The organism is Mycobacterium sp. Dal123C01, assembly GCF_052566995.1.
The window spans coordinates 2,899,057-2,955,556 of sequence record NZ_CP199580.1; the positions used below are offsets into that span (position 1 = coordinate 2,899,057).

Genomic DNA, 56,500 nt, shown 5'->3' on the forward strand with positions numbered 1-56,500 from the left:
ACAACTATCTGTACAACAACGCACAAGAGTTTTTCTTCGGCGACCGAGCCTGAGATACGACAGGAGCACTGACGATGGACCGCTTCGAGCTGCGCAGGCTGGACTACAGCCTGTCCGATCACCATGTGGATCTGCAAAACGCGTACAAGCAATTCTTCAAGACGCACTGCTCCATCGAAACAGTCCGCGCCGCAGAGCCTTCCGGATTCGACAAGAACCTCTGGGAGCGACTGTGCGCGATGGGTGCGACCACCATGGCGCTCCCGGAGTCCTGCGGGGGCGACGGCGCGACTCTGGTCGATCTCACCCTGGTGGCTGAAGAGATCGGTCGGTCGCTCGCGCCGGTTCCGTGGATCGACCATGTGTGCGCGGCGCGGCTGCTGGGCCGCCTGGGGGCGCTCGGCTCCGACACTGCCGGCGTCGCCGACGGTGAACAGCTCGCGGGACTCGATGCGCGAATCGGCGGCGCACCGGGCGTACGGCTGATACCGACGGGATCGATCGCCGACCACATCATCATCCGGGACGGCGACCAGGTGGTGCGCCTGGCGTTCGGGACCCGGCCGGCCAAGGTCGACAACCTCGGCAGGCTGCCGATGGCCTGGGTCGATCCGGCCGCCGCCGACACCCGCACGGTCGTCGCGCAAGGGCCCGAAGCGCTGGCGAACTACGAACGCGCACTGGATGAATGGCGATTGCTGACCGCGGCGGCGCTGGTAGGCCTGGTCGAGGAGACGATGACCATCGCGGCCGAATTCGCCAAGTCCCGTTACACATTGGGTGTCCCCATCTCGACGCTGCAGGCTATTTCGCATCCACTGGCCAACATGGCCATCACGGTTCAGGGTGGACGCAACCTCGCCCGGCGCGCGGCCTGGTTCCTGGACAACGAACCCGACGAACGAGCCGAGTTGGCGCCGTCGGCGTTCGTGTTCATGGCCGAGGAGGCCGCCAAGGCGGCGACGATGGCCGTCCACATCCAGGGCGGACTGGGTGTTTCGGCCGAAGCCGCGGCGACGGCGTACCTCGTGCGTGCCCGGGGATGGCCGCTGGCGGCCGGTGATCCCGGTGCCACCGCCAAGCGGGTCGCCGAGGTCGTGGCCGCCCGGGAGAGCACGGCCGCGGCCGTCTAGGACAGGAGCAAAAATATGGACTTCTCCCGGGTGGAGCTCTCCGATGAAGACAAGGCGTTCCGCGAGGAGGTGCGCGACTTCCTCAAAACCCAAGTGACCGAAGAGGTCCGGCGCCGTGACCGCGAGACCGGTGACAATTTCGACGAAGGCGTACACCTGGCGATCGGCGCCGCGGGTTATTTGGCGCTGGAATGGAAGCCGGAATCCGAGGGCGGATTCACCCGGGTGCGCCGGCGCATCTGGGACCTGGAGAAGCGGCGGGCTCACGTGCCGTGGGTGACGTGGGGGACGACCTCCATGGTGGCGCGGTCGGTCGCGAAGTTCGGTTCGGCCGAGCTGCGGGACGAGGTGATGCCCAGAGTATTTAGCGGCGAGGTCCGGCTCTGCCTCGGTTACACCGAGCCCGAAGGCGGTTCGGACGTCGCCACCTGCAAAACCCGCGCGGTGCGCGACGGCGAAGGCTGGGTGATCAACGGCTCGAAGATGTTCACCACCGGCGCCCACAACTGCCAATACGTTTTCCTGATCACCAACACCGCACCGGAGGAGCCAAAGCACAAGAGCCTGACCATGTTCCTGGTTCCGCTGAACTCGCCGGGCATTGAGATCCAGGGCATCCGCACCGTGGACGGCGACCGGACCAACATCGTCTACTACAGCGATGTCCGCGTCGACGACAAGTACCGGCTGGGCGATGTGCACGCGGGCTGGACGGTGCTGCGCGAGCCGCTCAACACCGAGCACGGCGCGGTCGCGGCCGAACCTGACGGCTTGCAGGACACCTCGATCATGATGCACCAGGCCGGTTCCATGGCGACGGCTGTTGACAACGCGGTGGCGGCCGTGACACGGCCGGATCCTAACGGGCGCAAGCTTGTCGACGATGAGTCGGTCGCGTTTCGACTGGGCCGCAGCGTCTCTCGGTTGGAGGCGGCACTGTCCTCCCCAAACATCTATGGGCGGGTGGCGATCGCCCAAACGATGCGAGACATCTCCCCGGATCTGATGGACTTACACGGAGCGGCCTCGACCCTGCCGCTCGGAACCGACGGGGCCGCCGATGACGGCAGCGCCGAATACGTCTATCGGTTCGCCCCGTTGGTCGGAATTTACGGTGGCACCCTCGAGGTGTTCCGCAACATGATCGGCCAGTACACGCTGGGGCTGGGCAAGCCCAACTACTCACCCCCGGTCAAGAAGGTCTCCTGATCCGTCGTCGCTGCCTTTTCCGTCGCCGACGCCGAGCGTGAACTGACACCGGTCTTCCCCGGCGTGTCGCAGCAGTAGGTTCACGCTCGACGGGGAGCGGCGCCGCGGTCCCGTCAGGTCGTGAGGATTGTGGCCGCGGCGGTGCCCGGTGCGCCGTACAACTGGGTGAACCCCACCTTCGGATTCCCGGGCACCTGGCGATCGCCGGCCTCACCGCGGAGTTGGCGAACGATTTCGTGGATCTGCCGCAGCCCGGAGGCGCCGATGGGCTCGCCGTTGGCGATCAGCCCTCCGTCGGTGTTGACGGGCATCGGGCCGTTGATCTCGGTGGCACCCTCGGCCAGTAGCTTCTCCTGGTCGCCGTGTGCGCAGAACCCGCACTCGGCCATGTGGATGATCTCGGCGCCGGCATCGGTGTCCTGCAACTGGATCACGTCGACGTCGTCGGGAGCGACGCCGGCCTTCTCGAACGCGCTACGGGCGGCGTAAACCGTTGGCGCCAAATCTTCTTCGACCGGCGCGCAGGTGGTGTTGACCTCGTAGGCGCCGTAGCGCCGGGTCCGGACCTCCACCGCCTTCAGGTATACGGGCTTCGAGGTGTAGCGGTGCGCGAGATCTGCCCGGCACATCACCGCCGCCGCGGCGCCCTCGTCGGGTGCGCAGAACATGTACTGAGTCAGCGGATAGTTGAGCATCGCCGAGTTGAGGATATTCTCTTCCGACATCGGCTTGCGACGAAAGGCGTTGGGGTTCAACGCTCCATTGCGGAAATTCTTGGCGGCGACTTTGGCCAGCGTTTCGTGGGAGATGTTGTGGTCGTGCAGGTACCGGTTGGCCTTCATGCCAAAGAACTGCGTGGTCAGGTATTGGCCGTTCTCCGCATACCAGCTCGGCATGCCCACCAGCGCCGGGTCTTCGGTGAACGCTCCGCGCGGGTGCTTGTCCAGGCCGATCGCGATACCGATGTCGTAATCGCCCAACCGGATTCCGTCGGCACAGGTCTTGACAGCACTGGCCGCGGTGGCGCACGCATTGAACACGTTGATGAACGGGATGCCGGTCAGGCCGACCATGCCGACAATCGCGTCCGGGTTGGCCACTGTCCAGCTACCGCCGGTAGCGAACTGGACGTCCTGCCACGCGATACCGGCATCGGCGACCGCGGCGAGGATGGCGTCGACACCCATCTGCATCGCCGACTTGCCCTCGAATCGCCCGAACGGGTGCAAGCCCACCCCGATGATGGCGACGTCATTCATGCGCCCCACTCCTCCTCATCGCTTCGCTCTGCATCGTCGCCGGGGCGATTCATGCGATGGCTCCTGCGTTCTTGAGCTCCTCGATCCGGTCCCAATCCATGCCGATCTCCATCAGCACGATCTCGGTGTGCTCCGACGCCTGCGGGGCGCGGGTGGTCACCAGCGGCTCGTGGTTGAACTGCACCGGTCCGCGCACGACCTTGAACGGCGCTCCGCCGCTGGCGACTTCGACTTCGGCGATCATGTCGTTGGCGATGGCCTGTTCATCGTTGGCCAGGTCGAGCAGGCTCTGGAACGGCGCCCATTGCCCCTTCAGCGTCTTCAGGTGCTGTCGCCAGTAGTCAAAAGGCTTGGCGGCGAACGCCTTCGTGATCAACTCCGCTGCGGCCCCGGCGTTCTGTATCAACGGGAGTACCTCGGAGAAGCGCGGATCGTCGGCAGCCTCGGGGATGCCGAGGTGCTCGAAGGTATCGAGGATCAACCCGGTCGGGCTGATGATGCACAGGTTGATCGTGCCGCCGTCGGACGTCAAGTAGTTGCCCATGAAGGGGTTCACCGACATCGCGGTGGCGGAGCCCGGCATAGGCGAGCGCATGACCTCCCCGGTCTCCATACCCTGCGTCATGCTCGCCCCCGCCGCCCACCAAGCCGTGCTCAGCAGCGATACGTCGAGCTCGACGGCCTCGCCGGTGCGTTCGCGATGCAGCAACGCCGCCGAGATGCCGCCGGCGATGAACATGCCGCCGATCGAATCGCCGAACGCGGGAATGCCTTGTCCCAGTGCGCCGCCCAACTCCTCGGGCGTCAGCGCGTAGCCGACGCCGCTGCGCGTCCAGAACGCCGTCCCATCGTAGCCGCCGGTGTCACGCTCGGCGCCCTTGTCGCCGTAGGCCGAACCGCGGGTGTAGATGATATTTGGATTGACCGCGCGAATGTGCTCCACGTCGAACTTGTGCTTCTGCCGTTGTGCGGGCTTGTAGTTGGTAAGAAATACGTCGGAAGTCTTGGCCAGTTCGTAGATCACTTCCTGACCGCCCGGCGTGGAGACGTCGACGCCGACGCTGCGCTTACCCCGGTTGGGATGCTCCATCAGCGGATGACGGTCCGGATTGACCTGGATGCCACCCATGTTGAGGAAGCCGCGTTGGGTATCACCGCGCAGCGGGTGCTCGATTTTGAGGACGTCCGCGCCCCAGTCGGCGAGGATCGCGCCCGCCGCGGGGACGAACGTGAACTGTGCAAGCTCGAGGACTCGAAAGCCCTGCATTACCTTGACCATTTCTCCCACTAACTCCGTCTTCTTCGGGCCGGACGTTTGACGAACTACCGCGGACGCTACTTGGCGTCGAACGTGACGGGAAGTGCGGTCGGCGAGCGGAACGGCTGACCGAAGATGTGCGGATCGTCATCGGTGAGCAGCGTGATGTTGGTCGACCGGTTCAGCAGGCATTCGATCGCGACGCGCGTTTCCAGCCGCGCCAGGTGCAGCCCCAAACAGGTGTGCTCGCCGGCGGCGAAGGAGATGTGCGGCACGTGCTTGCGGAAGACGTCGAATTCCTCCGATCGCTCCCAGCGGGTTTCGTCGCGATTGGCAGAACCGATGCACACGCCGACCACGGAGCGCTCCGGAATCGTCACCCCTTCCAGCTCGGTGTCTTCGGTGGTGAACCGCTGCACGGTGGTCAGTGGCGTCTCGAAGCGCAGGCCTTCCTCGATTGCGGGGCCGATCAGCTCGTGATCGGCTTGTACCGCGGCGAACTGGTCGGGATGGGCGAGCAGCAGATACAGCAGGTTGCCTGAGGACCGATAGGTGGTTTCCAGCCCGGCGGGCAGCAGCAGCCGCAGGAACGAGTAGATGGCTTCATCGCTGAGCTTTTCGCCGTCGATCTCGGCGGTCACCAGATCGCCGATGATGTCTTCGGTGGGCGTGGATTTGCGCTGCTCGATCTGCTCGACGAAGTAATCCTTCAGCGCCGCCGAGGCCTCGAAGGCCCGTTCGTAGTTGACGTGGTAGCTGATCAGCTCCACCGCGCGCTTGCGGAACATTGGCAGGTCTTCGTCCGGCAGACCCAGCAGCCTGGCGATGACGCGGGTGGGGAATTCGAAGGTGTAGTTCCGAACCAGGTCGGCTGTACCGGTCTCGATGAACTCGTCGATCAAGGCGTCGCAGATCGGGCGCACAATCTCCGGCTCCCAGCGGGCCAGCGCCCTGGACTTGAACGCCGCCGACACCAGGTTGCGGTGCTCGCGATGCTTTGTGCCCGCCATTGCCAAAATGGTGGGACCCATGAACAGACCGATGGTCTTGTCGTACGGCTTGGAGCTGAATACCCGGCCATCGCGGAACACCGTGTTGACCGCGTTGAACGACACCGCGGAGTACTCGTTTTTGGGCTGCAGGGACTCGGGCGTCTTGCTGTAGTCCATGACCGTCCCGCGGAAGACGCCGGATTCGCGGCGCTTGTGCGCGAAGAACGGGTAGGGGTCACGCAGGCTGACGGTTTGGTCGCCGGTGCCGGCGGTGTGAACGTTGGTCGTCACCTAAATCTCCAGCATTTTCACCATCTCAGCGCGAACGGGCGGTCTTTGCGTAAGATCGTACTGTAATTATTACAGTAGACAATATGGGCTTAAGATCAGCACCGTCGTGAGAAGTTGGTGTCCGGCCAGCGCCACTGTCGTTACGAGGTCACAATGAGCACACTCGAGCAACGCGCTGACAGCACAGTCGAACAGCAGCGGGCGGCCTTGGGCGCGATTCTGGCCGGACAGCGCCAAGCCTTCATCGCCGACGGGCCGGCCAGCCTGGCGCTGCGGCGCAACCGCATCGACCGGCTGATGGCGCTCGTTCTCGACAACACTGACGAGTTCGTCGAGGCGATGGCCACCGATTTCGGCACGCGGTCCAAGGCGGCAACGTTGTTCACCGAGGTCATCGGGATGATCTCGGTCATCGAGCACACGAGATCCCATGTCGCTCAATGGATGCGGGCGACCAAGCTGATGCGCGCGGCAGGACTGTTCGGGCTGCGGGCCGAGGTACAGCCATCACCGCTCGGGGTGGTCGGAATCATCGGTCCGTGGAACTTTCCGCTCAATCTCGTGGTCCTGCCCGCCGCGACCGCGTTCGCCGCGGGCAACCGGGTGATGATCAAGATGTCGGAGATCACCTCGCACACCGCCGAGTTGATGAAGGCGACCGTGCCGAACTACTTCGACCGGAACGAACTCGACGTTGTCACCGGCGGCCCCGACGTCGCCGCGGTCTTCGCGACGCTGCCCTTCGACCATCTGTTCTTCACCGGTTCGCCGTCGGTCGGCGCCTTGGTGCAACGGGCCGCCGCACAGAACCTGGTTCCGGTGACGCTGGAGCTCGGCGGCAAGAACCCCGTCGTCATCGCGCCGGGTGCCAACATCCGTCGATCCGCCACCCGGATCGCGCAGGGCCGCATGGTCAACGGCGGACAGGTGTGCGTGTGCCCCGACTACGTTTTCGTCCCCGACGACCAGATCGACACCTTCGTCGGTGTCGCACGGGAGACCCTGCGCGACATGTTTCCCAGCATCGTTGCCAACGACGACTACTGCTCGAGTGTCAATCAGGCCAATTTCGACCGGGTGGTCGGCCTGATCGAGGACGCGCGAGTCAATGGCGCCACCGTGGAATCCGTTGTGCCGGACGGGGAGCTGTTGCCCGACCGCGGCACCCGCAAGATCGCACCCACCATCGTCCGCGACATCGACGACCGGATGAAGATCGCCAGCGAGGAGATTTTCGGCCCGGTCCTGATGGTCAAGGGATATTCGCGGCTGGCCGAGGCCATCGACTACATCAACCAACGGCCGGCGCCGCTGGTTGCCTACTGGTATGGGCCCGATGACGCCGACTTCCGCAACTTTGTCTGCAACACGCGCAGCGGTGGCGTCGCCCGCAACGACTTTGCCGCGCAGATGATTCCGTCAGCCGCGCCATTTGGCGGCGTCGGCCGAAGCGGAATGGGCGCCTACCATGGCAAAGCCGGCTTCGATGCGTTCAGCCATCACCGGTCGGTGGTGGGAAGTGATCTGCCGTTCAGCGTCACCGGAAGCGCTGCGCCGCCGTTCGGCAAGTCGATGCGGATGTATGCCGACGCCATGATGCGCGTGACGCGAGCCCGTACGCGTCGCCGGCTCAAGGGCGATCGCCCACGCGGCTAGCGGGCCGAACCGAAGTTCGCCAACCTCGCGGCGCGGGCCAAAATGCCGACGTATCCCGCACCGAGGACACGAGGCATCGCCGCCATGACGCGCCCGTCGGGCCCAATGAGGATTCTGGCGCGGTTTCTGTCTGCCCCCCGGAGAATGAGCCGGGCCGCCTTCGGAGCAGAGGTGAGTGCTGCACGTTGAAAGTGCTTCGCTGCGAGTTCGGGATCCTCGGTGTCTGCGGTGCGCATGTTCGTCCCGAAGTTGGTGCGCACGACACCGGGGTGTACGCAATGCACGGTCACGGGATGCCGCTCGATGATCATTTCCTGTCGCAGGGCCTCGGTGAATCCGCGCACCGCGAACTTCGAAGTGCTGTAGGCGCTTTGGTAGGGGATCGCAATCAGACCGAAGGCGCTGGACAGGTTGATCAACCGTGCGGGCCGGTCGGCGGCGCCGGATTCGATCAGCTGCGGCAGGAAGGCTTTGGTCCCGTTGACCACGCCGCCGATGTTGATGCCGATGAGCCAGTCGAAGTCTTTCCAGGACATGTCCGCCACGCTGGCGAACAGGTCAACCCCGGCGTTGTTGAACACCATCGAGGCGGGCCCGAGGTCGCGGCGCACGTCTTCGGCGTACCCGCACACCGCGTCGCGGTCGGCGACATCGACCTGATACGTGGTCACCTGGCCGGACCGGCACAATGCCTGGGTTTCAGCAAGATTCGCGTTGTCGATGTCAGATGCCGCGACGTGCGCCCCGTCCTGAGTGAGGGCGTAGGTCAACGCGCGGCCGATTCCGGACCCGGCGCCAGTGACGACGGCGATACGACCCTGGTACTTCACGAAGTCCCTTCCTCTGCCTGCTCGCGCGCCCAGCGGTAGTCGGCTTTGCCCGAGGGACTGCGCTCGATGACGGGACGGAACACGACCGCCTTGGGGAGCTTGTAGCGAGCCAGCGATTGCGCGGCGTGGGCGACCAGATCATCGGCCTCCGCGCGAGCCCCTTCGGACAGCGCGACGACCGCGACGACCTCCTGGCCCCAGCGTTCGCTCGGCCGTCCGGCGACCACCACGTCGGCCACCGCGGGATGCGACGCGATCGCGGTCTCGACCTCCTCGACGAAGATCTTCTCGCCGCCGGAATTGATCGTGACCGAATCGCGGCCGAGCAACTCGATGCTGCCGTCCTCGCGATGGCGCGCTCGATCTCCGGGGACCGCATACCGCACGCCGCCGATGACCGGGAACGTCGCGGCCGTCTTGACCGCGTCTCCCTTGTACCCCAAGGGAACATAACCGCGCTGGGCCAGCCAGCCCATCCCGTCGTGACCCCGCGGCAGGATCGACGCCAGATCCTCGGCCGCCACGAAGGTGTCCGGGCCGGCGTTGAAGGTGCCGGTGGATACCGCCCCGGACGCCGACATGTGATGCATCTGCGCCCCGGTCTCCGAGGATCCGACGCCGTCGACGACGACGGCATTCGGCAGGGCTTCGATCAGGCGCTGCTTGACGTACGGGGTCAGTAGGGCGCCGCCGTTGGCGATCACGCCCAGTGACGACACGTCGGCGATGCCCTTCTCGATGGCGGCGAGCAGCGGCCGTGCCATCGCGTCTCCGACCACTGTCACCACCGATACCCGCTCACGCTCGATGGTCCGGACCACGTCCTCGGCATCCAAGCGGTCGACGACCGACGGGAAGACGACGGATTGCCCGGTGGTCAGTGCGGTCATCACACTCCACTGCGCGGCACCGTGGATCAGCGGCGGCAGGATCATCAACTTGGTCCCGGCGCTGCCGGCCAGTCGGGCCACGATCTCGTCGACCGAGCCGGCAGGTTCACCGGTCATGATATTGCGGCCGCCGAAGGACGTCATGAAGATGTCGTGCTGGCGCCACAGCACACCCTTCGGCATCCCCGTGGTGCCACCGGTGTACAAGACGTACAAGTCGTCGGGCGAGTGCTGCACCGGCGGCGGCTGCGGCGAGCTGGAACGGATGATGCGGTCGTAATCGACTGCGCCGTGGACCAAGTCGTTGCCGGAGTCATCGGCGATCTGAATCAGCACCCGTAGCCGCGGAAGCTCGGGCAGCACTTCGGCCACTCGCTGGGCGAACGCGGCGTGGTAGACCAGGGCGGTCGCGCCCGAATCCGCCAGCAGGTACTGCAGTTCGCTTTTGACGTAGCGGAAGTTGACGTTGAAGGGAGCCACGCGCGCCTGGAAGGCGCCGAGCAACGACTCGACGAATTCGTTTCCGTTGTAGGCGTATATGCCGAGCAGGTCCTGGCCCACCTCATGGCCGGCAAGGCCGGAGCGCTCAGTGTGGCAGCCGAGTCCACGGGTGTGCAGATACGCAGCGAGACGGTTGGATCGCTCGACGATTTGCGCGTAGCTGAATCGCTGATCACCCTGGATCAGCAGCTCCCGGTCACCGATCGCGGCCGCGACGGCCTTGGCGACGGCGGGGACCGTGAATTGTGTTGCGGTATCTGACATTGCGCCTCTCACGGCTGGTGGGGCAGCAGACGGACCATCAGGCCCTTGGCTTCGCTGAGCAGCGAACCATCGGCCGCGGTCATGGTCGAGGAGATGAAGACTTTCCTGCCGTCGGCATCGCTGATGTGGCCCCGGGCGATCAATGGTTCGTCGATCGGGGTGATCTTGCGGTAGTCGACGTGCAGGTACGCAGTGCGGGTCGGGTGAATGCCCGCGGTGGAAACCACCATCCCGAACAGCCAGTCGTAGAACAGCGGGATCATTCCCCCGTGCACGGCGTTGTTGCCGCCCACGTGGGATCGGGTGAAGTGACCTTCCATGGTCACGCCGCCCGGTCCGGATTCCGCAAGGATCCACGGCGGGAGCAGGGGATGGCCCAGCCCGGGCAGACTCAGCACCCGGCCGGCCACAGCCTCGGTTTCGGGGACCTGGTGGCCGTCCAGTAACGCGCAGGCGCTGTCGAGGTGTGCGGTCGCGGCGGCCCACAGTGCGGGGTCCGGGTTGGTGGACATGGTCAGGTCCTGTAGGCGGCGCATCGCCGCAACAAACGGACCCAGCTCCGGGGGAGCATCTCCGACCGGCTTGACATCGGGAAATCCGCCCCGAACTTCTGGCGCTGTTTCGGTCATCGCGTCCCTTCGGCGGGCTGCCATGCCTGCAGCAGATCGTCGGTCGTGGTGATGGTGGCCAGCAGCGACAGCGTGTTGGCGATCATCGCTGCACCATAGTCGGCGGGTATGCCGGCCACTGCATCACGGGGGATGATCACCCGATAGGCGGCGTTGACCGCATCCATCACCAGGTTGGGTATCGCGATGTTCAGCGACACGCCGACTACAACGAGCGTGGACGCCCCGAGGTTACGCAGCACCGCATCGAGGTCGGTACCACCCATCGGTCCGACGCCGTGCCAGCGGCTGAGTACCAAATCCGTTGATTCGGGGCCTAATTCGGGCAGCAGTGCTGCGCCGGGTGTACCGGGGGTGATATCTACTTGGGTAGGTCCGGAGCCGCGGCCCATCGCGAAAATCTTCGCGTTGTGGTTGGAGCCGAGCCCGTCCGGGCGCCGCTGCACCAAGCAGTGCACGACGTGGACTCCGGCGGCTCGGGCCGCCGGCAGCAGCCGCGCGATGTTGGGGAGCGCCTCTCGGCGCGCTTCGTCGGCGAGCATTGCCAGTCCGGCGTCCGGACCCATCACCGCGCCCTGACACTCCTGAGTGATGATCGCGGTGTGCTCGGGGGCGGCGAGACCCGCGAGTCGAGCCGTCATGCGGACGTGCTCACGGCCGGCACATCGTAGAACTGTGTCGCCCATTTCCGCAGTGCCATATAGCCTTTCGCGTCGACCTTGGACAGCGCCGGATTTTCCACGTACTTCTGATAGCGCCAGATCTGCAGATCGTCGAAGACGGTGGACAGGAACTGCTTTTCGATGAGCTCGCGCAGCTTGCCGGCGGGCACGTCGGAGTCATCGCCGGGGATTCGGGGCCACCAGATCGAGTAGAACAGATCCGAGCACTCGTCGTCGACCGGCGTGCACGTGAAGATCAGGCGATGGTTCTGTGCACCCTCGAAGACGCTGATCGCCCCGCCGAGACCGAACAAGTGGCTATGGAACCGTAATGCGAGATCCTCTGGATCGTCGCTGCGCGCATCCGGCCATCCCGCGATGAACTGCCATTCCTGGTCGACGATCTTCCAGTCCAGCACCGTGGGCGTGACCGTGGCGTGGTGGACGTACTCGAAATGGGCGCTGTCGGGGGCGTTCTCCGCCACAATCTGCGGATGCACCGGTTCGCGCTCGGCACGCCGGGAGAACTCTGGGTATGCCCGGTAGTAACCCGCCGGATCGGTTTCGAACTGCGGGAACTTCCCGAAGATGTCCGGCATGTCCCACTGCGGCTCCTTGCCGTCCGGGTGGTGCCAGATGAACACGCAGTCGTACTGCTCGCGGACCGGAAACACCCGCAGCCGCAGCGCGCGGTTGGGGCGGTCCGGTTGATAAGGGATGTGTCGGTTGGTGCCGTCCGGACCCCAGCGCCACCCGTGGAAGGGGCACTCGACGCAGTCGCCGACCACCTTGCCACCGTGGCCGATGTGGGCGCCGAGGTGTTTGCAGTGCGCTTCCAGAACGTGGAGCTCGCCGGACTCGTCGCGATAGGCGACGAGATCCTCGCCGAAGTACTGCAGGGGTCGGACCTCGCCAATGGGAAATTCCGGCGACCACCCGACCATGAACCATCCGGTGACTTTCCAGGTGAACGGGACCCTCACGCCTGCCCTCCTGTAGTAGTTTCGCTCATACTAAGTCCATTACAGTATAGATTTCAGCAGGTCCTCAGGAGTTCGTCCAGGGCGCGGCAAGGAGCGTTATGACTCAAGGGGTTGTCCCGGCGCCCGAAGAGCTCGAAGAGCTTGGGAAGCTGAAGGCGCGTTACAGAAGCGGTAGCGATGCCGATTGACGCTGGCGGTGCCACATATCTCGACGTACTGGTGATCGGTGCCGGGTTCTCCGGCCTGTACATGCTGCATCGGCTGCGACAGCTCGGTATCCACACCAGAGTGCTGGAGATGGCCGAAAACGTCGGCGGCACCTGGCTGTTCAACCGTTACCCCGGCGCGCGATGTGACATCGAAAGTATCGAATACTCCTACAGCTTCTCCGAGGAGATTCAGCAGGAGTGGGTCTGGACGGAGTCGATGCCCGCCCAACCCGAAATCGAGGCGTACCTGAATTTCGTCGCCGACCGGTTGGACCTGCGTCGCGATATTGCGTTCCACACCAAGGTCGTCGCGATGGAGTTCGACGAGGACGCCGCGGTGTGGGTGGTGCGAACCGAATCCGGCGAGGCCTTCGTCACCCCGTTCGTCGTCGCGGCATCCGGCATCCTGTCGGTCCCGCTGGAGCCCGATATCCCGGGAATGGCGACGTTCGCCGGAACGTCACTGTTCAGCAGCCGTTGGCCGAAGGAGGGCTTCGACCTCACCGGAAAGCGCGTCGGCGTCATCGGCACCGGCTCCACCGGCGTTCAGCTCATCCCCGTCGTCGCCCAACAAGCCTTGCAGCTCTGCGTGTTTCAGCGTTCACCGGCATACACGTTGCCGTGGCGCGTGCACCGCTTCGAGCCCGGGGAGCTGGACGAGATGAAAACCCGATACGGCGAGATCCGGAAAGCCCAACGGGCCCACCCGATCGGGGCGGCGCGGCTGAGTGCCTTCTCCGTACTGCTGGAGATGCTGAGCAGCCCGCCGCTGAAGTCGGCGTCGCGCGAAGAGCAGGTGCGCGCTGTCGAGGAAAACGGCGTGATGGGCGCGCTCAACTGGAGCGACATCTTCTTCGACATCGAAGCCAATCAGATGGCCGCCAAGCTGTACGGCGAGGCGGTGGCCCGGATCGTCAAGGACCCGCAGACGGCGGCGTCGTTGGTGCCCGTGCATCCCTTCGCGTGCAAGCGACCGATCATCGACCAGGGCTACTACGAGACGTTCAACCGGGACAACGTCACACTCGTCGACCTGCGCAAGGCGCCGATTCGCGAAGTTACGCCGAACGGCATCCGCACCGAAAGCGACGAGTACGGGCTCGACGTGATCGTCTACGCCACCGGGTTCGACGCGATGACCGGTGCGCTCAGCCGCATCGACATCCGCGGCCGGGACGGCATGTCGCTCGGCGACTTCTGGGCCACCGAGGGGCCGATGTCCTACCTCGGGCTGGCGGTCGCCGGCTTCCCGAACCTGTTCACCATCCAGGGCCCGGGCAGCCCGAGCGCCGCCACGAATTTCGTCGCAGCGCTGGAACAACATGTGGAGTGGATCAGCGATTGCATCGCGTACCTGCGCGCCAATGGAATCCGCGCCATCGAGGCGCTTGGTAGCGCGCAGCAGGAATGGATCGACCACGCCACCGCGCTTGTCGCGTCGACGGTGTTAATGCACCCGTCCTGCAATTCCTGGTACAACGGCGGTAACGTGCCCGGCAAGAAGCGGATGTACATGGGCTATACCGGTGGAATCCCCGAATATCGGCGCCGCTGCGATGAAATCGCCGCCGGCGAATACATCGGTTTCAAGCTGACTCAGGCGGTTTAAGGTGAGCGGGATGTCTGGATTTGCGCTGGCGAAACGGTCCTTGGGCCTCTCCAGGGAGCTAGGCCGCGAATTGGGCATGGTGCTGCCGCGCACGGTGGCCGGCCTCAACGAATCGACGGGCTGGGTCCCGGCGTCGCCGCGGGGCGTGCGCCAGTTCGGCGAGGTCATGTTGGACGAACTTGTCCTCAGTGGTTTTTCGTTGCTGGGCGGAAACCTGACCAAAGATGTGCGACCGCTGAGCGCGTGCGCACCGGCGGCCGAGCAGCTGTCGGCGCTGGGCATCGATGGCGCACATGCTGCGCCAAAACCGTTGCAGGTGACATCGATACGGCGCCGGCGAATCGGCAAGCTGGCATACGAGCGGATGACGTTCGAGCATGACCCGCAGCTGCCGGAGACGCTGGCGGCCGAAGGCCTCAGTGGCCCGGCGAGGGCGGTGGTGCATCTGTGCCGCCACCGCGGCGGCCCGAGACCGTGGCTGGTTTGGGTCCACGGTGCCGGTCAGGGCGGCACCGAAGACTTGTTGCTGTCTCGCATCGGTCGCATCCACCACACGCTGGGGTTCAACGTCGCGATGCCGGTGCAGCCGGGCCACGGGTGCCGGCGCCGCGAATGGCCGGCCTATCCGGACATGGATCCACTCGGCAACGTCGCGGGCATGATGCGCGCGGTGTCGGAGGTGCGTGCCGTGGTGCGCTGGGTGCAACCCCAAGCCAGTGCGGTTGTGGTATCGGGGATTTCGATGGGCACCCCGGTTGCTGCGTTGGTTTCGCACCTGGAGCGGCAAATCGACGGTGTTGCGCTGTACACCCCGATTCTGGGGCTCAACGCGATGATCGCGCGGCACCTGTCGCGCTGGGGGCCCGCTCGTGACGACTTCCGGGATCTGCTGGGATCCCCGGTGGTTGCGCAACTGACGTCGGTAATCGATCCGCTGAGCGTCGACCCGGCACCGCCGCCGCAGCACCGGCTCATCGTCGGAGCATGGCACGATCGAATGGCGATGCGCGAACCCACCGAAGCGTTGCAGGAACGCTGGGGCGGTCAGCTGTATTGGTACGACGGCAGCCACGTGGGCCACATTTTCTCCCGCCGCGTGCAGCGAGTTACCGAGCGATTCTTGCGCGGGGTGCCGGCCCGATGACGTCCACTCGGACGGCGCGCGAGGTCGTCGAGCTCTACAACCTCGTGGTGTGGAACAAGCGCGACTTCGCGCTCGCCGAGGAGTTGATCGGCGACACAGTCACCCGGCATGAGGTGGGTGAGTCGCTACTGCTCACGCACGAGGAGGCGGTCAACCGCATCATCGATCACTGGGCCATGTTCAAAACCATCAGATTCGACCTGAACCTGGTGGTTGCCGGTGACGATGGCGAGCACGTTGCCATCGTCTACCAGTCTCCGATGACGCTCAACGATGGCACCAGTGTTGACGTCGGCAGCATGGAGATCTTCCGCGTCGTGGCCGGGAGGATCACCGAAGTCTGGAATTGTGGCTACAAGCAAGGAGTTTGGAGTTGACCAGGACGCTCGACGAATTGGGCTATTACCTGCTCGCCGGGGCCGGTGGTGAGGGACCAGCGACCTTGATGGACGAAGCTCGCCGCGGCGAGGAGCTGGGCTTCGGCACCGCGTTCATCTCCGAGCGCTGGAACGTCAAAGAAGCGTCGTCGCTAGCCGGCGCGGCGTGCGCGGTCACCAGTCGAATGCAGATCGCCACCGCCGCAACCAATCACAACACCCGGCATCCGCTGATCACCGGGTCGTGGGCAACCACGATGCACCGGCTCTCCCGCGGGCGGTTCACGTTGGGCATCGGGCGTGGCATCGCCGCGATCTACGGGGCGTTCGGCATACCCGCGGTGACGACCGCGCAGATGGAGGACTGGGCGCAGGTCATGCGACGGCTGTTCCACGGCGAGCTGATCTTCAACCACGACGGCCCGATGGGCAAATACCCCATCCTGTTTCTCGACCCGGACTTCAACGAAGACATTCGCCTGGCGCTGGTGGCATTTGGGCCCAACACGCTCGCGCTCGGCGGCCGGGCGTTCGATGACGTCATATTGCACACCTACTTCACGCCGGAGACGTTGCAGCGCTGCGTCAAAGCCGTCAAGTCCGCGGCGGAAAAGGCGGGCCGCGATCCCGACAGCGTGCGGGTGTGGTCGTGCTTCGCCACGGTGGGCGACCATCTGCCCGAAGAGCTGCGCCTGAAGAAGACCGTCGCGCGGCTGGCCACCTATCTGCAGGGGTACGGCGACCTGTTGGTGCAGACGAATAACTGGGATCCCGCTGTGCTGGAACGCTTCCGGGCAGACTCGGTAGTGACCTCGGTCGCCGGCGGCATCGATCACAAGGCCACACCCGAGCAGATCGAGCACATCGCGACGCTGATTCCCGACGAGTGGCTGGCGCCCTCGGCCACCGGGTCGTCTCAGCAGTGTGCGGATCGCATCCGCAAGGAATTCGAGTACGGGGCCGACGCGGTGATCATGCACGGCGCGACGCCTGACGAGCTCGAGCCGGTGGTCGCGGCCTACCGGAGCTAGTAGCGCCTCGCGCACATCGGCCCACGGTCTCGAATGTGCGCTGGCGGTTTCGGGTGTGCGCTGGCGGCGGCGTTTCGGCGTTTTCCCCACCCTGGACGCACACTCAGATGCCTTATCGCACACTCGATGGGGCAAGCGGAGCGACTTACGGCATGATGACGGTCCGGCTCACCGGCTCGGCGACGGCCTGCCGGGCCGACAGACCCCGAAGCAGGGAAGCCAGCAAGGCGTCGCGCGTCTCGCGCGGATCGATGAGCTCGTCGAATCCCATGTGCTCGGCCGATCGATACGACGCTTCCAACTCAGCGTTGCGCAGCTTCTCGGCCAGGTCCTCGCCGGCGTGCGTAGCCCGGCCGAGCGCTGCCGCGCTCATCGCGCCCATCGTCGCGCCCGGGTAGGCGAAGGTCGCGGTCTGGTGGTCGAAACCCAGCAGCGACATGACCATCGAGCCGAACCCGTACGCCTTGCGCAACGTGACGTGCAGCTTCACCGTGGTGGCCGCGGTCTGGGCGGCGAACATTCGCGCGCCGGCGCGCAATACCCCGCTGCGTTCGGAGCGGCTGCCGGGCAGCATGCCGGGATTGTCCGCAAAGAAGATCAGTGGCAGGTGGAATGAGTCGGCGACCATGATGAAGTGCGCCGCCTTGTCCGCGGCGTCGGCGTCAATGGAGCCGGCGATCACGTTGGGCTGATTCGCGACGACCGCGACCGGATGGCCGCCGAGATGGGCCAGCGCGCAGATGATCGCTCTGCCGTACTGCGGCTGGACTTCGAACCAGTCCGGCCGGTCGAAGACCACATCGAGCACGGCACGCATGTCGTAGACGCGGCGGTTATCGCGCGAGACGATGTCGAGCAGTTCGGGTGTCGGCCGTGGCTCGCTGTCTGCCCCCGCTTCAGAGGCGGGCATCGGCGACGGGTACGACCATGCGCTGGGCGGAAAGTAGGACAGGTAGCGGCGAATGTCGGCGATCACGGCTTCGTCGTCCTCGGCGACGTTGTGGATGACTCCGCTGGGCAGCGCGGTGCCGGGTCCGCCGAGGTCCTCTTTCGAAATGTCTTCTCCGGTGGATTCTTTGACGACGGGGGGACCAGCCGTGAAGATCGCTCCTTGGGAGCTCATGATCCGGAAGTCGCATACCGGGGCAACCAGCGCACCGTGTCCGGCCGAAGGGCCGAGCACGGCGGCGACGGTCGGCACGCGGCCCGAGCACTGCGCCTGGGCGAGCAGGTCGGTGGGGGTGCGCCCGTAGTGTCCGCCGGTGGGACGAAAGCCGGCACCTTCGAGCAGCATCACCAGCGGAACTTTGTCGCGCAGCGCCAGCTCGGCGATGCGGTATCGCTTGGAGTTGCCGCCGGGTCCGATGCTGCCGGCCATCGTGGTGAAGTCCTCGGCGCCCAGCATGACCGGCGAGCCGTTGATCGAGCCGGACCCGACGACCAGCGCGTCGGCCGCGATGTCACCGCCGACTAGCGTGCCGATTTCGCGGAAGGTGCCCGGGTCGAGCAGCCGCTCGACGCGCGCGCGGGCATCGAGCTTCCCCTTGCCCCGGTGTTTGTCGAGCCGCTCGGGCCCGCCCATGCCCCACGCGTGCTGACGGCGGCGGTCGAGATCCTCGAGCGTCCCGTCCCAATCCTGGGCTTTCGTCATGCGTCAGTCCTACCTCGTGCGGATGCGATCGCGCGCGCCTAGTCCGATGGTGTCGACCCGCTGCGCCCGGCTACGCCGCGCTTGCGATCGCCACTAGATGAGCAGGGTCACATACTGGATTGCTTACTGTAAAGTCACCCGCATGGGTAACAGGCCCCGCCTGAAGATCGACGGCGGCATCCCCAATCGACTCGAACGAGTGGTTGAAGCGGTCGGCAACCTGGAACAACAGGGGTATGACGGGGGCTGGACGGCCGAAACCAGTCATGACCCGTTTCTGCCGCTGCTGCTGGCCGCCGAGCACACGTCGCGACTTGGGCTGGGCACCAACATCGCGGTGGCGTTCGCGCGCAATCCGATGACCGTCGCCAACGTCGCCTGGGACTTGCAGGCGTACTCGAAGGGCCGCTTCATTCTCGGCCTGGGCACCCAGATCCAGCCCCACATCGAGAAGCGATTCAGCATGCCGTGGAGTCATCCGGCGCGACGGATGCGCGAATTCGTCTCCGCGTTGCACGCCATCTGGTCCACCTGGACCGACGGCACCAGGCTGAGCTTCGAGGGCGATTTCTACACGCACAAGATCATGACGCCGATGTTCACCCCGGAGCCGCACCCCTACTCGGTGCCGAAGGTGTTCGTCGCTGCCGTCGGTGAAGTGATGACCGAGATGTGTGGCGAGGTCGCCGACGGCCACCTCGGCCACCCGATGGTCTCGAAGCGCTACCTCGACGAGGTCACGATGCCCGCGCTGCTGCGCGGTATGGGTACCAGCGGCCGCGACCGCGCCGACTTCGAGGTGTCGTGCGAGGTGATGGTCGCGACCGGCGAGAACGACGACGAGGTGGCGGCGGCAGCGACCGCCACGCGCAAGCAGATCGCCTTCTACGGATCCACGCCTGCTTACCGCAAAGTGCTTGAGCTGCACGGCTGGGGCGACCTGCACACCGAGCTGAACCGGCTGTCCAAGCAGGGTGAATGGGACGCGATGGGATCGCTGATCGACGACGAGATGCTCGCGGCTTTCGCGGTCGTCGGTCCCGTCGACCAAGTCGGTGCCGCCCTGAAGGACCGCTGCGACGGCGTGGTCGACCGCGTGCTGCCGATATTTTTCGATGCTTCCCCTGCCTGTATTGCCGTCGCAATGAAGGAGTTTCGCCAGTGAGCACAACGACGATGGATGACGCCGGAAAGTTGTTGGCAGATCCGTTGGCGTACACCGACGAGAAACGGCTGCATGCGGCGCTGTCTCAGCTGCGCGCCAGCGCACCGGTGTCGTGGGTCGATGTGCCCGACTACCGGCCGTTCTGGGCGATCACCAAACACGCCGACATCATGGACATCGAGCGCGAGAACATGCAGTTCAGCAATTGGCCGCGCCCGGTCCTTACCACCACCGAGGGCGATGAGCTGCAGGCCAACGCGGGCGTTCGCACGTTGATCCACATGGACGACCCGCAACACCGGGTGGTGCGTGCGATCGGCTCGGATTGGTTTCGCCCAAAGGCAATGCGCGCGTTGAAGGTTCGCGTGGACGAACTCGCCAAGATCTACGTCGACAAGATGATGGCCGTCGGGCCCGAATGCGATTTCGTCCAGCAGGTCGCGGTCAACTACCCGCTCTTCGTGATCATGTCCTTGCTGGGCATCCCGGAGGCCGACTTCGCCCGGATGCTCAAGCTCACCCAGGAGTTATTCGGCAGCGAAGACAGCGAGTTCAAGCGTGGCGCCGGCACCGAGGATCAGCTGCCCGCGTTGTTCGACATGTTCCAGTACTTCAACGACGTGACGGCCTCGCGCCGTGAGCATCCGACCGAGGATCTGGCGTCGGCGATCGCCAACGCCCGCGTCGATGGGGAACCGTTGTCGGATATCGACACCGTGTCCTACTACCTCATCGTCGCCACCGCGGGTCACGACACGACGAGCGCGACCATCTCCGGGGGCCTGCAGGCACTGATCGAAAATCCCGACCAGCGTGAGCGGCTGTGTGACAATCTCGACTTGATGCCATTGGCCACCGAAGAGATGATCCGCTGGGTCACCCCGGTCAAAGAGTTCATGCGGACCGCCACCCAGGACACCACTATCCGCGGAATACCCATTGCCGCGGGCGATTCCGTGCTGCTGTCATACGTGTCGGGCAATCGCGACGAGGATGTCTTCGACGACCCGTTCCGCTTTGACGTAGGGCGTGACCCCAACAAACATCTGGCCTTCGGCTATGGCGTGCACTTCTGTATGGGCGCGGCCCTGGCCCGCATGGAGGTCAACAGCTTCTTCTCCGAGCTGCTGCCCAGGCTCAAATCTATTGAGCTGACTGGCGATCCGGAATTGGTTGCTACGACGTTCGTCGGCGGCCTCAAGCACCTGCCGGTCCGGTACTCGCTGGTCTGAGTGGGGCCCGCTAGGGCGTGAGGACCACCGAACCAATGGTCTTGCGCGCTTGAAGATCTCGATGCGCATCGCCCGCTTCCCGCAGTGGATAGTGGGCGCTTACCGTGATTGTGATGCCGCCGGCGGCGATTGCGTCGAACAATTCTCCTGTTCGCCAAGCAAACTCGTCGCGAGTGCGTACGAAGTGGGCCCGCGACGGCCGAGTGAGGTAGACCGAGCCTGCCGCGTTCAGTCGCTGGGGGTCGACCGGAGGAACGGGTCCGCTGGCGGCGCCGAACAGTGCCAGCGTGCCCCGGACGGCCAGGCTGGCCAGACTGGCGTCGAAGGTAGACCTGCCGACGCCGTCGTACACGGCAGCCACTCCACTACCGTCGGTTAGCTCACGGACTTTCGCGCCGAATCGCTGTGCGTCATCGGGATAGTCGAGCACCTCGACCGCGCCGGCCCGCCGCGAGAGCTCGGCTTTGGCCGGGGTGGACGCCGTCGTGATCACGCGGGCACCCAAGCTCGTCGCCCACTGGGTCAGGATCAGGCCGACCCCGCCCGCACCGGCGTGCACCAGCACCGTCTCACCGGCCTGCACGGGGTACACCGACTTGACCAGCAAGTGCGCGGTCATGCCCTTCAGCAATGCCGCGGCGGCGACATCGAAGGCGATATTGTCGGGCAACGATGCGACGAGATCTGCTGGCGCAACGCAGTATTCGGCGTAGGCACCGACAGCGTCGGCGGTCGCAACCCGGTCGCCCACCCGCAATCCGGTTACTCCGGCGCCCGTTGCTGCGACGGTTCCGGCCACTTCCGCGCCGAGCACGAACGGCAGATCGTGCGGATACAGGCCCGACCGGAAGTAGGTGTCGATGAAGTTGACGCCGATCGCCTCGGCTGTGATCAACACCTCACCGGCAGCGGGTGCGGGTTGTGAGATCTCAACGTAGGACAAGACTTCCGGGCCGCCGAGTTCGCTGACTTCGATTCCATGCATGGCCACAGTGTGCGTCACCGGCATGAGCCTATCGACGCCGTTGTGCTTCGGCACACCGGGCCCCGCCCAACGCTGTGCACGATTACATCGACATCGCCGAACCCATGGGTGACACTGAAACGCGGCGCATCGCGGTGACGCCCATCACCGCTTGTGGACAGAAAGTTGGAAAGCTCTCATGGCAAAAGGCAAAACAGTCCACGAAGTTACCTACGACCTGCTTCGTGAGTTGGGTTTGACGACGGTGTTCGGTAACCCTGGTTCCACGGAGCAAACGTTCCTGAAAGATTTTCCCGACGATTTCACCTATGTCCTTGGGCTGCAGGAAGCCTCGGTGCTGGCCATGGCCGACGGATTCGCGCAATCCACCGGCAAACCCGCGTTGGTCAACGTGCACACCAGCGCCGGAACCGGCAACGCGATGGGCAGCCTGATAGCGGCGTATCGGGGCAATACCCCACTCATCGTCACGGCCGGTCAGCAGACCCGGGAGATGGTCTTGTGCGAACCGTATTTGACCAACCCCAATGAAACCCTGCTCCCGCTGCCCTGGGTGAAGTGGGCGTACGAACCCAAGCGCGCCGAGGATGTACCGGCGGCGTTCATGCGCGCCTACACCGTGGCTTTGCAGCCACCGGCGGGTCCGGTGTATCTGTCGATACCGCTTGATGATTGGGAAAAGCCGGCCCTGGGGCCCGCGGTGGTAAGAACCGTCAGCCATCGGGTAGCACCCGACCCCGAGCGGCTGCGCGCCTTCGCCGAACGAATCAACCGCGCGCAGCGGCCCCTGCTGGTCTTCGGTCCCGAGGTCGACCGCAGTGGCGGCTGGGACGCCGGGGTGGCGTTCGCGGAGAAGGTCGGTGCGCCGGTGCGTGGCGGCCCGCTGCCCGACCGTGCCTCGTTTCCGGAGAACCACCCGCTGTATGGGGGCATGCTGCCGTTGACCATCGCGGGTGTGGCCGAGGTGCTGCGCGGTCACGACCTGGTGGTGGTGATCGGAGCGCAGGTCTTCCGGTACTACCCGTATGTGGCCGGTGAGTACCTGCCCGAGGGCAGCGAACTGCTGCAGATCACCGCCGATCCTGCGCTGGCCGGAGCCGCGTCGGTCGGCGACAGCCTGATCAGCGATACCCGGCTGGCCCTCGAGCAGCTGGTGGAGCTGATCAACGACCGCGGTACCGGGAAGGCCCCAGCTGCGCCGGCCGCGAAGATCGAGATAGTCGACGCCTCGTCGTCGCCACTGACCCCGGATGCGGTGTGGTCCACGTTGGCCACCGTCAAGCCCGCCGACTCCCCGGTAGTCACGGAGTCGACGTCGACGATGGCTCAGCAGCTGCGCTGGCTGCCCACCACCCGCCCGGGTTCGTTCTTCGCCACCGCCAGCGGTGGGATCGGCTGGGGTGTGCCGGGGGCGGTGGGCGTGGCACTGGGCGATCGCGCCCGCGGGGTCAAGCGGACCGTGGTCGCCACCATCGGCGACGGGTCGTTCCAATACTCGGTTCAGGCGATATGGACAGCCGCCCAGCACCGGCTGCCCATCGTGTTCGTGGTGATGCGCAACGAGGAGTACTCGATCCTCAAATCGTTCGCCCTGCTGGAGAAAACCCCGAATGTGCCCGGGCTCGATCTTCCGGGGCTTGACATTGCCTCGTTGGCAACGGGTTTCGGCTGTCGAGCGGTCAATGTCGATACCACCGAAAAGCTCGCCGAAGAGTTCACCACGGCGCTGACGGCCGACGGGCCCACGGTCATCGTGGTGCGGACCAAACCGCAGCTGGCCCATCTGGGCTGATCCGGTTCGAACACCCGCGGTGCGCCCCCGCGTGACGGGAAGGCGCCGCGCTTCTACGTTTAGTGGCATGAGCGCGGAACAGACAGCCGAGCAGGTATCGCTAATCGGTGCCGAGTTGATCCGGCGAACGGAACAACTCGGTGCCGCGGTCGCCTCGGCGATCCGCGTCGACATCGACTTCTATCGGGACGCCGAGGTCGTCAGTCAGGATCAACTTGTCGAAAGCTGCACCGACAATGTGCGTTTCATCTTCGGCGGATTGGCCGGGCCCCAGACTTTCGACACCACGCCGGCCGCCCTCACCGGCGAGTCCCGCGCCCAGAGCAGGGTCCCGCTGCACGTGGTGATGTCGGCTTACCGCATCGGCTCGCACCTCATTTGGCAAGCGCTGCTGGACATCGTGGAGGCGCACGGCGATATCGCTCAGCAGGCGTTGCTCACCGTGACCGAGCGGATCTGGGAGGCGCAGGATGTCTACACCGAGGCGATGACGACCGGCTACCGGCGGCGAGCGACGCAGCAGGCGGTCCACGACGAGGCCGAACGGGCGGCACTCACCGAGGCCTTGTTCTCCGGCACCGCATCGACAAGCCACAGCCCGTGGGAGATCGCCGACCTGCTGGGGCTTCCGACTCGGGGTCCCTACGTCGTCGTCGCCGCGCGGACACCCGAGCTGGGCAAGCACGCGCTGCCCGGCATCGTCGACATCCTGCGTAGCACCGACATCTATTCGGCCTGGCGACTGCTGCCCGAGCTGCAAATCGGCATCGTCCACTTGCCCTCGGACGCCGCCCGAGCGAGCCTGATCGCGACCCTGCGACGGATGAGCAGCCACGGCATCGGAGTCAGTCCGCAGTTCGATGCGCTGGTCGAGATCGGGACCGCGCTTCGCTACGCCCGGATCGCGGTCACCGGGTCAAACCAGAGCGAGCCGGTCGTGGAGTTCGAGGACAGCGTCCTGGGCATCGCCGCGGTGACCGCTCCGGACGTCAACCTGCGACTGGCCGACGCGGTGCTGGGCGGGCTGGCCGGCGTCGCCGATAGCGACCTGCTCTACCGGACATTTCGCGTGTGGGTGGCGCATAGCGGCTCGATACCCGAGGCCGCGGCGGAATTGTTCTGTCATCCCAACACCGTTCGCCACCGGCTCCGCCGGATCGAGGAATGCACCGGGCGATCGATCAACGTCCCCCTCGAGCTTGCCGAGTTGTGCTTGGCCTTCGAGATCGATTCCAAGCTGCGCTGAATGCGCGCGCCATCTTGCAGCCGCAGTGGCAGAAGAACCTTTCGATACTCGCTGGTATCTAATCGATACTGGGGAGTATGCTGCTGGGCATGTCACCCGTCAAGCCGGATCGAACCCGCCCTACCCGCGGCGAGGTACGCGACCGGATCTTGGATGCGGCCTCGAAAGTGTTCGCCGCCGAAGGGTTCGCCGGTGCCACCATCGATGCGATCGGCCAGGCCGCTGGCTTCACGAAGGGTGCGGTCTACTCGAACTTCGAGTCCAAGGACGAACTGTTCCTAGCCCTGCTCGACCGCGAGTTCGAGCTGCGCGGCGAGCAGATCGCCACAGTGTTGGACAGCAGCGGCGGTGACACCAGGGTGGCCGCAAACGAGTTGAGCCGTTCGGTGCTCGACTCGGTGCGTGACCATTCCGACTATTACGTCCTGTTGGTTGAGTACTGGCTGCGTGCACAGCGCGATCCGCAGCTTCGCGAGGGATTGATCGAACGCCGTCGCGCCGCCGCCGAGCAAGCACTTCACCTCGTCAAATTGACCGACACCATGCCCTCCGATCGGCGGCTGGCCGACCTCGCCCAGCTCGTCGTCACTCTTAATTTGGGCGTCGCGATGGAAGAAGTCTTGCGCCCCGGAACCATAAACCCTGACCTGCTTACGCAATTGATCACCGCACTGCTGGAATCGGTTCCGGATTCCGGCGATTAGGGAGAGCGCCCACATGGATAGCACAGACGAGTCGGACGCTAGTGCGCCGGTGATCGTCGCCGCCGGATTAGGGGTGAGCGGCGAGCACGGACCATTGTTCTCGGGTGTCGATCTCGAGCTCACGCCGGGTTTTCACGCGATTCAGATGCCCGGCGGACCGGGGCAGACCACGCTGCTGTTGACCCTCGCGGGGCGTTTCAAGGCCACCCACGGCTCGCTGACCGTGCTCGGCGAAACGACGCCGCACGCGATTCGCCGACACTGCTCGATCGCGGCCTTCGACGACATCGATGACCTGGAGGAGTCGGTGACCGTGGAGACCGTGCTCGCTGAGCAACGCCGGTGGTTGGCGCCGTGGTATTCACTGGTGCCGCTGCAAGCCGGTCAGGCCGAGCTGACAGAGGTCTTCGGCGAGACACCGCCGCCGCTCTCCGGTGCCTACATCGTCGAATTGTCGGACCTGGAGCTGTTTTTGCTGCGCATCACGCTGGCCATGCTGTCGAACCGACCGATCCTGGTGGTCGGCGATCTCGAGCAGGTTCGTGACAGTTCCCGGCGAGCGATCGCGGTCGAGCGGCTCGGCGCGATCGCGAAGGAGCGCACTGTCGTCGTCGGTGTCACCAACCCGCTCGGCACGGACGCGCCCGACCACGAACTTCACGATCACCGCATCCTGACCGAAGGGGATTGACGATGCTAGCTGGACTCGCATTCGGCTCGGAGATAAAGCGTTTCGGTCGCAACCGATTGACGCGCGTGGCCATCGTTGTGTTGATGCTGCTCCCGTTGGTGTATGGGGCGCTGTACCTGTGGGCGTTCTGGGATCCCTTCGGCCACACCAACAAAATGCCGGTGGCACTGGTCAACTTGGACCGTGGTGCCATCGTATCCGGGGAGCAGTTCAACGCCGGCGCAGAGATCGCCAAGAGCCTGACCGCGGACGGCGGCTTGGACTGGCACGTCGTGGACTTGTCGGAAGCGCGTCACGGGGTCGACCACGGCAAGTACTACTTCATGGTCGAATTGCCGCCCGACTTCAGCGCGGCGATCGCATCGCCGGTGACCGGGCAACCCAAGAAGGCCAGCCTTATCGCCTTCTACAACGACGCCAACAACTACATCTCGACGAGTATCGGTCGCACCGCCATCAGCCAGGTGCTCAACGCCGTCTCCACCCGGATCTCCGGAGAGGCGGTCAATCACATGCTTTCGGTGGTGGTTTCGTCTGGAGCGGGGATCAAGCAGGCTGCCGACGGGGCGGCTCGGCTCGATGACGGCGCCGGTCAGCTGGTGGCTGGTCTTGACACCGCCCGGTCCGGTTCGGCCAGGCTTGCTGCCGGTGCCCGGCAACTCTCGGACGGGATCAACCAGGCCACCGACCCCCTGATCGCGATAACCAACGCACTGTCGCAGATCAGCGGCAATACGCAGCAACTGCAACAGGGTGCGAGCGCACTACAGCAGGCCAACGATCAGATCGGTACCATCGCCACGGCGCAGGATGCCGCCGCAAACTCGCTCTCATCGGTGATTGATCAGCTCTCCGCGGGCCCGGATCCGGCAGTCGCAAATACCCTGCGCGGCATCCAGGACCAGCTCCGGCAGCACCAGTTCACCCCCCAGATTCGGCAGCGCCTCACTGACGCACAAAACGCCGCGATCGCGATGACCTCCGCCCTGCGCACACCCGGCAGCCCGCTGGGATCGGCCCTGGACCAAGTCGGCAATAGGGGACAGGAGCTGACGAGTAAGCTCACCCAACTCCGCGACGGAGCGCAGCAGCTCGCCTCTGGTAGCGCCGAATTAGCCGGCGGTATAGCGAAACTCGACGACGGAGCGCAGCAACTCAAGGTGGGATCGGCCGAGCTGGCGACCAAACTTGCCGACGGGGCCAAGCAGCTACCCAACTGGACAACCCAGCAAAAGGACGCGGTCGCGGCCACTATCGGTGGCCCGGTGCAACTCGAAGCCTCGCATGAGAACGCCGCGCCTAACTTCGGCACCGGCATGGCTCCGTTCTTCCTGACGCTGGCCTTGTTCTTCGGCGCTTTGGTGCTGTGGATGGTGTTGCGGCCCTTGCAGAGCCGCGCGATCGCCGCGGAGGTGCTCGCGGTCCGCGTGGTGCTCGCCAGCTATCTGCCGGCGGCTGCGATCGCGCTTTTCCAGGCAATCATTCTCTACTGCGTGGTCCGATTCGCCCTCGGTATGCACGCGGTGCACCCGGTGGCAATGCTGGGGTTCATGGTCCTTATTTCCGGTGCATTCGTGGCCGCGACGCAGGCGATCAACGCGGTTGTCGGTCCAGCGGTGGGCCGCGTGTTGATCATGGCCCTGCTTATGCTGCAGCTCGTCAGCGCCGGCGGTATGTACCCCGTGGAGACCACCTCACGGCCCTTCCAGATCTTGCATCGCTTCGACCCGATGACCTACGGCGTCAACGGACTCCGACAGCTCATACTCGGCGGCATTGACGCCCGGCTCTGGCAATCGATTGTCGTGCTGGTTGTGATAACGGCTGTTGCACTGGCGATTTCATCCCTGTCCGCACGACGAGACCGAACTTGGAATGTCAGCAGGCTAATCCCGGCGATCAAGATATAGGCAAAGGTCTGCGCAGAGATTCTGCAATCGAGAGGAAGCCCATGTTAGGTGTCCACCACAGTGCGATCTGCACCTCCGATGTCGAACGCTCGCTTCGATTCTGGTGCGACGGCCTGGGCATGAGCCAGCTGATGGACGATCAGTTCACCGGGGATTGGCCAGAACTGTTTGGGGCCGAGACCGATCGGCTGCGGTCGATCTTTCTTGGCGATCCGCAGACACCGGGGGGCGGATTTGTTGAACTCGTGGAGCTGGCGGGCGCCGACGAGGCACTACCGCCAGACGCGGCGCCACGGCACGGATTCTTCCTGCTCTCGCTGCAGCGTGAAGTCGACGAGACGCTCTCCGCCTTGGCCGCACTGGGATTCACTAAGGGTGTTCGCCGCATCGATGTTGCGGCCCCGGACGGAAAGACCGTCACAATGGCGGTGATCACCGCGCCGGACGGGGTGCTCGTCGAGTTGATCGGGCGGGCGAAATGAGCACCGCACTGGTAACCGGCGGCGCCTCCGGGATCGGGCGCGAAGTCGCGGGCCGGCTGCGCGATGCGGGTCACGACGTCGTGGTGTGGGATCTGTCGGATGCCGAGATCGACTGCGATATCAGCGATCCCGGGGCGGTGTCGGCGGCGATGGAACAAACCGTGCGTGAGCATGGTGTGCCCACCCGGGTGGTGACCTGCGCCGCAGTCGGAGCGGCGGGCGTGCTGCTCAAACAATCGCCCTCGGAGTGGGAGCGGGTGCTGGCGGTGAACCTCACCGGCACCTGGTTGACGATTCGTGCGGCAGCGCAGGCCATGGTCGACGCCGGGGTGGGTGGTTCGATCGTCGCGGTGTCCAGCATCAGCGGCTCGATCGCCGATCGCGACATGGGCGCCTATTGCGTGTCGAAGGCCGGCGTGGACATGTTGGTCAAGGTCGCCGCCGTGGAGTGGGGGACACACGGCATCCGGGTGAACGCCGTCGGGCCCGGTGTTACCCGAACGCCGATGTTGCCCAACCCGGAAGCGCTGCCCGGCTGGGTGGAAGGCCTGTCCGAGCGAACAGCGCTGGGCAGCCTGGGCGAAGCCGCCGATGTGGCCGGAGCAATCATCGGTGTGCTCGAATTACCGTGGGTGACAGGCCAGATCGTGCACGCCGACGGTGGTCTGGCCCTGCACAGTCCGATCGACGCATACGGTCAGCTGCAGCGGCTGATGGCACAGAAGAGGTCAGCGAAGGGCGGACCGGGTGACGACTGACGGCGAGGGTAGCGGGGACTTACTCGATCCCGAAATCGATGATGCCCCGGACGATTTTGCCGTTCCGGAGGTCGTCGTAAGCATCGTTGATGTCGTCGAGACGGTAACGCTTAGTGATCATCTCATCGAGCTGGAGCTGCCCGGTCTGGTAGAGCCTGGCCAGCCGGAAGATGTCGGCTTTCGGGTTGCACGAGCCGAATACGGTGCCAGCGAGCGACTTGTTCGACAGGATGAAGTCCTGGAGATCGATCTTGACTGAGCTGGTCAACTGGGAGGTCATGCCGGTCAGCACACAGGTCCCGCCCTTGCGGGTGAGCCGCACCGCGTCGCGGACGTCCTCGGCGACGATCAGGGACGGCGAGACCACGACGGCGTCCGCCATGACTCCGTAGGTCAGGTCGCGCACCAGATCGAGCGCCTCGACCGCAGTTGCGGCGGTGTGGGTGGCGCCGAACTGCAACGCCGACTTCTGCTTGAATTCCACCGGGTCGACGGCGACGATGTATGCCGCACCGCCGACTCGGGCGCCCTGAATCGCGCCCGTGCCGATTCCACCGACACCGATCACGACGACGGTATCGCCCGGTCGCATATTGGAGCGGTTGGCCACCGAACCGAACCCGGTCGGAATCGCGCAGGACAGCAGCGCGCTGGGCGCCAGCGGTAGATGCGGCTCGATCTTCACCAGCGAATTCGTCGATACCACAGTGTGTTTAGCGAACGCGCCGACCTTGGCCAGATGGCCCAGTGGCTTACCTTCGGCGGTGTGATGGCGGTAGGTGCCGTCGGTCGGCATGCCCGGCGTCAGCACGCTGGCACCCATGTCACAGATGTACTCCATACCGCTCGCACACCAGCGGCACTGCCCGCAGACGGCGACAAACGACATCACGACGTGGTCGCCCGGCACGAATTCGGTTACGCCGTCGCCGACTTCACGCACGACACCCGAACCCTCGTGACCGCCGATCATCGGGAACATGGTGGGCAATCCGAGCGAGCGCAGCATCTCGTTGGGCGCCGACATGTCGCCCTTGAGGATGTGGTCGTCGGAGTGGCACATCCCGGCGGCGGCCATCTCGACCAACACCTCGCCGGCGCGCGGCGCGTCCAGTTCGAAATCCTCGACAGACCAGGGCCCGCCGACATCATGCAGGATCGCCGCCCGGCTTTTCATGCTGTCGGGGTGAACGTGACGGGAAGTTTGTTCGGCGACCGGAAGGTGAGGCCGATGATCCTGGACTCCTCGCCGGTGCCGTCGTCGGGAACAAAGGCCAGGTTCGAGACGCGGTCAAGCAGGCTGTCCAACATGACCCGGGTTTCCAGCCGGGCCAAATGCATTCCGAGGCACATGTGGATGCCGCCGGCGAACGCGATGTGGGCCTGGCGCGGTCGCCGGATATCGAAACGATCCGCGTCGGGCCAACGACTTTCGTCGCGGTTCGCCGAGCCCATACACATATCGATCTGTGCGCCGGCAGGGATCGTCTTGCCGCCGATTTCGACTTCTTCGGTGGTGGTCCGCATGACCATGGTCAGCGGCGTCTCGACCCGGAGGCCCTCTTCGATGGCAGCGGGGATCAGCGACCGGTCCTGCCGTACCATCGCCAGTTGCTCAGGGTGGGTCAGAAGCAGGTACAACAGGTTGCCCGACGACCGGTAGGTCGTCTCCAGTCCGGCGGGCAGCAGCAGGCGCAAGAACGCGATGATGGCGTCGTCGGTGAGTTTCTCGCCGTCGATCTCGGCGGCCACCAGGTCGCCGATGATGTCGTCGGTACGTTTGCGGCGGCGCTGCTCGACCTGCTCCAGGAAGTAACCGTGCAGCTCGCTCGCGGCGTTGAGCCCCGCCATGATGTCGGTCGGAATCGAGATGAGGTCAAGCGATAGCCGCCGGAACATGTCGAGATCTTCAGGGGGAAGTCCGAGCAGCACCGAGATGATCCGGGTCGGGAACTCGAACGTCAGGGCCTTCACCAGGTCGGCGTGACAGTCGTGTTTGATTTCGTCGATCAGTTGATCGCAGACCGGCCCGATGACCGACGGCTCCCAGCGTTCTAGCGCGGTGGCCCGGAAGGCCTTCGCGACCAGGCTGCGGTGGTCGTGGTGTTCCTTGCCGCCCATCGCCAGGATGGTGTGGCCCATGACCAAGCCGATCGTCTTTTCATAGGCGGCCGACGTGAAGATCCGGTCGTCGCGGAACGCTTGAAACACACCGTCATAGGCGAACAACACCCACTCGTCGTCCGGCCGCAGCTCCTCGGGCATCTGGGAGTGGTCCCCCAGGGCGCCATGCCAGACCGGATCGGTGCGCCGCATGTATTCGAAGAACGGGTAGGGGCTGGTTTCACCGGTGAAATCGAGGGTGACGGGCTGGCCGACGGGATCGGTGCTTAACGGCATCAGCGCTCCTCCTGAGCAAGCGGTAAGGCCGTTGACGCGGGTCCCTGAGGCCCCCGGCGGCTTCGGCGGGCGTGTCCGAGCGGAATGTCGCTATCATAGTATAAATAGCAACGAAGCCCAACGGCTTGTGATGGTTACCGTAACGGGCACAGTATTGATTTGGGTAGGTCCAGGAGGCGGTGATTCGCAAGTGCCCCAGCGGCGATTCGTGTGCTCCCTCGATGAGCTGCCGCCCGGCAGGATGAAACTGGTCGACGTCGGCAAGTTCGGCGTGGGTGTGTACAACGTGCACGGTGCGCTGTACGCGATAGTGAATTACTGCTCGCATGAAGGAGCGCCGCTATGCCAGGGCTTGCTTGGGGGCACCACCGAATCCGCCCCCGACGAGCCCGGCAGGATGCGCCGGGTGCGTGACGGACAGATCGTGCGATGCCCTTGGCACAATTGGGAATTCGACATCACCACGGGTCAAAACATCGCTGACCCTAGTCGCCGCGTCCGTACCTACCAGGTCGACGTCACCGACGGGGAGGTGTACCTGACCGCATGAACGGGCCCGTCATAGATGCCAACGTGCAACCGCACTTTCGCAACAACGCCGAAATCCGGCGCTATCTCCCCGAAGTCCACCAACTGCGGGCAATCCCCGACGTGGAGCAGCAGTGGTACCAAGCCCCGGGGGGCGATTACCGCCAAGACCTTTACGGCGAGCAGTACCCGGGCTCTGATCCCGCCACCCTGAGCCGCCACTTGTTCGAAGACGCGGGAGTTGACTACGCAATTCTCAACCCGCTGACCCGCGGCAATATCGCCGACTACCTGCTCAACAGCAGTATCTGCGCGGCAGTCAACGACTGGCTGGTGGATCGGTGGCTGGACCCCGACACCTCCAATCGGTTCCGGGGCACCATCCGCGTGAACCCCGAGGACCCCAGGGGAGCGGTCGCCGAGATCGAGCGGCTCGCGGGTCACCCCAAGCTGGTGCAGGTCGGCATTCCGATGCAGTCACGCGAGCCGTACGGCAAGCCGATGTTCGAACCCATCTGGGAGGCCGCCGCCGCCCACGGGCTGCCGGTCGCAGTGCATATCAACGGGGGCAACGGCGTCGACCATGCACCCACGTTCGCCGGGCACGCGCACACCTACCCCGGGTACGCGGCGTTCATGCCGCTGAACTACTTCGTGCACCTGTCCACGCTGATCATCGAGGGCGTGTTCGGCCGGCTACCCGGCCTGAAATTCGTTTTCGCCGACGGCGGCTACGACATCCTCACGCCGCTGATGTGGCGGCTGGACACCTTCTGGTTGTCCATGCGCGACCAGACACCGTGGGTCGATCGCTACCCCAGCGAATACCTGCCCGGCCATGTGCGGTTCTGCTCGTCGGCATTCGACGGGCCGATCGACGCGGCCAACACGCAGCGCTGGATGGAATTCACCAGCAAGACCAACCTGCTGATGTACGGATCGAGCTACCCGCACTGGTCCGCGTCGTCACCGGACGTGGCGGCGGAGGGCCTCGATGCCGCGCAGCGCGACCAGGTGTTGTGGCAAAACGCCAGTGACCTCTACGGGCTTGAAGCAAAGGAGACTGCGCAATGACGACGATCGAACAGGTCGACTCACTGACCGATCAGGCCGACGAAATCGCTGTCACCATCGTCGACACCGACGTGCACCCACTGCCCGTCTCGGCCGATGTGCTCAAGTCGTACGCGCCGGCCGACTGGGTGGACAAGATCTGGCCGACCGGTAACGAGGTCAGCCCCATGTCGTATTTTTACGACACGCCGGATGCGTTCAAGACGTCGTCGCTGCGCATGGACTCGTGGCCGCCCAACGGCGGGGCGGCCGGCAGCGATCCCGACTACGCCGCCAGACAACTGCTTGTCGATGCCGGCGTCAGCATCGCGTCGCTGGAGCCGATGTGCGACGCACAGCTCCCGCAGGCCGAGCACGTGCTGAAATCGACCTACAACGACTGGCTCGCCGATGTCTGGCTGGACAAGCACAACGGACACGGCCGTTGGCGCGGGTCGATTAGCGTCAGCGCCCAGACCCCGGAGCAGGCGGCGCGCGAAGTCGAGCGCTGGGCAGGCCACCCCTACATGGCCCAGGTGTTGATGACACCGCAAACTCGCGGAATCCCGTTCGGCAACCCACATTTCGACCCCCTGTACGAGGCCGCGTCGCGCAACGGGCTCCCCGTTTCCACGCACCTGATGGGGCAAACCCCCTTCGAATTGATCCCGCTGTATCCGGTCGGCAACCCCGCGCATTGGCACGACTTCTTCGCCTCCTGGCCGCTGCTGTACGTGTCGCACCTGATGAGCCTGGTCTTCGACGGCGCGTTCGATCGGCACCCCGACCTGAGGGTGGTCTTCATCGAAGGCGGCTTCACGTGGGCCATGCCGGTGATGTCGCGGATGGACCGGATCTGGGAAGCCCGCCGCGCCGACTTGCCGCACGTGCGTCGCCGCCCGTCGGACTACGTGCGCGAACACGTTCGCTTCACCACCCAGCCGCTGGAAGACACCGACACGGTGGAGTTCCGCGAGTACCTGGAAATGATGGACCTGGGAGACAATCTCATGTTCTCGACGGACTACCCGCACTGGAGTTATGACTCGCCGACGTACGCGATCAACCGGTTCCCCGCCGACCAGCGAGAGCGGATCATGCGCGGCAACGCGACGGCGCTGTACGGGCTCCCGGCAACCGTCAAGGCATTGCCCGGCGAGCGGGCCGCCGCCGCCACCGGCGACGACTGAGTCACCCAAGCCGGCCTGACCGCCGGGCGCAGGGCCCTGAGCAGCTAATACGGCGAGAAATGGTCGGCGCCGGACCGCGTCTTTCACCACCTGGAATCGCTGGTCTACGTTTGAAGATGGTTTCCGACATGGCAGCCCGCCTGACCCGGACGACGAGCCCGCCCAAGAGCCCGGAAGTTGAGAGGGTATGACGCAAACGGATCTGACCCGCCCGCAAGGTATTAACCGCATCGACCCGGTGCTGCGCGATGCCGCGAGCGAGCTGGGCATCGTCGAATTCCGTGCCGAGACGCTGGGCGCCGAGCGAGAGCACGCCAACCGGCTGGCCGCCGAGCGTGCAGCGGTAGTCGACACCGATGGCGTGACCGTCGAATCGCGCTCCATCTCCGGTCCGGGTGGCCAGCAGCTGAACCTTCGCTGCTACCGGGGCGGTATCAAAGGCGCCGCAGGAGCGCCCTTGCTTTTGTACGCGCACGGCGGCGGCTTCGTGACCGGCAACCTGGACAGCGACCACGCGCAGTGCGTGGAACTGGCGCGCGAGGGCGGCTGCCTGGTGGTCTCGGTCGACTACCGGCTGGCACCGGAAAATCCGTGTCCGGCGGCGCTCGACGATGTCGAGGCGGGCTTCTACTACGCCATTCGGAACTGCGCCGAGCTGGACGCGGATCCGAGCCGCGTCGCGGTGATGGGGCGGGATGCGGGTGCCGCCCTGGTCGCGGCCCTGGCCCAGCGCATGTTCGACAACGAGGGTCCACAGATCCTCATGCAGATCCTGCACCAGCCGATGCTCGACAGCGACGCCACGCCGTCGCGGCGCGAGTTTCAGCGCACGCCCGGACTCAACGGTCCCGCGGTGAGTCGCGCGTGGGGCCACTACCTCGGCTCTGACAGCGCCAGCGGTCAACACGTCCCGGCGCACCGGGCGAACCTGGAGGGGCTGCCGCCCACGTTCATCAGCTGCTCCGAGATCGACCCGTGTCGCGACGAAGCCATCGACTATGCCAATCGGCTCCTGCATGCCTTCGTCCACACCGAATTGCACGTCATCGCAGCGACATTCAATGGCTTCGATTCGATGGTGCCGGATTGGGCTGTCTCACAAGAGAACCGGGCTTTGCATGCGCAGTCGGTGCGCCGTGTGTTCGCCATGTAGCGGCTGGATCGGATTATCGACTGAACTCCGGTATCTCTTACGGTAGTGGCGTTTGCTAATATCGAGAACGTGATTCTTGGCGGCGGCGACCAAATGTTCAGGAAGGGTCTGTCGGCATCATGACCGCCGTCGACTCTCCCGAAAAGACACTTTTCGTCTCGACCACGCAATCCTTTCTGCAGAAGGAAGTGCCGCTAAGTCGTGTCCGGGAGCTGCACGCGGCGGCCCTTTCCTTTGATCCGGCCTGGTGGCGGCGTGCCGCCGAACTCGGGTGGACGGGCTTGCTCCTTCCGGAGGAGTTGGGCGGCGGCAGCGTCTCGGAGAGCGGTCTCGCGGATCTGGCCATGGTCGCCGAACAACTCGGCAAGACAGTGGCACCCGGACCGCTGTATCCGGTCAGTGTCGTGCTCACCGCGCTCGCCGAATGCGCCGACGCGCAAAGCCACGCCGCCGTCATCGAGTCGCTGATCTCCGGCGAAACCGTGGCGTCCTGGGCGGTCTCGGAGCCGGGCCGCGGGTGGGCGCCGTTGGACCCGTCAGCGACCGCCACCCAGACCGGTGCCGGCTACCGCATCGACGGCACCAAGGACCGCGTCGAGGCCGGCGCCCAGAGTGCCCTGCTGCTCGTGGTGGCGCGATGTGGCGATCAGATTCGTCAGTTCCTGGTGCCGACGGACGCGCCGGGCGTCCGGATCGAGGCTCAACAGTCAGTCGACCTGGTCAAGCACTATGCGCGAGTGCACTTCGACGGGGTGGATGTGGACGCGTCCGCGGCCGTCGGCAACGCCGCCGAGACCGCCGCGCTGATTGACCGGCAGAGCCAGATCGCTCAGGTGCTGCAGTGCGCCGAAGTGGTCGGCGTCCTGCAAACGGTGTTCGACTTCACCGTCCAGTGGGCGCTGGACCGGCATACTTTCGGCCGCCCGCTGGCGTCGTACCAAGTGCTCAAACACGGCTTCGCGGACATGAAGCTGTGGCTGGAGGCCTGCCGTGCCACCACGGGCGCCGCGGTCGCCGACGTTGCTGACCGCTCACCGACGGCAGGCTTGTCGGCCAGCATCGCCAAGTCCTACGTCGGAGAGATGGCGGGGCGGATCGTGCAGGGTTGCGTACAGATGCACGGCGGTATCGGCGTCACGTGGGAGCACGACCTGCACCTCTACCTGAGGCGAGTTGCGTTGTACCGCTCGTTATTCGGCACGCCGGAGGAGCACAACCTGCGGGTGTATGAGTCAGAGAAAGCCGGCCGTTCCGCAAAATGACGCAAGACCAGATGACGCCGACGGAATCCGTCGCAGAGTTCGCCGCTCGTGCCAGGGCGTGGTTGGCGGACAATCTGCCGGCGATCGATCCCGAGTCGCCACCGCCCGCACCGCGCGACAACGAGGACGCCTGGAAGAGGGCCCGGGAGCTGCAAAAGCGGCTCTACGAAGGCGGATTCGCTGGCATCTGCTTTCCGCGCGAGTATGGCGGTCTCGGTCTGGACTACGCATACCAGAAGGCGTTCGACGCCGAATCGCTCCGCTACGAAATGCCGTTGATCCTCAATACCCCGACCTTCACCATCTGCTGCGCGACGCTGCTCGATACTGGCACCGAAGACCAGAAGAGACTGCACATCGGCGCGGCGCTGCGTGGCGATGAAGTGTTGGTACAGCTGTTGAGTGAACCCAGCGGCGGCTCGGATCTGGCCGGCGTCATCACCCGCGCCGAACGCCAGGGCGACCGCTGGGTGATCAACGGCGCCAAGACCTGGAGCACGAGTGCGTTCGCCGCGGACTATGGACTATGTCTGGCCCGCACCGACTGGGATGTGCCCAAGCACGAAGGGCTCACCATGTTTCTGGTGCCGATCCATCATCCGGGAATCACGTTGCGCCACATCACCATGCTCAGCGGTTCCACTGAGTTTTGCGAGGAGTTCCTCGACGGGGTGGACGTCGGCGACGACGCCGTTGTGGGCGACGTCAATGGTGGTTGGGCGGTGGCGTCGCGGCAGCTGTATCACGAACGGCGGGCGGTCGGGCAGGGTTCAGAGTTCGCCAGCGGCAGCGGCAGCGAGGGCGGCAATTCGAGTCCCGTTGACTACGTTGGCCTTACCGAAAAGACGGGACAGGCCGACAACGAGCGCGTGCGCGAGATGGCGGGCCGCGTGCTCGTGCACCGGGCGGTGGCCGAGCAGCTGATCGATCACGTGTTCCGCAATGTCAGGGACGGTGTGTTGCCGCCGGCCGCCGGGACGCTCATCAGGCTGTTCCACTCCGAGACCGTGACGCTGGACATGGACACCGCGCTGGCCATTTCGGGAGCCGCGTCAGCGGTAGGGGAGATCGGTGAAGGCCTGGAGACCGGGCTGCGCTACCTGTCTCGGCAGAATGTCGCCATCGGTGGTGGCACAACGGAAATGGCCCGCAACGTGATCGGGGAGCGGGTGCTGGGCTTTCCGCGCGAATACGCTGCCGACCGCGGGGTGGCGTTCAATCAGGTGCGGCACGGCCAGACCCGCTGATCGCGGTCTGGTCCGCGCTAATCTTCGGCGAAGACGTTCTCGCTATCACTGCTGACGACGGGTATCTGAACCATCGACAAGATGTGATGCGCGGGGCTTCCGGGCGGGGCGATCAGCATAAAGTTGCCGCCCTGTCTGCGGGCCCGGTCACGGGCGGCGGCCAGCGCGCTGACACCCGCGGATCCAAGGTGGGTGACCCCGCTGAGGTCGATCGTCAAAGGTGCGATGCCCGAACGGCTTTCGACCGCGATCTGGCGATCCAGCGTGGACGCGGTGGTGGAGTCGACGTCACCGCTCACCACGATGTGGCCGGCATTGCGGACGAGTGAGACGAATTCGTTGTCGATGGCACGCCGGTAGGTCGCCCGGCTGACGATCGTGTCGGTGACGAAGTTGGCCGGCCGTGACAGACGGTGCGTCACGCTGGCAGTCGTTCCCTTGTCGCCACGCGTGATGAGCGCCTCGGAAACCAAAGCTTCGGCCATCGCAAGTCCGCGCCCACGACCCTGTTCGCCTTCACGGTGATCCTTCCACTGTCCACGGTCGGTCACCGCGGCATGCAGGTTGCCATCGCCGGACAGCGATGCCTCGACGACAACACCATCCGGAACTTCGGTGCCGTAACCATGTTCGACCGCGTTCTCGACGAACTCTGAGATTGCGTGCACCACGTCGGAGATGTCGTCGGCTTCGGCGCCGATCTCGGAGAGCCAACCGCGAAGCCTGGAGCGGACGGCACGTGCGGCGTGGATCGTCGCGTCCAGCGTCATGTGCAGCGGCGCCGGGGGAGTGCGGCGTTGTGCCGCAAGCAATGTGACGTCATCGTTGTAACCGGTTGAGCGGAGCAGCAATTCGAGCGTCTCCGAACAGATGCGGTCGATGGTTCGCGCCGGTGCATCGATGACAAACCCGCCGATGCCGCCGGCGATGTTGGCGGCCAGGTCGGCGAATTCTGCGGTGCTGGCGCCCAACGGCCGGCCGGGGCGTTCGATCAGGCCGTCGGAATAGAACAAGATCGAGTCGCCGACGCCGAGAACCTCGGTGCGGAGCGGAAACCCGACGCGGCTGCCGAGCGGACCCGCGCCCGAAGGTTCCACGTAGCGTGCGGTCGCTTCGGCGGTCACCAAGAGCGGCGGCGGATGTCCGGCGGTGCAGTACTGGAATTCGCCGGTCGCGTAATCGAGCGAGCCGACGCACAAAGTCGCCGAGTTCGATCCCGGTACCTGCTCATGGAAGCGGTCGACTGCCTCGAGTGCTTCGGCGATGGTGTGGCCCTGCGAGATCTGCATCCGCAGCGCGGTGCGCAATTGCGACATCACCGCCGCGGCTTCCACGCCGTGGCCGACGACGTCGCCCACGACGAGCACCAACCGATCCCCGAGGGGTATCGCATCAAACCAGTCGCCACCGGCCGCGGTGTCCTCGGTGGCGACGAGGTACTGCGCGGTGATGTCGGCCCCGGGAACGACGGGCACAGATGCGGCCAGCAGCGCCTGCTGCATGACGATGGCCGAATCGCGGACGTTGCGGTAACGCTCCGCCAGCTCCTCGATGCGCGCCTCGGCCTCCAATCGCGCCTGTACGCGGCTTGTGACGTCGTCGAAGATGATTTGCACACCCTCGATCGATCGGTCCGGTCGGCGGCGGGGCGTGACGAGAAAGTCGAAGTACCGTTCCTCGACCACGGACCCGTGGAAGGCGGCCTGCAGGCGCCACTCCGCCCCGGACTGCGGCTCGCCGGTCTGATACACCCGGTCCAGCATCTGGAAGATCTGCTGACTCTCCAGCTCGGGATAGACCTCGCGAACCAGCTTTCCCACCGGGCTGAAGCCTGGATTCAAGGCGCGGTAGGCCGCGTTGGCCGCAATAAAGCGATGCTTGGGCCCTTCCAGGCCAATCAGCATCGCGGGGACTTTCTCGAAGGTGCGGCGCACATCGCTTGCCGTACCGACAGTTTCGTCCCAGTCCATTTCGGCCACCATATGGCCGTCCCTCCTACGGAGCCTCCCGCGGACCTTTCCTCTCGGACCGAGAAATCTGAGGATGCGCGGGTCTATTCGACACACGCAAGTAATTAGATTAGCAATGGCTGGCGAGTGCCCGCTGCATCAGTTTGCTAACGGCTGGTGAGTTTGCCGGCAGGCGAGGGGCCCCTCTCACGCAACTGTCGTGGCCAGCGCGGTATCGATGGTCGGATGCAGCGGTAATACGCCGCCGAGATTGCACGCTTGGATCACCCGGGCAACGCCGGGGTCGCAGCTCACCAGGCGCAGCGCGACGCCGCGACTGCGGCAGCGTTCTGATTCGGCAGCCAGGATGGCAAACGCACAGCAACCGATGAAATCAAGCCCATTGATGTCGACGAGGAAAGGGCCCGGTGGGGTAGCGACCGCGGCCGCCTCTTCGACCAGCTGACGCCAGGTGTGCTCGTTGGCGGCGTCGACCTCACCACCCGCGCGGATGATCACCACGGGGCCGCTGCGCTGGGTCACCGCCCTCAACGTGCTGTGCGGATCGCCGAGTTCGGAAACCAGCCGCGCGCTAAGTGTCACTCTGGTCACTGATGACTCGACCGGAGCCAGGTTCATCGTGCGCTCCTAACCGGTCGCGGCGGCGAGACCGTGCTGGATACCGGTCAACGTCTGACGACATCCTTCTTCGGAGGGAGGCTTCTTTTCTATAGCAAGGCAGAAGGCTGCGTCTATAGCCCTCGTCCTGACCAGGACAGACAGTGCTCGCCTCCGAGCGACAACGGTATGTCGCTCAGAGGCGGGCGATGTTCAGTGCCGGATCAGGCGGAGACCGGCTTCTTGGCCGGCTTGGACACCTTCATCAGCTCCATCAGGTTGCCGCCCATGATCTTGGCCTTGTCCTCGTCGCTGAAGTCGGCCAGCTCGTCGACGAAGGTGATCGGGTCTTTCAGGCCCTCGGGGTGCGGCCAGTCGGATCCGAACATCACCCGGTCGGTGCCGACCATGTTGACGATCTCGGTGAACCGGTCCTCCCAGAACGGCGTGATGTAGACGCAGCGCTTGAAGGCCTCGACCGGGTCCTCGCTGAATGCCTGCGGCATCTTCTTGTAGACGCCCTTGAGGCCTTTGAACAGGTCCGGCACCCAGTCGGCGCCGTTTTCAATGGACAGGATGCGCAGCTCGGGGTTGCGGGACAAGGCGCCATGGCAGACCAGGGCGCCCATCGCGTCCAGGATTGGCCGGTGGCCCATCGCAAAGCTCCGGAAGGCGGTCGGCTTGAACGGCAGGAATTCGTCGCCCGGCTCCCAGACGTTGGCGAATTCGGAGTAACCACTGTCGGAGGCATGCATCGAGACAGGGATGCCGGCCTTGATGCAGGCCTGCCAGAACGGGTCGAATTCCTCGAGGCCGAATGACCGGCTGCCACGGTAGCCGGGCACCGGCGCCGGGCGGACCAGCACGGTGCGGGCGCCGCGCTCCAGGCACCACTCGAGTTCCTCGAGCGCACGCTCGACGATCGGCAGAGTGATCACCGGGGTGGCGAAGATGCGGTCCTGGTAGTTGAACGACCATTGCTCATGCATCCACTCGTTGAGCGCGTGGATGACGTCGTGGGTCATCTCCGGGTCGTCCTTCATGCGCTCTTCGACCAGGCTGGCCAGCGTGGGGAACATCAGGGCGTAGTCGATGCCGAGCTCATCCATGACCTCGAGGCGCGCGCCGGGCTCGCGGAAGGCTGGGATCGACTTCATCGGCTCACCCAGGATTTCGCGGTAGGTCTTGCCTTGCGCGCCGTTGCGGAAGTAATCCTCTTGCGCACCCGGCTTGGCGACGACCGAGAAGGTCGGGTTGGGGATGTATTCGCTGATGTGGCCGCGAACCACGATTTTGGTGCGGCCGCGAACCTCCACGTAGTCGATGACGCGCTTGCGATTGTCCGGGAGGAACTTCGTCAGCGCTTCCTGCGGCTCGTACATGTGGTTGTCGGCGTCGAACACGGGGAACGGAAGCTCGCGAGACGGCATGGCGATCTCCTTGAAGGCTGGATTCTCGGAAGGTGGTAATGACGTTACCACTTGTGCACAACAATATGCACCGGGGCTAGATGTCCGCCCGGAGACCAGTTGGTGTCTCGCCGTTGATGATGGCGAAATTCACCGTCGCCGTCGCGGCGACTTCGTCATCGCCTTCGCCGTAAATGTCGATCTGCATGACCATCGCCCGCCGGCCGGCCCGCAGCATCCTGGGCACCGCCAGTGCGGCGCCCTGCCGGATCGGCCGCAGGTAGCGGACGAACAGATCGGCAGTCGTCATGGTGGTGCCCGGCTGCAGATAATCGAGCCCGAACTGCCCGCCCGCGACATCGACGAGGGTGGCGATCAAGCCGCCCTGCAGCGCCCCGGAAGTGTTGACCACATGCGGACTTACCGGCATCGTCATCGCGAATTCGCCATTGCGCGAGCCCGCGCGCATGCCTATCTGCGCGAACAACTCGGCCAGCGAAGGCGTGCTCGTTTCGTCGTCGGTGTCTCCAATGCCCAGCGCGCGGCTGAGGAAGTCGTACAGCTGTCCGGCGTCGACCGGTTTTCCGTTCAATTCGGTGCCCAGCCAATGCAACCGTTGCGCTCCCACCATCGTCTGCATGGCGATCGCGGCCGCGGCCGCGACGTCGAGTCCCGGGTTGAAGACTCCCTCGGTGATGCCTTGGCCCACGACGTCGCGAATCAGCTGATGCAACGGCGACAGCACGCGGGCGTATTCGCGGGGACGCGTCTCGGCCAGATGCTGGTTGTAAAGCCCCAATGCCCGATTGAGGCTGTCCTGGGTGCTTGATTCCGGTTGCTGGCTGATGCGGTCGATCAACAGCTTCAGTGCGGACGTGCTGTCCAGACCGGCGGTCTCGGCGCGCCAGATCACCACCGATTGCGCAATGGTTCGGTCGAACAGCGCGAGCAGCAGCTCGTCCTTGCTGCTGAAATGCTGGTAGAAGGCCCGCAGCGAGGTCTTGGAGCGGGCGACAACCTCTTGCACCGTGAAGTCGGTGCGTCCGGTCTCGCCCAGGATCTCCACGGCTGTCTTGATGAAGCGGTCTCCGCGGGTAACTTCGGCTTCCTCATTGGGGGCGGTCATGAGCGCTGGGTCCCCTTCCGTAGCGCATGCGTGCGCTTCGAGAATGAGGTTACCGCGCGGACCGTCGCGTCGCGTGGGGCCGGCCGGGGCGGCGCGTCCCGGGCCGCCGCGGGACCGGACGGATCGCTAGGTTCGGGTTCTCGTAGGACGCTTCCTGAGTTTGCTGTCGATGGGGGCAGCGACTTCAGCTGAGCACCCGCTTGATCCCGGTGCAACGGGTTCCGTCGATGGTGAGCAGCACCGCACCCATGGCCATCGGCCCCGATGCCAGCTGATAAGGCGGCAATGCGCTGTAGTCCTCGCCGCGGATCTCGGCCACCCAGTGCGCCGGATCGATACCGATGACACCGCCAGTGGCACCGGTCATCCCGACATCGGTGACCAGCGCGGTGCCCCCGGGCAGCAGGTGCAGCGGCAGCGTGGGCTCGTGGGTGTGGGTGCCCAGCACCGCCGCCGCAGTTCCGTCAACGGCGTGGGCGAACGATTGCTTCTCGAAGATGCTCAACCCATGGAAATCCACGATCACTGCACCGCTGCGGTCGATCGACTGCCACGCCGGCCACACTGGCGCGACGTGCTGCGGGTCGGTCAGCCATCGGAAGAACAAGGGAGTCGGCTCGGCGACGGCCGATTTGCTCATCAAGTTGACCACGGTGAAATCGGAGCCCGAGACGCTCAATTGGAGTACCCCGGACCCCGGCACGCCGTCGGGCATGTTGAACGGACGCAATACCTTCGGGTGCGCGAGTACCTTTTCCACCTCGGCCATTTCCCCGTCCCAGGAGTGGTTGCCCCCGGTGATGACGTCGACACCCGACTCCAGCAGGCGTTCGGCCACCTCGGTCGTCAGCCCGAAACCCGTGCGGATCTGTGGCCCGCTGCGCTGTGCGTTCTCTGCGTTGACCACCGCCAGGTCGACCCGGTACTGCTCACGCAGTCCGGGCATCCGCTCACAGACGTAGTCGACCGCAGCCGGACCGACAACATCCCCGAGAAAAAGTACGCGTTGCACCGACCGCTCCCGCCTTCCTCCGGCGGCCCGGCGAATCCGGGCCGACATTCCTTGATGGCCAATCGGTCTACGCACCACGAGTGGCCACCACAGAAAGCCGCGGTTAAGCACAGTGGTTTATCTGACGACACATTCACCGAATAACCAGGTTGTGACCTGCGTCTAAGACACAGGACACACATCCAGCTGACGGGCAGGCACGTTATCCCGTTATTAATTCGCGCGTAAACGGTGTTCGGTTTCGCGGTCGCATCGATCTCGTAACTGAGGAGGTATCCGACGCTTCACCATCAAGGAGTAATAGATGACGCAGACCCTGGATGCTGATGAGCCCGCTGCCCTGACACCGGCCGACCCGATCGAAGAAACCCTCGACAACGCCCCGCTGAGCTTGTTCCACCTCAAAGCGGCGGCAACCGCGGGCGCCGGCTTTTTCACGGACGCTTACGACCTCAACGTCATCGGCACCGTCATCCTGCTAGTCAAGCCGGAGTTCGGACTGAGCTCCGGGCAGGTGGGATTGCTGACCAGCTCGGCACTGCTGGCCGTGGCGATCGGCGCATTCGTGTTCGGCAGGCTTGGCGATCTGCTCGGCCGCCGCACGGTGTACGGCCTCGAAGCCGCCATCATGGTGGTCGGTGCGCTACTGTCCGCGTTCGCGCCGAATTTCACCTGTTTGCTGGTCGCGCGGTTCATCCTCGGCATCGGTATCGGCGGCGATTACCCGGCATCCAGCGTCATCACCACCGAGTACGCCAATCGGTTCAATCGAGGCCGGTTGGTCAGTTTCGCATTCCTGTTCTTCTCGCTGGGGCAGGTCGCCGGCTATCTTGCGTCACTGCTGATCCTGGCCGTGGGAACGCCGCCGGATCTGGCCTGGCGACTCATCCTGGGCCTCGGCGCGCTGCCGGCGCTGCTGGTGCTGTGGAACCGCAGGCACATGCCGGAGTCGCCGCGATGGACGCTTCGGGTCGCCGAGGACCGCGAACGTGCCCACAGCGATCTGTCGTCGTTCTCGGCGAAATCCCCGCTTGCCGGCGCCGCAGGCAAGGCCCGGGTCAGGGTGCGACTCTCCGAGGTGCTGACCAACCGCGCCTTTTTGATCACGCTCATCGGCACCGGAGGCAGCTGGTTCTTCTTCAACATCGCCACCTACGGCAACGCGGTGAGCCAGCCGCTGCTGATCAAGGGCATCTCGCCGTCCACCAACAACATCACCAATGTGGCGATCAACGCCGTGCTGGTGATCTGCTTTGCTCTGGTGGGCGCGCTGGCGGGATTGGCCGTGGTGGACCGGGTGCGCCGCACCACCTTGCAGATCTCGGGGCTGGCGTTGTGCGCGGTGTCGATGCTGCTGATCACCGCCATTCCCGGTCTCACGCATGACGTCACCCTGTTCGCAGCCGTATACGGGCTGTCGTTGTTCGGCACCGCGTTCGGACCGAACTACGCGCTGATCCTGCTCGGCGCGGAGTGCTATCCGACCACGGTGCGCAGCACCGCCCACGGCCTGTCGTCTTGCCTGGGCAAAGTGGGTGGTTTCATCGGCGCTCTCACGATCCCGTTGGTGCTCAGCGGATTCGGGCTGCGCGCGACGACCCTGCTGGCGGGAATCTGTTTTCTGCTCGCGGGTGTGGCGACGCTGGTGCTGCGCGACCCGTCGAGGGTGCCGCTGGACGCCGCCAGCGATGCGATGCGCCGCGGACTGCGCACACCTGTGGCAGATAAGGCCTGAGCGCCGGTACCGCGCTCCGCGTGTGCCGTCACGAAGCGCTATCTGGGTAGGACCCTCACCCGCCGCGGGAGGCGATCATCGCCGACCGATTGACCTTGGTCGCCGCCGTGCGGGGAATCGCGTCGACGAACTCGACCGTCTTCGGGGCCTTGTACGGCGCCAGCCGGCTCTTGGCGTGCTCGATCACCTGCTGTTCGGTGAGCGATGCTCCCTCGGCGGCTTGCACCACGGCATGGACCCGGCGTCCCCACCGCTCGTCAGCGAGCCCGATCACCACGACGTCGGCGATGCCGGGGTGACCGGCGAGCGCGGACTCCACTTCTGCCGGAAAGACATTGGCGCCGCCGCTCACGATCATGTCGACCCGGCGGTCCACGAGGTAAAGGAAGCCATCCTCGTCGACGTGGCCGATGTCGCCGGCCGAGCGAAAGCCGTCGTCGGTCGAAGGCAGCGGCGGCGCCCCGCCGAGATAGCGATATCCCGCGCTCATCGGCGCCCGCAGGTAGATGTCGCCGTCTTCACCGGTGGGTACCGGGTTTTTGTCGGCGTCCAGAATTCGGATCTCGGTGTCCCGGAAGCCGCGACCGACGCTGCCGGGGTGAGCCAGCCACTCGTCGCCGCGCAACGCGGTGAGCCCGAGATTCTCTGTCATGCCGTACGCCGTCACAATCTGCTCGGGACTTAGCAGCTCGAACCAGGTATGCAATAGCGAGGGCGGCATCACCGCGGCGCCCTGCAGAACGAAGACGACGCTGGACAAGTCGCGCTGCCGAACGTCGGGTCGCGCCGCGATGCGCGCCAGCATCGTCGGCGTGGCGGTGAAGTTGGTGATCCGATAACGTTCGATCACGTCCAAAACCAATGCCGCATCGAACTTTTCGAGTATGACCAGGTGGTCGCCGGACAATAGGAAGAGAAACGTCGCGAAGCCGTTGGTGTGATACATCGGCGCGGGCACCATGATGGTCTGTGGCTGCGCCACCGGTGTCCAGTTCGCCATGAACGGTTCGCCCTGTGTGGGAATCCATAGCGACGGCGCCAGGTTGAGGATCACCTTGGGTACGCCGGTCGAACCGCTGCTGCAGATTCCGTTGGCGGTGGGAGACACGGCGGTGGGCAGCGCCTCCCGGGATTCGCCGGCCGCGCGCGTCTCGAGGTCCCAGCGGGTCCGTTCGTCGACGACGACGGCGGGGTTGATCACCTCGCGGACCCGGTCTCGCTCCCATTCGGGCAGATCCCAGTGCATAGGAATCGGAACCGCGCCGATCTTCCAGCAGCCCAGGGTGGCCAGTACCAGATGCTGTGAATTTGGAATCGCCAGTGCAACAAGGGAACCCGTCTGTGCGCCGGCGGCAGCCAGGGCCCGGCCCCACTGGTTGGCGCGGGCTTCGAGCTCACCGAAGGTCAACGCCTGGGCGGTGCCGTCGAGCGCGATATTGGTCACGGCGGCGTCGTCGTGCCGCTCCGAAGCGAGTTCGGCCAGTTTGGTGCCGAACGGGATGCCGTCTTCGAATGGGTTGGGCGCTTGGGACTCGAGCGGTTCGACCTGACTCACGCCGATTTCACCGGCTCGCTGAACAGGGTCTCCAGGGAACCGTCGCGGACGTCGGAAATCAGGCGCAGCCCGAGCGCCTCGGCGCCCAGCGGCAACCGGATCAGCGGCTGGGTGTGCCGGTCGAGCACGCTGACGTCAGACTCGTCGCAGAAGCCCAAGGCGCCCAGCAATTGGTGGGAGGTGCGCAGCACTTGCCGTGCGGTGTCGGTGGCTTTGAATCGGAGCACCAGCGCGTCGGCCGAATGCACCTGCACCGGCAGCGATTCCGGTCGGCAAATGGTGTATTTCGCGAGCTCGTGCAGTCCGCGTACCGCGACCGAGGCATCCGCGACGGCGAACCGGACGGTCTGGAAGTCCGCCAGCGGCTTGCCGAACTGGATGCGGGCCTGGACATGCTCAGTGACGATCTGCAGCGAGCGCTGCATTGCTCCCAGAATCCGCCATGACCCCAGCACGAGATGAAGATTAACGTCGGCGGCCGGGACTGTCCCGTCGGGTGCGCTTAATGAGGCCGGCACCAGGAAGGGTCCCAGTTTGGCGTTGGTCCGCGACGCCAGCTGCAGCTGGTACCGGTTGCCATCGAGGTCGGCGGCGATCCAGTCGCCGGGCAGATCGCCGTGGTCGATGCGCGGCGCCTCGGGGTTGACCAGGGCGAGCCGGGCCCCGTCGATGGCCAGCAACTCTTCGACCAGGGGATAGGGCAGCGCGTGCGCCCCGGCGGCTTGGCACAGCACGGCCGCGGCCAGCACGTCGTCGGGCCCGGACCGAACATCGAGCTCGAACGCACCGAGCTCGCTCAGGGCACCCCGCGCGGCGTCCCGAACGCTGTCGTCGGTCTCGGCCCGCACCGCGGCCTGCGGTCCGCCCAGCCGGTCGAATCGCTTGGTCGCGACCGCCGCGAAGTCGCTAATATCTTGTGGCAGTGTGGTTTTCATCGGCGTTCTCCCAGAGCGTCTCGTGCTACCAGCATGCGCTGCACCTCGATGGTGCCGGATGCCACGGTGGCCGCTTGTGCGTAGCGCCAATGGTCTTCGATCGCCCCGTGCAGTGCCGCTGACGTGCCGCTGTCCAGCCCGGTGGGGCCCAGCACGTCGAACAGCAGCTCGGCGACCTGCTGGTCGCAGGTGGTGGTGGCGATGCGCGCGGCGCTGGCCGCCGCACCGGCCGAGGGATCGTCCTGCAGCGACACGGCGCGGTAGGCCAGCAGCCTGGCCACTCGTAGGTCGACAAGTGCCCGGACCCACCTGGCCCGAAGCGATTCGGGTAGTTGGTCCCAGTCATCGCCGAGCTCGCTCTGCATTCGATGCAGCAGCGACTCGCAGCGCGCGTAGCGCGCGATGCCCACGCGTTCGAACGCGAGCGCTTCGCGCATCACGCGCCAGCCGTCACCCGGCTCACCGAGCACGTCGCCGGGGAACGCCGGCACGTCGTCTAAGAACATCTCGTTGAGGTGATGAGGGCCCAGCATCGATGGGATCCCCCGTACCGTGAAACCCTCACGGTCCATCGGGATCAGAAAGAGCGTGAGTCGCTTGTGTTTTGGGGCATCGGGATCGGTGCACGTCGCCAGTACGCACCACGACGCCATCTGCGCATACGACGTCCACACCTTCTGGCCGGTGATGCGCCAACCTTCCCCGTCCGGCACCGCTCGCGTGCGCAACGACACCAGGTCGGATCCGGCTTCTGGTTCGGAAAAGCCTTGGCACCAAATGACATCACCGGAAGCGATGGCCGCCAGGTGCTTGGCCTTCTGCTCCTCGGTGCCGTAGCGCATCAAGGCCGGACCGACCCAGTTGACCCCCATGTACTGCGGACCCCGGGGCTCGTGCTGAGCCCACATCTCCTCGCGCAGCACCGTCTGCTGCCAGACCGAACCACCGCCGCCGCCATGCTCTTTCGGCCAGGCGAGCGCCAGCAGTCCCTCGGCGGCCAGCAGTTTGCAGAACGTCTCCGTGGTGGCCAGGTCCTCCGGATCCTCGGTGCAGGCGCCGAGAAAATCAGCTGGGACGTGTTTGGCGATCAACTCCCGCAGCCGGTGTCGCAGTTCGACGGCGTCGTCACCGAGGTCGTAGTCCATCGTTATCCCTTCGGCAGCCCGAGCAGTCGCTCGGCGATGATGTTGCGCTGCACCTCCGACGTTCCGCCGTAGATCGTGGCGGCAAGCGCGTCCTGGCGTTCGAACAGCAGATCCGGATCGCTGGCCGAGCGCGCTCCCTCGGCGGCGGCCGCGAGTTCCCAAACCCGTTGCAAAGTAACCGATCCAAGCAGCTTCATGATGTCGGCTTCCGGACTGGGCCGCCCGGCCAATTCGTTGCCCAGCGCGCGGTATCCGGTGGCCCGTAGCGCTTCGGCGTCGGCGAGTAGCGACCCGAGTTCTGCGCACAGATCCTGGCCGTCCTCGGCTGCGCCATGACGTGCCCCGCGCACGGCGTCGAGTCCGCGCTTGATCTCGACCCAGTTCATGATCCAGATCATCTGGCGCTCGTGGTGCAGCGACGACAGTGCGACGTTCCAGCCGCCGTTCACCGGTCCCAGCAGGTTTTCGGCGAGGACCTCGACGTCGTCGAGGAAGACCTCGCAGAAGGTCTCATCGGAGATCGACGACATACGGATGGGTTCGATCCGCACGCCTGGGGATTGCAGATCCAGGATCAGGCACGAGATGCCACGGTGCTTCGGCGCGTCGGGATCGGTGCGTGCATATAACGTGCACCACCGCGATTCGTGAGCCTGCGTGGTCCAGATCTTGTGACCGTTGACCCGGAATACGTCACCGTCGCGCTCGGCACGGGTGCGCAGGCCGGCGAAATCCGATCCGGCTTCCGGTTCGGACATGCCCAGTGCCCACCATTCGTCGCCACGAAGCACGGGCACCAGCAGACGCTCGATCTGGGCGGGTGTGCCGAACTGGCGGATACCGGGCGCGGCGACGCCGGGCCCCTGAATGTTGGGCAGCTTGGGCGCCGACCGCAGCGCGCCTTCGATCCGGATCTCCATCGCGTCGCGCAAGCCCAGCGATCGACCACCGTGCTCGCGGGGCCAGGTCGGCTGCAGCCACCCGCCCTCGAAGGCGGCCCGCTGGTAATCGCGGCGCAGCGGGATATCCCACCGATACCGGCGGTAGTTCTCGTAGTAGTCGTCCGGCAGGAACGCCGCCAGCCAGTCGACGAACTCGGCGACCACCTCGGACGGAGTCGTTGCGCTTGTCATGCGGCGCCTCCGAGGAAGCGGCAGCCGACCTCGTGGTAGAGCGCGCGACTGTCACCCAACAGCGCCGCACCCTGCCAGGCATGCCGGACGTAGAGGTGTATGTCGTGCTCCCAGGTCTGCGCGAGCGCGCCGTGCACCTGGACCGCGGTACGCGCACAGCTGGCCGCTGCGTCGCCGGCCGCCGCCTTGGCCAGCGCCGCGGCGGTCCAGGCATCCGCGGGTGCGGTGTTCGGATCGGCGAGGCGAGCCGCGGCCGCGTAGGTGAGGCTGCGGGCGCGCTCCACGCCGACGTAGTTGTCGGCCAGCGCGTGCTTGATTCCCTGGAATGCCCCGATCGGCGCACCGAACTGGCGGCGCGACTTCGCGTGCTCCACCGAGCGGTGCAAGGCGGCGCTGGCCACGCCGAGAAGATCGGCGGCGGCGGCCACCAACGGTGCCGTCAGCGCGGATTCGAGGTCGACGGGCGCGGAGGCCAAGGGTTCGGTGTCGATCTCGACGTCGGCCACCGGTTGGGCGGGATCGGTTGACTCGCCCGCCAGGATCGTCACGCCGTCGCCGCCGCGGACTGCCACGGCCACGTACCCGTCGAGGGACTTGGCCAGCGTGACGATCAGGTCTGCCCGAGACACGTTGGGGACCGCGACCGCGCGCCCGCGCACCCGTCCGTGGCGCAACGTCATCGGTGCCCCGCCCAGCCGAGATCCTTTGGCGTGCACCGCCAGCGTGGCCACGACCCCGCCGGCGATCTCGGTGAGCACCGCGTCCAGCCCGCACGCACGCAAGACGCCCGCGGCCAGCCCGACGCTGCTGAGCAACGGAATTGGCGCCAGCGCAGCGCCGCACTCCTCAAGAACCACTGCCAGCTCGACGGGTCCGTAGTCGCCGTCGCCGGGTGCGGCCAGTTCGGTCCAACCGAGGTCGACTACCGTCTTCCACAGACTGCGCCAGCGATCCGGATCCGTGAGGGCCTGCCGGGCGGCATCGGGAGGACATTCGGTGCGCAAGATGTCGCGCACGGTGTCACGCAGCGACAGCTGATCCGAAGTCAGTCCGACATCCATAAGACCCCTAACATAATAAAGATAGTAAACTAGCGACGCTGTTGCAATCGGGACGAGCCTAGGTGGGCGCATGGTCGAGTGGTATCTGTTCCTGCCGCAGGTGCGGTTGTCGGTCGGCGACATCACGGAGCGGGCCCGCCATGCCGAGGCCAGTGGCTTCGACGGGATGGCATTCATCGATCATCTCGAGGCGCCGGGGTTGCCCGGCGAAAGCATTTGGGAGGCAATGGCCGTCGCCACCTGGGTGGCGGCCAAGACCGAGCGGCTGCGCATCGGTCATCTGGTGCTGTGCGACGCCTTTCGGCATCCCGCCGTGCTCGCCAAGCAAGCCGTCACCTTGTCGGACGCCTCGGACGGCAGGTTCGATCTGGGCCTCGGGTCGGGATCCTGGCCCGCCGAGTTCACCAGATTCGATGTCGGTCAGCAGGATCCGGTGGCCCGCGTTCAGCAGCTCGGGCGTCACCTGGCCCTGATCAGGCAGTACTGGGGCGATGAAACCAAAGAGGCCTCCGACGAGGACGACGCGGTTCAGTTGCCGCGGCGCAACCATCCGATACCGCTGGTTCTGGGTGGCAGCGGACCCCGCATCATGGAACTCGTTCGCAATTACGCGGATTGGTGGAACCTGCAGGCCAACCACATCGATCGGTTGCCCAAGCTGGCCCCGGCAGCGGGAAGCGCCAGGATCTCGGTTCAGCAGATGATCGGCTTCGCCCGGTCGGGCGCCGACCCCGACACTGTGCGCGAGGTGAGCACTCGTCGATTCGGCAACCTAGGCTCCGGGCTGGTCTGCGGCGATGCCGACCAGCTGACCCAGCACTTCGCGGGTCTGGCCGCCCAGCGGGTCGAGCGCTTCTACGTCTGGTTCGCCGATTTCGCGAACCCGGAATCCCTGCACGAGTTCGGCGAAACGGTGATCAAGGCGTTCCCCGCGTCGTAGCCCTCAACTTGGCGGCGCGGCCCGGCGCCGCCGAGCTTCCGTGGGCACAATCGGCGGCCGGGCGAACGGACCCCGCTGCACCGCCGACAGCCGGATCTCCGGCAGGTCGACCGAGGGGTCGACGGTGTCCAGCCAGGCGACCGCCTCGGCGACGTCGGATACCTGGATCGCGTACATCTCGAAGGGAACGTCCTGCAGCATCTCGGTTTCCACCGGGCCCGGCGTCACGATGTGCACGGCGATGCCGTCCCGGTCGACTTCGAGCGCCAGCGCCCGGGCGAACGCGTTCATCCCGGCCTTGGACGCGGAATACGCGGTACGGGCCGGCATCGGCTCGTGGGCCGCCGACGACGAGATGAACACCAGCCGGGAGCCGGCGCGCATGCGTGGCAGCACGGCGGCGGTCACCACGAAGCACGAATCCAGGTTGGCCGAGATGATCGCCCGCCACTGCTCGAATGTCTGCTTGCGCGCATAGGTTCCGCCCAGCGCGCCCGCGGCGTGAACGACGAGGTCGATCGTCTCCAATGTGCTTATTGCAGAATCGAACCCGTCCGGGTCGGAGGCGTCGGCGACGAGGTAACGGGCACCCATCTCCTCGGCGGCCGCGCGTAATGGCTCCTCGCGTCGTGCGGCCAGCACCACGTCATAACCCAGCTCGGCCAGCTTGCGGGCGCATCCTTTGCCGATCCCACCGCTGCCGCCGGTGACCAACGCGGTTCGCATGGGCGTGGAGGCTCCTCAGGAGTGCCGGAGATCCCGCGGGCGTGACAACGCCTGCGGCGAAAGCGCATAAATCCGTTGGTGCGGCCGACCGGACAGCACGTAGGTCTGTGTATCGGCGAGGTGACGGCCCGCGATGCGCCGAGCCCGGTCGACGTCGCCCTCCGCGATCATCTCGCTCAGCTTGATATGCGTACTGAGCACCGCGCGTCGCTGGGTCAGCGACGGATAGGTGCCACGCGCCGCGCTCTCGTCGGCCCATTGGCGTTCGTGGCTGCCCCACAGCGTCTCGAGGCTGCCGACGACCGCGATGATGGTGTGATTGCCGCAACCCTGGACGATGAGATCGTGGAACTCGCGGCCGATTTCGGTGAACAGCCGACCGTCGTCGAGATGCTCGGCCATCGAATCGTTGACCTGCTTGAGTTCTGGCACCAGGGTGTCCGCGCGGTCCGGCCGCTGCGCGGCCAGAGCGGCGCAGGCGGGCTCGAGCTCCTGCAACGCCATGCCCAGGTCGGCGATCTCAACGGATTCGCTCTGCAACAACAGGCCCAGCATGTAGGCCGCGCTGGTCTTCGCCGGTGCATGCACCACGGCGCCGCCACGGTTGCCCCGCCGCACCGAGACCAGACCCTCGGTTTCCAGGATGCGCAACGCTTCGCGCAGCGAGACCAGGCTGACGTTGAACTGTTCGACCAGCACTTCCTGGCGCGGCAGGAGATCGCCGTCGGCAAGGACGCCGTCGATGATCTGGCGGCGCAATTCGTCGGCTACGATTTCGGCGATCCTCGGCGCCGACAACCGGCGACGGGCATCGGGGCCAATTCCCAGGGCAGTCATCCAATCCTCGCAGGAGCAGCGGGAAGAGCAGCGCGGCAACTGGTGCGCGCACTCAGCTGGCTTAGCTATTTTAGCAGTAATGATATAAATAGCATCTCTGATCGCGTGTCGATCGGAAGGGCGGATGCAATTGAGCCAGGGGTCTGATGACCGTCCGACACCGCTGCGTGAGCTACGGGTCGTGGAGATCAGCGACCGGATAGCTGGCAGCTACTGCGGCAAGTTGCTGGTCGACGCCGGGGCGCAGGTGCGCAAAATCGAACCACCACAAGGGGATTGGCTGCGGCGGTACTCCGCCACCTGTTCGCCGGTGGCCGCTGACCGGGCGTCCCCGTTTTACAGCTACCTCAACGCCGGCAAACAAAGCATGACCTTCGCGCCCGATTCCGAGCGGTGGCGCGCCGAGTTGGCCACCGCCGACGTGATCATCGTCACCGCCGGCCCGTCGCGCGCCGCCACGCTGGGCATCGATCCGCGGCAGCTGCTGGCCGACTCGCCCCAGGCGGTCGTGGTCACGATCTCCGACTTCGGCTGGACCGGACCGTATGCCGACCGCGCGGCCAGCGAGTTCACCTTGCAGGCCTGGGCGGGCTCGCCCGGTTTCCGCGGCGATCCGGCCGGGCCCCCGATCGCGATCGGTGGCGACCTGGGCGAGTACATGGGCGGTGTGTTCGCCGCGTTCGGTGCGCTGGCCGTGCGCCGCCGGGTCGAGCATGGCGGTCCCGGCGAGCATCTCGACCTGTCCATGCTCGAGGCGATCACCTTGATGCAGAGCAGCGAATGGCTGCATTCGCAGTTGCTGCGGGTGCCGCCGGTCAGCCGCACCACCGAAGTCCCCTCGATTGAGCCGGCCAAGGACGGCTACGTCGGGATCACGATGGTCACCGGTCAGCAATGGCTCGACTTCTTGGCGATGGTCGACTGCCCGCAGCTGGAAGAGATTGAGCAGCTGCGTTTTCAGATCGGCCGCTGGGGCTACCGCGACCTGATCCGCGAGCAGATCGGACCGTGGCTCGCCGAACGGACTGTCGCGGAAATCGTCGAGCTCGGGCAACTGTTCCGGCTGCCGATCGCGGCGCTGGGCAACGGCGCCACGATCCGCGAGGTGGAATACGCCACCGAGCGCGGGGTATTCGTGGACAACCCCGCCGGCTTTCGCCAGCCGCGCCCGCCGTGGCTAATGTCGGCGTGCGCGCCCGCGCCGGTGCGCGATACCGCGGCCCCAGGCGCCGACAACGACGAGTCACCCTGGCGCAAAAGCGAACCCGAACGCGACCGGGCACCCGGGGCGCGGCCACTGGAAGGCGTTCGGATCGTCGACCTGACCGCCTTCTGGGCCGGGCCCGCGGCGACCCACCTACTGGCGGCGTTCGGCGCTGAGGTGATCAAGGTGGAGTCGATACAGCGACCCGACGGCATTCGCTATTCCGGCGGAATGCGCAAAGACGTGGACGACTGGTGGGAGTACGGCTGGGTATTCCACGCGATGAACACCAACAAGCGTTCGGTCACACTGGATTTGGGCTCCGACGAGGGCCGCCGGCTGTTCAAGCAGTTGGCAGCCGGCGCCGATGTCGTGATCGAGAACTTCTCACCGCGGGTGATGGACCAGTTCGGGCTGACCGCCGACGCGCTGCTCGAGGTCAACCCCAAACTCGTCGTCGCCCGCATGCCCGCGTTCGGGCTGGACGGCCCGTGGCGCGAACGCGTCGGATTCGCCCCCACCATGGAGCAGCTCGCCGGACTGGCCTGGGTGACTGGACTACCGGATGCGCCGCCGGTGACGCCGCGCGGAGCCTGCGATCCGCTGGCCGGGGTGCACGCCGCCTTCGCCGTGCTGGCGGCGCTGAACTTTGCCGAACGGGCCGGGACGGGTCAGCTGCTCGAGCTGCCGATGCTGGAAACGGTGTTGAATGCCACCGCGATACAGGCGATCGAATCCG

General features: G+C 65.5%; 50 protein-coding genes (2 of these 50 running past the window's edge). 26 read left to right on the forward strand and 24 right to left on the reverse strand.

Going from position 1 to position 56,500, the window contains the following annotated elements; all coding sequences use genetic code 11:
- The 3 genes in view from ACTXG5_RS13875 to ACTXG5_RS13885 are tightly spaced (at most 21 nt apart) and all read left to right on the forward strand, a layout consistent with a single transcriptional unit that may run on beyond the window.
- Positions 1 to 53, forward strand: the 3' portion of a protein-coding gene (locus tag ACTXG5_RS13875; RefSeq protein ID WP_445164176.1) for an amidohydrolase family protein. Its footprint begins 781 nt before the window's first position; only the last 53 of its 834 coding nucleotides appear in the window; its start codon lies off the left edge, out of view; it ends in the stop codon at positions 51 to 53.
- A 21-nt stretch (positions 54 to 74) separates the two neighbouring features.
- A complete protein-coding gene (locus ACTXG5_RS13880) occupies positions 75 to 1,133 on the forward strand; it encodes an acyl-CoA dehydrogenase family protein (protein ID WP_445164177.1) in 1,059 nt (352 codons plus the stop codon).
- 15 nt (positions 1,134 to 1,148) lie between these two features.
- Positions 1,149 to 2,342 (forward strand): acyl-CoA dehydrogenase family protein, encoded by a 1,194-nt coding sequence (locus tag ACTXG5_RS13885; RefSeq protein WP_445164178.1) that lies wholly within the window; start codon positions 1,149 to 1,151, stop codon positions 2,340 to 2,342.
- A gap of 113 nt (positions 2,343 to 2,455) precedes the next feature.
- Here the strand turns inward: ACTXG5_RS13885 and ACTXG5_RS13890 are convergent, their stop codons facing one another.
- The 3 genes from ACTXG5_RS13890 to ACTXG5_RS13900 all read right to left on the reverse strand — a co-directional run bounded on the left by ACTXG5_RS13890 (position 2,456) and on the right by ACTXG5_RS13900 (position 6,142).
- Complete coding sequence (locus ACTXG5_RS13890; protein ID WP_445164179.1) at positions 2,456 to 3,601, reverse strand: thiolase family protein; 1,146 nt, start codon at positions 3,599 to 3,601, stop codon at positions 2,456 to 2,458.
- Between the two features lie 49 nt (positions 3,602 to 3,650).
- Entirely contained in the window at positions 3,651 to 4,868 is a 1,218-nt protein-coding gene (locus ACTXG5_RS13895) for a CaiB/BaiF CoA transferase family protein (protein WP_445164412.1), read from the reverse strand.
- Positions 4,869 to 4,936: 68 nt separating this feature from the next.
- Complete coding sequence (locus tag ACTXG5_RS13900) at positions 4,937 to 6,142, reverse strand: cytochrome P450 (RefSeq protein WP_445164180.1); 1,206 nt, start codon at positions 6,140 to 6,142, stop codon at positions 4,937 to 4,939.
- Between the two features lie 216 nt (positions 6,143 to 6,358).
- Between ACTXG5_RS13900 and ACTXG5_RS13905 the strand changes: the two genes are divergently transcribed.
- On the forward strand, positions 6,359 to 7,798 hold the full coding sequence (locus ACTXG5_RS13905) for a coniferyl aldehyde dehydrogenase (protein ID WP_445164413.1): 1,440 nt from the start codon (positions 6,359 to 6,361) through the stop codon (positions 7,796 to 7,798).
- Here the strand turns inward: ACTXG5_RS13905 and ACTXG5_RS13910 are convergent.
- From ACTXG5_RS13910 to ACTXG5_RS13930, 5 genes are read right to left on the reverse strand one after another with little or no spacing between them, the layout of a single operon-like run.
- On the reverse strand, positions 7,795 to 8,628 hold the full coding sequence (locus ACTXG5_RS13910; protein ID WP_445164181.1) for an SDR family NAD(P)-dependent oxidoreductase: 834 nt from the start codon (positions 8,626 to 8,628) through the stop codon (positions 7,795 to 7,797). The genes ACTXG5_RS13905 and ACTXG5_RS13910 overlap by 4 nt on opposite strands.
- Positions 8,625 to 10,283 (reverse strand): acyl-CoA synthetase, encoded by a 1,659-nt coding sequence (locus ACTXG5_RS13915; protein ID WP_445164182.1) that lies wholly within the window; start codon positions 10,281 to 10,283, stop codon positions 8,625 to 8,627. Before ACTXG5_RS13915 ends, ACTXG5_RS13910 begins: the two co-directional genes overlap by 4 nt.
- 8 nt (positions 10,284 to 10,291) lie before the next feature.
- Positions 10,292 to 10,912: a PaaI family thioesterase gene (locus ACTXG5_RS13920; protein WP_445164183.1), complete on the reverse strand. Its 621-nt coding sequence runs from the start codon at positions 10,910 to 10,912 to the stop codon at positions 10,292 to 10,294.
- Positions 10,909 to 11,553, reverse strand: coding sequence for a cysteine hydrolase (locus ACTXG5_RS13925; protein ID WP_445164184.1), 645 nt, complete (start codon positions 11,551 to 11,553; stop codon positions 10,909 to 10,911). The genes ACTXG5_RS13920 and ACTXG5_RS13925 overlap by 4 nt, the downstream gene beginning before the upstream one ends.
- Complete coding sequence (locus tag ACTXG5_RS13930; RefSeq protein ID WP_445164185.1) at positions 11,550 to 12,557, reverse strand: Rieske 2Fe-2S domain-containing protein; 1,008 nt, start codon at positions 12,555 to 12,557, stop codon at positions 11,550 to 11,552. Before ACTXG5_RS13930 ends, ACTXG5_RS13925 begins: the two co-directional genes overlap by 4 nt.
- A 177-nt stretch (positions 12,558 to 12,734) precedes the next feature.
- On the opposite strand from ACTXG5_RS13930, the gene ACTXG5_RS13935 reads away from it, so the two are divergent.
- From ACTXG5_RS13935 to ACTXG5_RS13950, 4 genes are read left to right on the forward strand one after another with little or no spacing between them, the layout of a single operon-like run.
- On the forward strand, positions 12,735 to 14,375 hold the full coding sequence (locus ACTXG5_RS13935; protein WP_445164186.1) for a flavin-containing monooxygenase: 1,641 nt from the start codon (positions 12,735 to 12,737) through the stop codon (positions 14,373 to 14,375).
- Between the two features lie 10 nt (positions 14,376 to 14,385).
- On the forward strand, positions 14,386 to 15,519 hold the full coding sequence (locus ACTXG5_RS13940) for an alpha/beta hydrolase (RefSeq protein ID WP_445164187.1): 1,134 nt from the start codon (positions 14,386 to 14,388) through the stop codon (positions 15,517 to 15,519).
- Positions 15,516 to 15,896: a nuclear transport factor 2 family protein gene (locus ACTXG5_RS13945; RefSeq protein WP_445164188.1), complete on the forward strand. Its 381-nt coding sequence runs from the start codon at positions 15,516 to 15,518 to the stop codon at positions 15,894 to 15,896. The genes ACTXG5_RS13940 and ACTXG5_RS13945 overlap by 4 nt, the downstream gene beginning before the upstream one ends.
- The gene (locus tag ACTXG5_RS13950) at positions 15,860 to 16,927 is read left to right on the forward strand and encodes a TIGR03857 family LLM class F420-dependent oxidoreductase (protein ID WP_445164414.1); all 1,068 of its coding nucleotides are present in this window, start codon (positions 15,860 to 15,862) and stop codon (positions 16,925 to 16,927) included. The genes ACTXG5_RS13945 and ACTXG5_RS13950 overlap by 37 nt, the downstream gene beginning before the upstream one ends.
- Before the next feature lie 145 nt (positions 16,928 to 17,072).
- Here ACTXG5_RS13950 and ACTXG5_RS13955 read toward each other — a convergent pair whose 3' ends face one another.
- The gene (locus ACTXG5_RS13955) at positions 17,073 to 18,578 is read right to left on the reverse strand and encodes an acyl-CoA carboxylase subunit beta (RefSeq protein WP_445164189.1); all 1,506 of its coding nucleotides are present in this window, start codon (positions 18,576 to 18,578) and stop codon (positions 17,073 to 17,075) included.
- Positions 18,579 to 18,720: 142 nt separating this feature from the next.
- Here ACTXG5_RS13955 and ACTXG5_RS13960 point away from each other — a divergent pair, with 142 nt between their 5' ends.
- Together ACTXG5_RS13960 and ACTXG5_RS13965 are read left to right on the forward strand one after the other, a co-directional pair.
- Entirely contained in the window at positions 18,721 to 19,743 is a 1,023-nt protein-coding gene (locus tag ACTXG5_RS13960) for an LLM class F420-dependent oxidoreductase (RefSeq protein ID WP_445164190.1), read from the forward strand.
- An 11-nt stretch (positions 19,744 to 19,754) separates the two neighbouring features.
- Positions 19,755 to 20,975: a cytochrome P450 gene (locus ACTXG5_RS13965; protein ID WP_445164415.1), complete on the forward strand. Its 1,221-nt coding sequence runs from the start codon at positions 19,755 to 19,757 to the stop codon at positions 20,973 to 20,975.
- Positions 20,976 to 20,985: 10 nt separating this feature from the next.
- On the opposite strand, the gene ACTXG5_RS13970 is transcribed toward ACTXG5_RS13965, so the two are convergent.
- The gene (locus ACTXG5_RS13970; protein WP_445164416.1) at positions 20,986 to 21,960 is read right to left on the reverse strand and encodes a quinone oxidoreductase family protein; all 975 of its coding nucleotides are present in this window, start codon (positions 21,958 to 21,960) and stop codon (positions 20,986 to 20,988) included.
- Between the two features lie 178 nt (positions 21,961 to 22,138).
- On the opposite strand from ACTXG5_RS13970, the gene mdlC reads away from it, so the two are divergent.
- The 7 genes from mdlC (at position 22,139) to ACTXG5_RS14005 (ending at position 29,543) form a co-directional block, all read left to right on the forward strand.
- The gene (mdlC, locus tag ACTXG5_RS13975) at positions 22,139 to 23,752 is read left to right on the forward strand and encodes a benzoylformate decarboxylase (protein ID WP_445164191.1); all 1,614 of its coding nucleotides are present in this window, start codon (positions 22,139 to 22,141) and stop codon (positions 23,750 to 23,752) included.
- A 67-nt stretch (positions 23,753 to 23,819) separates the two neighbouring features.
- Positions 23,820 to 24,998 carry a PucR family transcriptional regulator gene (locus ACTXG5_RS13980; RefSeq protein ID WP_445164192.1) on the forward strand — a complete coding sequence of 393 codons (1,179 nt, stop codon included), beginning with the start codon at positions 23,820 to 23,822 and terminating at the stop codon, positions 24,996 to 24,998.
- A 77-nt stretch (positions 24,999 to 25,075) separates the two neighbouring features.
- The gene (locus ACTXG5_RS13985) at positions 25,076 to 25,702 is read left to right on the forward strand and encodes a TetR/AcrR family transcriptional regulator (protein ID WP_445164193.1); all 627 of its coding nucleotides are present in this window, start codon (positions 25,076 to 25,078) and stop codon (positions 25,700 to 25,702) included.
- A gap of 13 nt (positions 25,703 to 25,715) precedes the next feature.
- Positions 25,716 to 26,393 carry a hypothetical protein gene (locus ACTXG5_RS13990; protein ID WP_445164194.1) on the forward strand — a complete coding sequence of 226 codons (678 nt, stop codon included), beginning with the start codon at positions 25,716 to 25,718 and terminating at the stop codon, positions 26,391 to 26,393.
- Positions 26,394 to 26,395: 2 nt separating this feature from the next.
- Positions 26,396 to 28,303, forward strand: a complete 1,908-nt coding sequence (locus ACTXG5_RS13995; protein ID WP_445164195.1) for a YhgE/Pip family protein — start codon at positions 26,396 to 26,398, stop codon at positions 28,301 to 28,303.
- A gap of 41 nt (positions 28,304 to 28,344) precedes the next feature.
- Positions 28,345 to 28,785: a VOC family protein gene (locus tag ACTXG5_RS14000; protein ID WP_445164196.1), complete on the forward strand. Its 441-nt coding sequence runs from the start codon at positions 28,345 to 28,347 to the stop codon at positions 28,783 to 28,785.
- Positions 28,782 to 29,543: an SDR family NAD(P)-dependent oxidoreductase gene (locus ACTXG5_RS14005; protein ID WP_445164197.1), complete on the forward strand. Its 762-nt coding sequence runs from the start codon at positions 28,782 to 28,784 to the stop codon at positions 29,541 to 29,543. Before ACTXG5_RS14000 ends, ACTXG5_RS14005 begins: the two co-directional genes overlap by 4 nt.
- A 19-nt stretch (positions 29,544 to 29,562) precedes the next feature.
- Here the strand turns inward: ACTXG5_RS14005 and ACTXG5_RS14010 are convergent, their stop codons facing one another.
- Together ACTXG5_RS14010 and ACTXG5_RS14015 are read right to left on the reverse strand one after the other, a co-directional pair.
- The gene (locus tag ACTXG5_RS14010; protein WP_445164198.1) at positions 29,563 to 30,720 is read right to left on the reverse strand and encodes a Zn-dependent alcohol dehydrogenase; all 1,158 of its coding nucleotides are present in this window, start codon (positions 30,718 to 30,720) and stop codon (positions 29,563 to 29,565) included.
- Positions 30,717 to 31,943 carry a cytochrome P450 gene (locus tag ACTXG5_RS14015; RefSeq protein WP_445164199.1) on the reverse strand — a complete coding sequence of 409 codons (1,227 nt, stop codon included), beginning with the start codon at positions 31,941 to 31,943 and terminating at the stop codon, positions 30,717 to 30,719. The genes ACTXG5_RS14010 and ACTXG5_RS14015 overlap by 4 nt, the downstream gene beginning before the upstream one ends.
- 190 nt (positions 31,944 to 32,133) lie before the next feature.
- On the opposite strand from ACTXG5_RS14015, the gene ACTXG5_RS14020 reads away from it, so the two are divergent.
- The 6 genes from ACTXG5_RS14020 to ACTXG5_RS14045 all read left to right on the forward strand — a co-directional run bounded on the left by ACTXG5_RS14020 (position 32,134) and on the right by ACTXG5_RS14045 (position 38,376).
- Positions 32,134 to 32,493 carry a Rieske (2Fe-2S) protein gene (locus ACTXG5_RS14020; protein WP_445164200.1) on the forward strand — a complete coding sequence of 120 codons (360 nt, stop codon included), beginning with the start codon at positions 32,134 to 32,136 and terminating at the stop codon, positions 32,491 to 32,493.
- A complete protein-coding gene (locus ACTXG5_RS14025; RefSeq protein WP_445164201.1) occupies positions 32,490 to 33,545 on the forward strand; it encodes an amidohydrolase family protein in 1,056 nt (351 codons plus the stop codon). Before ACTXG5_RS14020 ends, ACTXG5_RS14025 begins: the two co-directional genes overlap by 4 nt.
- Positions 33,542 to 34,714: an amidohydrolase family protein gene (locus tag ACTXG5_RS14030; protein WP_445164202.1), complete on the forward strand. Its 1,173-nt coding sequence runs from the start codon at positions 33,542 to 33,544 to the stop codon at positions 34,712 to 34,714. The genes ACTXG5_RS14025 and ACTXG5_RS14030 overlap by 4 nt, the downstream gene beginning before the upstream one ends.
- A 187-nt stretch (positions 34,715 to 34,901) precedes the next feature.
- Positions 34,902 to 35,867: an alpha/beta hydrolase gene (locus ACTXG5_RS14035; RefSeq protein ID WP_445164203.1), complete on the forward strand. Its 966-nt coding sequence runs from the start codon at positions 34,902 to 34,904 to the stop codon at positions 35,865 to 35,867.
- A 119-nt stretch (positions 35,868 to 35,986) separates the two neighbouring features.
- Complete coding sequence (locus ACTXG5_RS14040) at positions 35,987 to 37,129, forward strand: acyl-CoA dehydrogenase family protein (protein WP_445164204.1); 1,143 nt, start codon at positions 35,987 to 35,989, stop codon at positions 37,127 to 37,129.
- An 11-nt stretch (positions 37,130 to 37,140) separates the two neighbouring features.
- Positions 37,141 to 38,376 (forward strand): acyl-CoA dehydrogenase family protein, encoded by a 1,236-nt coding sequence (locus ACTXG5_RS14045; protein ID WP_445164417.1) that lies wholly within the window; start codon positions 37,141 to 37,143, stop codon positions 38,374 to 38,376.
- A gap of 17 nt (positions 38,377 to 38,393) precedes the next feature.
- Here ACTXG5_RS14045 and ACTXG5_RS14050 read toward each other — a convergent pair whose 3' ends face one another.
- From ACTXG5_RS14050 to ACTXG5_RS14070, 5 genes are all read right to left on the reverse strand, one after another.
- Positions 38,394 to 40,358 (reverse strand): SpoIIE family protein phosphatase, encoded by a 1,965-nt coding sequence (locus ACTXG5_RS14050; protein WP_445164205.1) that lies wholly within the window; start codon positions 40,356 to 40,358, stop codon positions 38,394 to 38,396.
- 174 nt (positions 40,359 to 40,532) lie between these two features.
- Positions 40,533 to 40,964, reverse strand: coding sequence for an anti-sigma factor antagonist (locus tag ACTXG5_RS14055; RefSeq protein ID WP_445164206.1), 432 nt, complete (start codon positions 40,962 to 40,964; stop codon positions 40,533 to 40,535).
- Positions 40,965 to 41,167: 203 nt separating this feature from the next.
- Positions 41,168 to 42,373: an amidohydrolase family protein gene (locus ACTXG5_RS14060; protein ID WP_445164207.1), complete on the reverse strand. Its 1,206-nt coding sequence runs from the start codon at positions 42,371 to 42,373 to the stop codon at positions 41,168 to 41,170.
- 76 nt (positions 42,374 to 42,449) lie between these two features.
- Complete coding sequence (locus tag ACTXG5_RS14065; protein WP_445164208.1) at positions 42,450 to 43,478, reverse strand: hotdog fold thioesterase; 1,029 nt, start codon at positions 43,476 to 43,478, stop codon at positions 42,450 to 42,452.
- 184 nt (positions 43,479 to 43,662) lie between these two features.
- Positions 43,663 to 44,490: a YmdB family metallophosphoesterase gene (locus ACTXG5_RS14070; RefSeq protein ID WP_445164209.1), complete on the reverse strand. Its 828-nt coding sequence runs from the start codon at positions 44,488 to 44,490 to the stop codon at positions 43,663 to 43,665.
- Between the two features lie 304 nt (positions 44,491 to 44,794).
- Here ACTXG5_RS14070 and ACTXG5_RS14075 point away from each other — a divergent pair, with 304 nt between their 5' ends.
- On the forward strand, positions 44,795 to 46,225 hold the full coding sequence (locus ACTXG5_RS14075; RefSeq protein ID WP_445164210.1) for an MFS transporter: 1,431 nt from the start codon (positions 44,795 to 44,797) through the stop codon (positions 46,223 to 46,225).
- A gap of 55 nt (positions 46,226 to 46,280) precedes the next feature.
- On the opposite strand, the gene ACTXG5_RS14080 is transcribed toward ACTXG5_RS14075, so the two are convergent.
- From ACTXG5_RS14080 to ACTXG5_RS14100, 5 genes are read right to left on the reverse strand one after another with little or no spacing between them, the layout of a single operon-like run.
- Entirely contained in the window at positions 46,281 to 47,780 is a 1,500-nt protein-coding gene (locus ACTXG5_RS14080; protein WP_445159404.1) for a class I adenylate-forming enzyme family protein, read from the reverse strand.
- A complete protein-coding gene (locus ACTXG5_RS14085; protein ID WP_445159405.1) occupies positions 47,777 to 48,715 on the reverse strand; it encodes an acyl-CoA dehydrogenase family protein in 939 nt (312 codons plus the stop codon). Before ACTXG5_RS14085 ends, ACTXG5_RS14080 begins: the two co-directional genes overlap by 4 nt.
- Positions 48,712 to 49,860 (reverse strand): acyl-CoA dehydrogenase family protein, encoded by a 1,149-nt coding sequence (locus tag ACTXG5_RS14090; RefSeq protein WP_445159406.1) that lies wholly within the window; start codon positions 49,858 to 49,860, stop codon positions 48,712 to 48,714. The genes ACTXG5_RS14085 and ACTXG5_RS14090 overlap by 4 nt, the downstream gene beginning before the upstream one ends.
- 2 nt (positions 49,861 to 49,862) lie before the next feature.
- Complete coding sequence (locus ACTXG5_RS14095) at positions 49,863 to 50,993, reverse strand: acyl-CoA dehydrogenase family protein (RefSeq protein ID WP_445159407.1); 1,131 nt, start codon at positions 50,991 to 50,993, stop codon at positions 49,863 to 49,865.
- Positions 50,990 to 52,054 carry an acyl-CoA dehydrogenase family protein gene (locus tag ACTXG5_RS14100; RefSeq protein WP_445159408.1) on the reverse strand — a complete coding sequence of 355 codons (1,065 nt, stop codon included), beginning with the start codon at positions 52,052 to 52,054 and terminating at the stop codon, positions 50,990 to 50,992. The genes ACTXG5_RS14095 and ACTXG5_RS14100 overlap by 4 nt, the downstream gene beginning before the upstream one ends.
- A 70-nt stretch (positions 52,055 to 52,124) precedes the next feature.
- Here ACTXG5_RS14100 and ACTXG5_RS14105 point away from each other — a divergent pair, with 70 nt between their 5' ends.
- On the forward strand, positions 52,125 to 52,994 hold the full coding sequence (locus ACTXG5_RS14105) for an LLM class flavin-dependent oxidoreductase (protein WP_445159409.1): 870 nt from the start codon (positions 52,125 to 52,127) through the stop codon (positions 52,992 to 52,994).
- A 3-nt stretch (positions 52,995 to 52,997) separates the two neighbouring features.
- On the opposite strand, the gene ACTXG5_RS14110 is transcribed toward ACTXG5_RS14105, so the two are convergent.
- Both ACTXG5_RS14110 and ACTXG5_RS14115 read right to left on the reverse strand, forming a co-directional pair.
- Positions 52,998 to 53,720: an SDR family oxidoreductase gene (locus tag ACTXG5_RS14110; protein ID WP_445159410.1), complete on the reverse strand. Its 723-nt coding sequence runs from the start codon at positions 53,718 to 53,720 to the stop codon at positions 52,998 to 53,000.
- Between the two features lie 15 nt (positions 53,721 to 53,735).
- Complete coding sequence (locus ACTXG5_RS14115) at positions 53,736 to 54,557, reverse strand: FadR/GntR family transcriptional regulator (protein WP_445159411.1); 822 nt, start codon at positions 54,555 to 54,557, stop codon at positions 53,736 to 53,738.
- Between the two features lie 124 nt (positions 54,558 to 54,681).
- Here ACTXG5_RS14115 and ACTXG5_RS14120 point away from each other — a divergent pair, with 124 nt between their 5' ends.
- Positions 54,682 to 56,500, forward strand: the 5' portion of a protein-coding gene (locus tag ACTXG5_RS14120; RefSeq protein WP_445159412.1) for a CoA transferase. The gene runs 581 nt beyond the window's last position; the window shows 1,819 of its 2,400 coding nt (coding positions 1-1,819); it begins with the start codon at positions 54,682 to 54,684; its stop codon lies beyond the right edge, outside the window.

Bases quoted from the DNA above. Each gene is read 5' to 3' on its own strand.
- ACTXG5_RS13955 (WP_445164189.1), bottom strand. From the start codon at position 18,578: ATGACGAAAGCCCAGGATTGGGACGGGACGCTCGAGGATCTCGACCGC.
- ACTXG5_RS13945 (WP_445164188.1), top strand. From the start codon at position 15,516: ATGACGTCCACTCGGACGGCGCGCGAGGTCGTCGAGCTCTACAACCTC.
- ACTXG5_RS13960 (WP_445164190.1), top strand. From the start codon at position 18,721: ATGGGTAACAGGCCCCGCCTGAAGATCGACGGCGGCATCCCCAATCGA.
- ACTXG5_RS14040 (WP_445164204.1), top strand. From the start codon at position 35,987: ATGACCGCCGTCGACTCTCCCGAAAAGACACTTTTCGTCTCGACCACG.
- ACTXG5_RS14105 (WP_445159409.1), top strand. From the start codon at position 52,125: ATGGTCGAGTGGTATCTGTTCCTGCCGCAGGTGCGGTTGTCGGTCGGC.
- ACTXG5_RS13925 (WP_445164184.1), bottom strand. From the start codon at position 11,553: ATGACGGCTCGACTCGCGGGTCTCGCCGCCCCCGAGCACACCGCGATC.
- ACTXG5_RS14035 (WP_445164203.1), top strand. From the start codon at position 34,902: ATGACGCAAACGGATCTGACCCGCCCGCAAGGTATTAACCGCATCGAC.
- ACTXG5_RS13935 (WP_445164186.1), top strand. From the start codon at position 12,735: ATGCCGATTGACGCTGGCGGTGCCACATATCTCGACGTACTGGTGATC.
- ACTXG5_RS13940 (WP_445164187.1), top strand. From the start codon at position 14,386: ATGTCTGGATTTGCGCTGGCGAAACGGTCCTTGGGCCTCTCCAGGGAG.
- ACTXG5_RS14065 (WP_445164208.1), bottom strand. From the start codon at position 43,478: ATGACCGCCCCCAATGAGGAAGCCGAAGTTACCCGCGGAGACCGCTTC.
- ACTXG5_RS14005 (WP_445164197.1), top strand. From the start codon at position 28,782: ATGAGCACCGCACTGGTAACCGGCGGCGCCTCCGGGATCGGGCGCGAA.
- ACTXG5_RS13985 (WP_445164193.1), top strand. From the start codon at position 25,076: ATGCTGCTGGGCATGTCACCCGTCAAGCCGGATCGAACCCGCCCTACC.
- ACTXG5_RS14060 (WP_445164207.1), bottom strand. From the start codon at position 42,373: ATGCCGTCTCGCGAGCTTCCGTTCCCCGTGTTCGACGCCGACAACCAC.
- mdlC (WP_445164191.1), top strand. From the start codon at position 22,139: ATGGCAAAAGGCAAAACAGTCCACGAAGTTACCTACGACCTGCTTCGT.
- ACTXG5_RS14050 (WP_445164205.1), bottom strand. From the start codon at position 40,358: ATGGTGGCCGAAATGGACTGGGACGAAACTGTCGGTACGGCAAGCGAT.
- ACTXG5_RS13885 (WP_445164178.1), top strand. From the start codon at position 1,149: ATGGACTTCTCCCGGGTGGAGCTCTCCGATGAAGACAAGGCGTTCCGC.
- ACTXG5_RS13970 (WP_445164416.1), bottom strand. From the start codon at position 21,960: ATGCATGGAATCGAAGTCAGCGAACTCGGCGGCCCGGAAGTCTTGTCC.
- ACTXG5_RS14055 (WP_445164206.1), bottom strand. From the start codon at position 40,964: ATGAACCTGGCTCCGGTCGAGTCATCAGTGACCAGAGTGACACTTAGC.
- ACTXG5_RS14075 (WP_445164210.1), top strand. From the start codon at position 44,795: ATGACGCAGACCCTGGATGCTGATGAGCCCGCTGCCCTGACACCGGCC.
- ACTXG5_RS14045 (WP_445164417.1), top strand. From the start codon at position 37,141: ATGACGCCGACGGAATCCGTCGCAGAGTTCGCCGCTCGTGCCAGGGCG.
- ACTXG5_RS14100 (WP_445159408.1), bottom strand. From the start codon at position 52,054: ATGGATGTCGGACTGACTTCGGATCAGCTGTCGCTGCGTGACACCGTG.
- ACTXG5_RS13980 (WP_445164192.1), top strand. From the start codon at position 23,820: ATGAGCGCGGAACAGACAGCCGAGCAGGTATCGCTAATCGGTGCCGAG.
- ACTXG5_RS14000 (WP_445164196.1), top strand. From the start codon at position 28,345: ATGTTAGGTGTCCACCACAGTGCGATCTGCACCTCCGATGTCGAACGC.
- ACTXG5_RS13990 (WP_445164194.1), top strand. From the start codon at position 25,716: ATGGATAGCACAGACGAGTCGGACGCTAGTGCGCCGGTGATCGTCGCC.
- ACTXG5_RS13915 (WP_445164182.1), bottom strand. From the start codon at position 10,283: ATGTCAGATACCGCAACACAATTCACGGTCCCCGCCGTCGCCAAGGCC.
- ACTXG5_RS14010 (WP_445164198.1), bottom strand. From the start codon at position 30,720: ATGAAAAGCCGGGCGGCGATCCTGCATGATGTCGGCGGGCCCTGGTCT.
- ACTXG5_RS13890 (WP_445164179.1), bottom strand. From the start codon at position 3,601: ATGAATGACGTCGCCATCATCGGGGTGGGCTTGCACCCGTTCGGGCGA.
- ACTXG5_RS14015 (WP_445164199.1), bottom strand. From the start codon at position 31,943: ATGCCGTTAAGCACCGATCCCGTCGGCCAGCCCGTCACCCTCGATTTC.
- ACTXG5_RS13880 (WP_445164177.1), top strand. From the start codon at position 75: ATGGACCGCTTCGAGCTGCGCAGGCTGGACTACAGCCTGTCCGATCAC.
- ACTXG5_RS13920 (WP_445164183.1), bottom strand. From the start codon at position 10,912: ATGACCGAAACAGCGCCAGAAGTTCGGGGCGGATTTCCCGATGTCAAG.
- ACTXG5_RS14030 (WP_445164202.1), top strand. From the start codon at position 33,542: ATGACGACGATCGAACAGGTCGACTCACTGACCGATCAGGCCGACGAA.
- ACTXG5_RS14090 (WP_445159406.1), bottom strand. From the start codon at position 49,860: ATGGACTACGACCTCGGTGACGACGCCGTCGAACTGCGACACCGGCTG.
- ACTXG5_RS14085 (WP_445159405.1), bottom strand. From the start codon at position 48,715: ATGAAAACCACACTGCCACAAGATATTAGCGACTTCGCGGCGGTCGCG.
- ACTXG5_RS14025 (WP_445164201.1), top strand. From the start codon at position 32,490: ATGAACGGGCCCGTCATAGATGCCAACGTGCAACCGCACTTTCGCAAC.
- ACTXG5_RS13995 (WP_445164195.1), top strand. From the start codon at position 26,396: ATGCTAGCTGGACTCGCATTCGGCTCGGAGATAAAGCGTTTCGGTCGC.
- ACTXG5_RS14115 (WP_445159411.1), bottom strand. From the start codon at position 54,557: ATGACTGCCCTGGGAATTGGCCCCGATGCCCGTCGCCGGTTGTCGGCG.
- ACTXG5_RS13895 (WP_445164412.1), bottom strand. From the start codon at position 4,868: ATGCAGGGCTTTCGAGTCCTCGAGCTTGCACAGTTCACGTTCGTCCCC.
- ACTXG5_RS13965 (WP_445164415.1), top strand. From the start codon at position 19,755: ATGGATGACGCCGGAAAGTTGTTGGCAGATCCGTTGGCGTACACCGAC.
- ACTXG5_RS14110 (WP_445159410.1), bottom strand. From the start codon at position 53,720: ATGCGAACCGCGTTGGTCACCGGCGGCAGCGGTGGGATCGGCAAAGGA.
- ACTXG5_RS14095 (WP_445159407.1), bottom strand. From the start codon at position 50,993: ATGACAAGCGCAACGACTCCGTCCGAGGTGGTCGCCGAGTTCGTCGAC.